The sequence below is a fragment of the Ochrobactrum sp. 19YEA23 genome (genome assembly GCF_029909865.1).
In the GTDB taxonomy this organism is placed as follows: domain Bacteria; phylum Pseudomonadota; class Alphaproteobacteria; order Rhizobiales; family Rhizobiaceae; genus Brucella; species Brucella gambitense.
Genome location: NZ_JASAMQ010000003.1, coordinates 460,018 through 517,688 on the forward strand (window position 1 = coordinate 460,018; position 57,671 = coordinate 517,688).

Below are 57,671 nucleotides of genomic sequence, written 5' to 3' on the forward strand. Positions count from 1 at the left end.
GGCGTCGTCTTTCGCAAGGCATCGAACAGCGCGTCATGGCGCTCAATGCTTTTCTTGACGATATTTATCATCGGCAGGAAATCATCAGGGCAGGGCGTATTCCCAAGGAGCTGATTACCAAGAATGAGGCATTCCTGCCCGAGATGATTGGTTTTCGTCCACCCGGCAATGTCTATACGCACATCATCGGCGTCGATATCGTGCGCACGGCCGAAAACCAGTTCTACGTGCTGGAGGATAATGCCCGCACGCCGTCCGGCGTTTCTTACATGCTGGAAAATCGCGAGACGATGATGCAGCTTTTCCCGGAGCTGTTCCAGAATGTGAAGGTGCGTCCGGTCGAGAATTATCCGCAATTGCTGCGCCAGTCGCTGGCCAGTGTCGCACCTCCCGGCACACAGGGCGTGCCGACCGTCGCGGTGCTGACGCCCGGCATTTATAATTCCGCCTATTTCGAACATGCATTTCTCGCTGACCAGATGGGTGTCGAGCTGGTGGAAGGAAGCGATCTGCGGGTGGTCGATGGACGTGTTGCCATGCGTACGACGCAGGGCTATCGCGCCATCGACGTGCTTTACCGCCGTGTGGACGACGCTTATCTCGACCCGCTGACTTTCCGTCCGGATTCGACGCTGGGTGTTGCGGGCATCATGGATGTCTACCGCGCAGGCAATATCACCATCGCCAACGCGCCGGGCACAGGCATTGCCGACGACAAGGCAATCTATTCCTACATGCCGGAAATCATCGAGTTCTATACTGGTCGCAAGGCGATCCTCGAAAACGTGCCGACATGGCGCTGTTCGGAGCCGGACAGTCTGGCCTATGTGCTCGACAATCTTGCCGATCTCGTCGTCAAGGAGGTGCATGGTTCTGGCGGTTACGGCATGCTGGTCGGGCCTGCTTCCACCAAGGCGGAACGGGAAGCCTTTTCGAAGAAGCTCAAGGCCCGTCCGCGCAACTATATCGCACAGCCGACGCTGGCGCTTTCCACGACCCCGATCTTTACCGAAAAGGGTCTGGCACCGCGCCATGTCGATCTTCGTCCATTCGTGCTGGTTTCCGATCGCATCCGCATCACGCCCGGCGGCTTGACCCGCGTAGCGTTGAAGGAAGGATCGCTGGTGGTGAATTCCAGCCAGGGCGGCGGCACCAAGGATACCTGGGTTCTAGACGACTAGAACTTGGTCCACTGTGATTTTGTAAGCGCTGAAACCGGCATCAAGACCGGAGCGCGAGGACGGAGCCGCTGGAGCGCTTTTCGATCTGATTGAATCAGATCGGCGCTCTAAGCCCTTCTATTTTGAGCGTAATCTTATCGATCCTCGTTTCACTCCGGTCGGATTATGCTCCAAGGCTCAACAAGGGGAATGATTTCATGCTTTTAGGCCGCACGGCAAACGGGCTTTTCTGGATGTTCCGCTACATTGAGCGGGCAGAAAACATGGCTCGCCTGGTGGATGCCGGATTGCGCATGGCGCTGACCAAAACGTCCGATGCCCCGGAGGAATGGTCTTCCGTGGTGGTGTCGGCGGGCGCGAGTCAGGCCTTTTCCGCCAAATATGATGCTTACAATGCTGCGAATGTCGCCGATTTCCTGCTGCGGGACACCAGTAATCCATCAAGCGTGATGTCGTGTTTTGAGACGGCGCGTTCCAATGGACGTATGGTGCGCACCGCGCTGACGCGCGAAGCATGGGAAAGCGTCAACGAAGCGTGGATGCTGTTGAAGAAGTCGCTGAGCAAGCCTTTGAAGGAAAGCGACCTGCCGCCGCTACTCGACCAGATCAAGCGCGAGACGGCACTGATCCGCGGTGCTTTTCACGGCACCATGCTGCGCAACGAGATTTTCGATTTTGCGGGCCTGGGCACCTTTATAGAGCGCGCCGACAATACGGCGCGCATTCTCGACGTAAAATATTATGTGCTTCTGCCGGCCATTTCCTATGTCGGCACGACACTTGATAATTATCAGTGGGAGTCGATCCTGCGCTCTGTTTCGGCGCATCGCTCCTATCGCTGGGTTTATGACGGCGATTATCGCCCGGCGCATGTCGCGGATTACCTGATCCTGAACGGGCGCATGCCGCGCTCGCTGAATTATTGCTATCGTAGCATCAACGAGCATCTGGATTTTCTGTCCAAGGACTATGGCAATGATGCCACCTGTCATGAAACAGGGGAGAAAATCTTTTCGACACTGCAAAATCAGGACATAAGTGCAATCTTCGATGTGGGGCTGCACGAATTCCTGACGGACTTCATCAAGTGCAACAACCGGCTCGGCAACGAGATCGCTGAAACCTATAATTTCTATTGAGGTCCTCGCTTGCATCTTAATATCCGGCACGTTTCGCATTACGCTTATGAACATCCGGTGCCCTATGCGGTGCAGCGTTTGCGTTTGCGGCCGCCAACCGTGCCGGGACAGGTGGTGAAGCACTGGGAGCTGAAGATCGAGGGCGGCGAGCCGGAAGTCTCTTATGTCGATGGTTTTGGCAACAAGACCGATCTGGTGCAGCACCATCGCAATATCAGCGAGATCATCATTACCGCCAGCGGCAGTGTCGAAGTGGAAGACCGCGTCGGCGTGCTCGGGCCTGTCTATGGCTATGCGCCATTGTGGCTGTTTGAGCGCGAAACCGAATTGACCCTGCCGGGTGAGGGCATTCGCGCGCTGGCGGGTGAACTTTCAACCGGGCAGGAGCGGCTTGCGCTGCTTCACGATCTGATGAACCGCGTCCATGGTTCTGTCGCCTATGTGCCCGGCACGACCAGCGTTTTCACTGATGCGGAAACGGCGCTCGGCGCGGGCAAAGGGGTTTGTCAGGACCACAGCCACATCTTCCTGTCGGCTGCGCGGCTCCTCGGCATTCCGGCGCGTTATGTCTCCGGCTATCTCATGATGGAGGGCGTGGAAGACCAGACTGCAAGTCATGCCTGGGCCGAAGCGCATATCGATGGGCTCGGCTGGGTCGGATTCGATGCGGCCAACAATATTTGCCCGAATGACCGCTATGTGCGTCTGGCGACGGGGCTCGATTATCGCGATGCAGCTCCAATTTCGGGCGTTCGGCTTGGTGGAACGGCTGAAACCCTTGCGGTTCACATCAATGTAGGGCAGTGATCGGACAAGAACGATGATAATGCCTGCCGGATACTGCCGATGACCTATTGCGTTGGAATGAAAACTGATCGTGGCCTTGTGTTCATGTCCGATACCCGGACGAATGCGGGGCTCGATAATATTTCCACATTTTCCAAGATGCGGAGCTGGTCGAAGCCCGGCGACCGCGTCATCGTCCTGCTCTCGGCTGGCAATCTTGCCACGACCCAATCCGTCGCCAGCCTTCTCGAAGAGCGGATGAAGGCGCCTGCCGACCGCCACCCGTCGGTATTCGATGCACCCTCCATGTTTCAGGTCGCGCGGCTGATCGGTGATACGGTCAAGGAAGTGATCCAGAATTCCGCGACCGGTGGCCAGAAGGCGGCCGATGCATTCGGTGCTTCCTTCATTCTGGGTGGACAAATCAAGGGCGGCCAGCCGCGCCTGTTCTATATCTATCCGGAAGGCAATTTCATCGAAAGCTCGGTCGATACGCCGTTCTTCCAGATCGGTGAGAACAAATATGGCAAGCCCATTCTGGTGCGCGCCTATCAGCAGGATATGAGCTTCGAGGAAGCAGTGAAGTTGCTGCTCGTCTCTTTCGATTCCACGCTGAAGGCCAATCTCTCTGTCGGGCTTCCGCTGGACATGCAGATTTACGAAACCGACAGCCTCAAGACGGGCATGCAGCGGCGCTTTGAGGCAACGGATCCCTATTACCAGACGGTATCGGAAAGCTGGTCCGAAGCACTGAAGTCAGCGCTTGTGCAATTGCCGCCATTCAGTTTCGACGATCAGAAATAACAAATCGCAGTGGTTTAAAAGAGAAGACCGGGCATCGCTGGATGCCCGGTCTTTTTGATTAGTCCTTGGTCACCGTCTGAACGTAGTTGGCGTCGGCAACCATGTTGAAACCATGCACATTTGCGCCGGTCACAGCCGTTTCGATCTGCTGATAGAGGATCGCGAACGGGCTGGTCTCCTGAAACTTCTTCTGAAGATCGTGATACATAGCCTCGCGCTTGGCCGTGTCGCGCTCCTCGGCAGCCGCCATGGTTTCAGCCGTCAGTTCCGGAATCTCCCAATGCGCCTGCCAGGCATTGGTACGCATGGATACATCTTCACCATTATTCGGATTGTTGGTGAAGGTCACAGCATTGGTATGCGGGTCCCAATAATCCGGACCCCAGATGCCGAGTGCGAGCTGATGCTTGCGTGCACGCACCTTGGTCGTGGTCAGCTTGCCGTCGCCTTGCAGAATTTCCACATCGATACCGGCCTTGCGCATGGTCTGCTGGATGTTTTCCGCAATGCCGACGCCGGGCTGCGTGTTGCGGACATCAAGCGTTACCTTGAAGCCGTCTTTCAATCCGGCTTTGGCCAGTAGTTCCTTGGCCTTGTCGACGTCATAGGTGAAAGGCTTGTCATCCACCGCGCCGAACATGCCAGTTGGCAGGAAGGATTGATGTGTGCGGCCAATGCCCTTGATGAGCTGGGATTCGATGGTGTTGTAATCGATGAGATATTTGATTGCCTGGCGCACTTCCGGCTTGGCCAGTTCCGGTACATTCTGGTTTGCAACGAGATAATAGACGCGTCCCTTCGGAGCCGCGAGTACGTGATACTTGTCGTCCTTGCTCAGCGTTTCCAGATCGCCGGGTTCAAGGTTGCGTGCAATATCGATATCGCCTGCCTGCAAGAGCAGACGCTGCGAACTGCCTTCCTTCACGTGACGATAGATGACCCGCTTCATAGCGGGCTTGGCGTCGGCATAATTTTCGTTGCGTTCGAGAAGCAGCACTTCATTGGCGCGCCACTGCTTCAACGCAAATGGGCCGGATCCGGCATAACCGGTCTTCAGCCATTCATAGCCGAAGTCGGTATCGTAAGGATAAGCATCGGTCTTTTCCGCTTTCTGCTCGTGCTCCTTGACCAGCTTGCTGTCCACGATGGACGCAACGCTGGAGGTCAGGCAGTTCAAAACGAAGCTCGGCGCAAACGCTTTTCCAGTCGTGAAGATCAGCGTTTCGTCATCAGGAGCTACGATGTTCTGGTCCGCATTGTCGCGCGTCAGGCCGAACTGGCTCAGAATGAATGCCGGGCTCTTGTCGAGCTTGATCGCGCGTTGCAGCGAATAGGCTGCGTCCTGTGCCGTCAACGGATTGCCGGAGGCGAATTTCAGGCCTTTGCGAATCTTGAAAGTGATCGAGCGGCCATCGTCCGAGAACGTCCAGCTTTCGGCAATCTGCGGGATGATCTTGGTTGGATCCTTGGTGTCCGTCGTCACGAGACGCTCATAGGTGCTGGTGAGCACTTCCGACGTGGTGATTTCGAAAATCTCCGCGGGATCGAGCGAAATGACGTCATCAATACCCATGGCGATGACAAGCGTATCGGCTGGCGTGGCGGCTTGCACTGCTTTCGGCGCTGCCGACAGCAACAGGCCAAAGGCCAGCGCGGCAGGAATTGTGCTGCGCAACAGACGCTGTGCAAAGCCGGTTTTGAGGCTCGTTCTGGAGGCGGTATTGCCATGGAGGCGGTGATTGATGGACAGGATTCCGGTGGTCATGCAATTTCCCCTTCGGTCTCGGCCATCGTTTGGGCCGGACCATGCATAGAAAATGCGCCTCATCTTCCGAGCAGCCGGATGTTCACGACTCGCTCTGGCGCTGCGCCATTAGATTCCTATTTGGGGAAGGTTCACAATATAGAGTGCGTCGATCCGGCACTATTGTGCCCGCAAAAAAGAAAAGGCCGGAGAAAATCTCCGGCCCTGTCTCATATTCTGAAATCCGGGATCAGCCGAATACCTTGAAGCGATCGCCATCATCCATGAAGGCTTTTTCGCCGAAAGGCTGTTCGTTGGAGCCGAACGGCATCTGCGCGCGAAGCTTCCACGACGACGGAATATCCCAGGTCTTGGCGACTTCTGTGTCGATCAGCGGGTTGTAGTGCTGCAGGCTCGCGCCGATACCAGCGTCGGAGAGGGCGGTCCAGACCGAATGCTGAGCCATACCGCCAGACTGTTCCGACCAGACAGGGAAGTTGTCGGCATAAAGTGCGAACTTTTCCTGAAGGCCCTTCACGACGTTCTGGTCTTCAAAGAACAGAACCGTGCCTGCACCGGCTGCAAAGCTGTCGAGCTTGGCTTCCGACTGTGCAAAGGCATCGGCAGGAACGATCTTACGCAGTTCTTCCTTGGCGATGTTCCACAGCTTGTCGCTTTCAGCGCCAAACAGGACGACTGCACGCGAGCTCTGGGAGTTGAACGACGAAGGCGTATGCTTGACGGCTTCGCGGACCAGTTCTGCAACCTGTTCCTTGGTAAGCGGGAGGTTCTTGCCGAGAGCATACTGGGTGCGACGCTTCTTGATGGATGCGAGATGGCTGTTGTTCATTCGTCTAATCCTGATGTTGCTGTAGATTGTGAACTTCCTGACGCATCAATTGATGCAGAATGTCCAGAAGTTACATTCATGTCGTGCCCCAAGATATTGGGGTAAAACCCTTCAACGCCAGCCCGTTTTTCAGCGACACACTGTCAACAAATAGGGATTGTGAAGCCGCCATTGTTTCCATATTGGCCAGATAAAGCGGGGAGGAGCTTGGGCGCTTCGGGAAATTTCCCTGCGAAAGCGGGGTTTACATCTTGGGTACGATGTTGGAATCTTATTAAATTAGTGTGATTTTGGGAAGGACGATGGGAGCCGTTCAAAGGGCAAAACCATCGCGAACAGGGATAGGTCACGATAGTTTGAAGTCTTTTGTCATTATCGGCGGCGGCGCGAGCGGCGTCATTCTTGCGGCGCAGTTGCTGGAGCGTTCGCGCGACACGATGGTTCGTATTTTCGAACGGTCGGGCCAGATTGGCAGGGGAATCGCTTATTCCACGGAAAACCCCAGCCATCTTCTCAATGTTCGCGCAAACAATATGAGCGCGTTTCCGAGCAGCCCCGATCATTTCCTGAACTGGCTCCAAGCTCGGCAAATAGCTGCAAGCGCGCCAATCGCCAATGAGTGGCAGCCGCAGTCTTTTGCGCCACGCAGGCTCTATCGCGATTATCTGAACGAGCTTGTGGAAGACTATCGCACTGGCGCTTCAGCGAGACTGGTTGTCGACCCACGCGAGGTTGTCGATGTCCGTCTGGAAGGCGGCAGGCCTGCGGTTGTCGCGGATTCGGGCGAAGTTGTTTCGGCAGACGCGGTCATTGTCGCGTCGGGCAATGAAACGGCAATCGCCGTTTCCGGCGCGAATGTCGCTGAATACTGGTCCAGCAAAGGCTATTTCGACATTCCAGCGGATGTGCCGGTCGCGATCTTCGGGACCGGACTGTCCATGGTCGATAGCGTATTGTCGTTGCTCGATCGTGGCCATCGGGGACCGATACACGCAATATCAAGGCGTGGACTGGTGCCTGCGCGTCACGTTCCTGTGGAGCCTTTCAAGGTCGATACCGATTCACTGTTTGTCGCTTCCGGCATTGTCGGCCTGCTGCGTCGCGTTCGTTCGCTGATGCAGGAAGCCGAAAGCTCCGGTTCGAACTGGCGTGCGGTTATGGATGCGTTGCGGCCGCACACCCAGCATATATGGACGCGGCTACCGGTGGCGCAACGCGAGAGTTTTTTGCGCCATCTGCGTCCCTGGTGGGACACACATCGCCACCGTATGGCGCCTGCCGTCGCTGATCGCATCGATGCGGCGCGCGCTTCAGGACAGCTTGAGATTGCTGCCGGGCGGCTTCTTTCAGTGCAGGAAAACGAGGGGGATATGACGATCCGCTATCGCGAACGTCATACCGGTTTGTTTCACAAGCTGAAAATCGCAACAATTATTGATTGCCGTGGCGGTAATGCACGGTTCTCGACAACGCGTAATCCGGCACTGCTCGGCTTGATGGAGCATGGGCTGGGCAAGCCAGATGCGCTCGATCTCGGTCTGGATGTGACCAGGGATTTCCAGTTGATCAACGCGCGCGGCGAGCCGTCAGGCTCCTTCTTCGCAATTGGTCCGGTCACAAAAGGCGTTTTCTGGGAGTCGACCGCTGTTCCGGATATCCGCGTTCAGGTGGCCAAGCTCGTGGACGCGCTGCTCGAAGGCTGAACCTAAAAAGAATCTTTCAGATGGCACACCTTCGATTGGTCATTCGCCTGTAAGATTTTCGTGGCAACTTGCCCTTCAAGGTAAGGTTGTAGGGGCAGGCTCGCGGCGAAAGAAAGAGATTCGCATCGCCTTCAACGGTAAAAAAGTCAGAAAATTGCGATAAGCCTCTGATTTGTCCCATATAAACAATCGAAAGCTATTGCCAATATATTGGCGGCCCGGTCATAATAACGACATTGGAATATATGATTCCTCACAACATCTGACCGGAGCATTTCAGTTGCTGCTTGCCTGAGCTGCGCATGCGCCGGATCAGTTGACCCTATGTTTCCAGCAAATGCCTGACGGTTTTGCGCCCGGAAATTAAGACAAAATGGAGCGCATCCCGAAAAGTGTGAACAGCTTTCGGACGAGATGTGTGTGATTATAAAACGTAAGAGCGGATTGGAGGCCTTGGGCGCATGACGATGGACGGCAGAATGCTTTTCCTGCTTGTCCTTCTTCCTTTTATTGGCAGCGTCATCACGGGTCTTTTCAGGGGCGCCGACCGAAGCGGTTCCGCTTGGTTTACGGCAGCCATCGCTCTCGTCGCCTTCATTCTTACAGCCAGCCTTTATCCGATTGTCTCGGACGGAAAGGTTCTGCGCGGCACAGTTGAATGGCTACCCGCCTATGGACTCAATGTAACGCTACGCATGGATGGTTTCGCCTGGCTGTTCGCCATGCTGATCACCGGCATTGGCCTTCTGGTCGTGATTTATGCGCGCTATTACATGTCTCCGGACGATCCGGTGCCGCGTTTCTTCTCTTTCCTATTGTCGTTTATGGGCTCGATGCTCGGCGTCGTTCTGTCCGGCAATATCATTCTGCTTGCCGTCTTCTGGGAACTGACGAGCATCTTCTCGTTCCTGCTCATCGGCTACTGGTATCACAATGCCAGTGCACGCGATGGCGCGCGTATGGCGCTGACGGTTACGGGTATTGGCGGCTTCTGTCTGCTCGCCGGTATGCTGCTGCTCGGCCATATCGTGGGCAGCTATGATCTCGATGTGGTGCTCACAGCGGGCAACGAGGTTCGCACCCATCCGCTTTATACGGTTGCGCTTGTTTTGATCCTGCTTGCTGCTTTCACCAAAAGCGCGCAGTTTCCGTTCCATTTCTGGCTGCCGAACGCGATGGCAGCGCCGACACCTGTTTCGGCCTATCTCCATTCGGCAACCATGGTGAAGGCAGGTGTGTTTCTGCTTGCCCGTCTGTGGCCGGTGCTCGCCGGAACTGAGGAATGGTTCTGGATACTGGGCTCGGCGGGCCTGATAACCCTTTTGCTGGCAAGTTTCTTCGCCGTGTTCCAGCAGGATCTCAAAGGGCTGCTCGCTTATTCCACGATCAGCAATCTTGGCCTTATCACCGCGCTTTTGAGCCTTGGAAGCCCGCTTGCTGCGGTGGCTGCGATCTTCCACATGGTCAACCATGCCATCTTCAAGGCGTCGCTTTTCATGGCGGCGGGCATTATCGACCACGAAACGGGCACACGCGATATGCGCCGCCTGAGCGGTTTGTTCCGATTAATGCCCTATACGGCGACACTTGCCATGGTGGCGAGTGCGGCCATGGCTGGCGTCCCGCTGCTGAACGGCTTCATTTCCAAGGAAATGTTCTTTGCCGAGGCGGTCGAAACGCATCTCGCATCTTGGCTCGATACGATCACGCCCTATGTGGCGACGCTCGCCAGTATTTTCACGGTGGCCTATTCGATCCGTTTCATCTACTCGACGTTCTTCGGGCCGCCGCCGCACGATCTGCCGCACGAGCCGCATGAGCCGCCGCACTGGATGCGTCGTCCCATCGAGCTTCTGGTGATGCTCTGCCTTTTGATCGGTATCGTTCCCGGGTTGTCGATTGGTCCATTCCTGCATTCGGCTGTTCGCTCCGTACTGGGCGATGCGACACCGGAATACAGCCTCTCGGTCTGGCATGGTTTCAATCTGCCGCTAACGATGAGTATCATCGCGATGATCGGCGGCGTGTTGCTGCATTGGCTCCTGAAAAACTATCTGGCCACCAGCGAGGATGGTCCGCCACTCTTCCGTCATCTGCAAGGCCAGCGTATTTTCGAGCGTGTTCTGGTGACACTGTCGTGGAACTGGGCGCGTAAGGCCGAAAATTTCCTGAGCACGCGTCGCTTGCAGCCGCAGTTGCGCATCATTGTTGCGGTGGCCGTTGTGGTTGCCGGGTGGCCGTTGATCGAGGGCAGCTTGCGCTCCGGCACTTTGGGCGCGCAGCCGGTCGATCCGATTTTCGCGGGTCTCTGGGCGCTGGGTTGCGCCTGTGCGGTTGGTGCAGCCTATCAGGCCAAGTATCACCGTCTGGCCGCGCTGATACTGCTTGGAGGGGCAGGGCTCATCACCTGCATCACCTTCGTCTGGCTGTCTGCACCCGACCTTGCGGTGACGCAGCTTCTGGTGGAAATCGTCACCACAGTTCTGTTGTTGCTTGGCCTGCGCTGGCTGCCCAAGCGTTGGGAAGATCCGGATCCCATTCCGGTGAAGATCGGCCCACGCATCCGCCGCTATCGCGATCTTTTGCTGGCGGTTGCCAGTGGCGTCGGCGTTTCGGTTATTGCCTATGCGATGATGACGCGCCCGTCGCCCAACAGCATTGGCGACTATTTCCTGCAGAACGCCTATTCGGGCGGCGGCGGCAAGAATGTCGTGAATGTCATTCTGGTTGATTTCCGCGCCTTCGATACGTTCGGTGAAATTGCCGTTCTCGGCATTGTTGGCCTGACTGTCTTCGCACTGCTGCGTCGTTTCCGTCCCGCACCGGATTCCACCGGCTCGACTGCGCAGCAGAAGATTCAGGACGCCTATGATGAAGCCATGCCGGATCGCAAGGCGGGTGAAACGCTGAACGATTACCTGGCCGTGCCGTCGGTTATCATGCAGTGGCTGTTCCCGGTGATCATTGTTCTGGCCGTGCATCTGTTCCTGCGTGGGCATGATCTGCCGGGCGGCGGTTTTGCGGCCGGTGTTGCGCTGGCGATTGCCTTCATCCTGCAATATCTGGCTGCCGGAACGCGTTGGGTTGAAGACAGGCTGCGCATTCTGCCGCTGCGCTGGATCGGCATCGGCTTGCTGAGCGCTGCGGCAACCGGCTCAGGCGCGTGGTTGTTCGGCTATCCGTTCCTGACCACATTCTTCCAATATGTGGAGATACCACATGTCGGAAAAATGCCGATGGCAAGCGCCTTGCTGTTCGATTTCGGCGTTTTCACGCTCGTTGTGGGTGCAACCGTTATCGTCCTGATTGCACTGGCGCACCAATCGATCCGTAAACATCGCGTCGAGAAGCTCGCCGCAGCGACTGCGAAGGAGGAGAACTGATGGAGCTGGTTCTTGCTCTCGCAATCGGTGTGCTGATGGCGTCCGGCGTCTGGCTGGTGTTGCGCCCGCGCACGTTCCAGGTGGCGATCGGCCTGTCGCTGATCTCTTATGCGGTTAATCTGTTCATCTTTTCGATGGGACGGCTGCGTTCCAACGCGCCGCCGGTTCTGGGTTCCGGCGTTGACGTGCAGGCGGCTCAATATACCGATCCGGTGCCGCAGGCGCTTGTGCTGACGGCAATCGTTATCGGCTTCGCCATGACGGCGCTTTTCCTTGTCGTGCTGCTCGCCTCGCGCGGTCTGACACGCACCGACCATGTCGACGGCAAGGAGAATTGATGATGGATTGGAAATCACACCTCATCGTTGCTCCGATCCTTCTGCCACTGGTAACGGCGGCGGTTCTGCTGTTGATCGACGAGCGCAGCCGCAAGCTGAAGATGACGATCAATTCGCTGTCCACGCTCGGCCTGATCGGCATTGCCTGCACGCTTGTGGGCATGGCGAGCGAAAAAGCGCCGGAAGCAATCGTCTATCTTATCGGCAACTGGCCTGCCCCGTTTGGCATTGTGCTGGTGCTCGACAGGCTGGCGGCGATGATGCTGCTTCTGGCAAGCCTGCTCGGCATGGCCGCGCTCAGCTTCGCGCTGGCGCATTGGCACAAGGCCAGCCCGCATTTCCATACGATCTTCCAGCTCTTGCTGATGGGGCTGAACGGCGCATTCCTGACCGGCGATCTGTTCAACCTGTTCGTCTTCTTCGAGGTCATGCTCGCCGCATCCTATGGTCTGGCGCTGTACGGTTCCGGTCCGGCGCGCGTTAAGGCAGGTCTTCATTACATCGCGGTCAATCTGGTAGCGTCGTCGCTGTTCCTGATCGGCGTGAGCCTGATCTATGGTGTCACCGGCACGCTGAATATGGCTGATCTCGCGCAGAGGATTACGCAGGTTGCGCCTGAAGACCGCATGCTCCTTGAAGCAGGTGCTGCGGTACTGGGTGTCGCGTTTCTGATAAAAGCGGGCATGTGGCCGCTCAACTTCTGGCTTGCGCCGACCTATACGGCGGCGGCAGCGCCCGTCGCCGCGATCTTCGCGATCATGAGCAAGGTCGGCATTTATGTGCTGTTGCGCCTGTCGCCGCTGATGTTCGGCATTGGCGCTGGCTCGTCCTACGGCTTCGGCAATGACTGGCTCTATTTCGGTGGCATGATCACGCTCGCCTTCGGCCTGATTGGCGTGGTCGCGTCGCAGGCTATGGGCAGGCTTGCAAGCTACAGCATTCTCGTTTCCTCCGGCACGCTCTTGGCTGCCATCGGCAGCGGTAATACGGCGATGGCCGGAGCAGCATTGTTCTATATGGTGAGTTCCACGCTGACGATTGCCGCATTCTTTCTGTTGATCGAGCTCGTCGAGCGCGGACAGGATGCTGCCGCCAACGTTCTCGCGGTGACGATGGAAGCCTATGGCGACGACGAGGAGGAAGAAGAGGAAGAGGAGGTTGGCGCGGTGCTGCCTGCCACTCTTGCCATCCTCGGCACTTTCTTCGCGATCTGCGCCATTCTGCTGATCGGCTTGCCGCCGTTCTCTGGCTTCATCGCCAAGTTCCTGATCCTTGCCGCGGTATTCAACGGGGATGGAACGGCGCCGCAGCTGGCCATGCCGGTCAGCCCGGCAAGCTGGGCGTTGATTGCGCTGATCCTGCTGTCAGGTCTTTCGGCACTCATCGCCATGACGCGTACGGGCATCCGCACCTTCTGGGCGTCGCTCGAGGGCAATGTGCCGCGTGTTCTGGTGCGTGAAGTGGTGCCGATTGCAGGGCTGCTGGCGCTGTGTCTTGCGCTGACAATCGCTGCCGGTCCCGCCATGCGCTATCTGGACGAAACGGCGCGTTCGCTGCACCATCCGTCCGATTATATCGACAGTGTTCTTAAGGCTCCCAAGGTTGAGCACGAAGCGGCCACGGCTACGGGCTCGCAAGCGGCGGAGGTAGAATGAGAAAAATCCTGCCATATCCGCTTCTGTTCGCGTCACTGCTTCTGTTTTGGCTGCTGCTGAATGGTTTCACCCGTGCTCAGCTCATCCTCGGCGTGGTGATTGCGCTGTTCGCCGGCCAGTTCATGACGGCGCTCGAACCGCAGAAAAATCACCTTCGCTCGATCCCGATGATGCTCCGGCTTTTCGTCACCTTCAGCCTCGATATTCTCAGTTCGAACATCACAGTGGCGCGTATCATTCTGTCTGGAAGAAAGCGCCGCCCCGGTTTCGTGGTTATCCCGCTGGAGCTTGAAAATCGCACGGCGCTGGCGGTTCTCGCCTGCGTGGTGACGGCGACACCCGGCACAGCCTGGGTGGATCATCACAGCGCGCGCCGCGAACTGACCATTCACGTGCTCGACCTTGAGGAGGCGCAGGTCTGGCGTGATCTGATCAAGCAGAAATACGAGAAGCCGCTGATTACGATTTTCGGGGCAGGAGACGTCGTCGAGAAGGAGAAATCCGCATGAGTGCCGTTATCATCTTCTGGTCTCTGCTCGCCGCGCAATTGATGCTGATCGCCGCCATGGGCTGCGCCGTCTATCGTCTGCTTATTGGCCCGCGGGCGCAGGACCGCGTGCTCGCCACCGACGCACTTTATCTCAATGCGCTGCTGCTGCTGATTACCTTTGGTATCCGCACCGGCAGCGATATCTATTTTGAAGCGGCGCTGATCATCGCGCTGCTGGGCTTTGTCGCCACCGTCGCGCTCGCCAAATTCCTGATGCGCGGGGAGGTGATCGAATGATCCATGCAGCCGAAATCCCGCTTTGGGCCGCTATCCTCATTTCGTTTTTTCTCGTCGCCGGTGCTTTCCTGACTCTCGTCGGATGCATTGGCCTTGTGCGTTTCAAAACCTTTTATGAACGCATCCACGCGCCGACAATCGGCTCTTCTTTTGGGGCTGGAGGAATCTTGATCGCTTCGATCATATTTTTCTCCATCTTGCAATCGAAGCCGATTCTGCATGAAGTATTGATTACCGTCTTTGTGGTCATCACAACGCCGGTGACGCTCATGCTGCTCAGCCGCGCCGTGATCCATCGCGACACGACGCAGGACAGCAAGGAGCTGCCTTCATCTTCCGACCCCGATTGAGGCCGGCAGACATCATGCTTGAGGGTGCGGAAGGGGCGTTTTAGGCTTTTCCGCAGTGCAGAACGGGGAAAATCAGCGGCTTCTTTCAGAAGGGGCCGTCATCGTTTTTCGGACGAACGGACTGAGCTTTTTCGGATTCGCTTAAAGACTCATATCCTCTTGTTCGGCCACGATATTCGCTCTTTCCCGAATCTGAAGCGTATTGCCTGCGGCCTGTTGGGTCCGGAAGGAGCGGCCGGTGGCATTTGGAGGAGTGCTGTGGGCTGCGGCCAATTGTCCGGATGCGACGCATCGACGGTCAGGCGGATTGAAGGTTTTCATCATTTAGATTATCTGGATTTCAGTAATTTCTGAAAGTTCAGAAAATACGGGAGAGAGAATTTTGGAATTGTCGCCAATCGTTCAGTCGTTCGTGCTCCACTTTGGAGAGATGGGCAGCCGTTGGGGCATCAACCGCACAGTGGGGCAGATATACGCGCTGCTTTATCTGTCGCCTCAACCCATGTGCGCCGACGAGATCGTCGACGCGCTTGGCGTGTCACGCTCGAATGTCTCCATGGGCATACGCGAACTGCAGGGCTGGAACCTTGTGCTTCTGAAGCACATTCCCGGCGACCGTCGCGATTTCTTCACGACGCCGGATGATGTCTGGCAGATCCTGCGCACGCTCGCTGAAGAGCGCAAGAAGCGCGAGATTGATCCGACCTTGTCCGTTCTGCGCGAAGTGCTGATGGAAGCGCCGCAGGACGACGGTGACCGTTATGCGCAGGAGCGCATGAAAGACATGTACAGCCTGATCGAGCGGCTGACCAACTGGTACGACGACGTCAAGAAGCTCGATACGGACCGTCTGACTAGCCTGCTGGCGCTCGGTGCCAAGGTAACCCGTTTCCTCGAAACCACCGACAGGATCGTGGCTTTGGGACGCGGACGAACATCGGCCAAGAAGGAGCCTAAGCGAGATTGACATCTGATGTCCCCCAAACGGAGCAACTGGCGGAAAATCTGACGCCAGACGACGGAAAGGCGACAGGCAGCAAACGCCGCTCCAGTCCTTCCAGGCGTCGTTCTGAGCGTCGGCCAGTTCCGGCCATGCTTCGGCGGGGGGCAAATCTTCAGGCACTGGCAGCACTTCTGTGGCTGCCGCAGGCAGGGCTGATTGCCTATGCCATCGGATGTCTCGCCGATACGGGTTTCGACAACAGAATTTATTATGCAGCGCTTGGCATATTCTTGCTGGGTTGCCTGCGCAGTCTGATCGACGGTGCTGGCGCGGCCAAGGCATTCGATGCCGCCCGCGCCGAACTGACGGCCTTGCGCGAACGGGCTTTCGCAGCATTTTCCAACCGTTCTCCGCTCGACACAGCCCGGCCATCGTCGGGCGAGGCAGCGAGCATTCTCGCCGAACAGGCGGAAATGGTTGTGCCCTATCTGTCGCGTTTCCTGCCGGTGCGCATTCGGGTCATGCTGGTGCCACTGGCGATCCTGCTGGCCGTCTTCTGGTTTTCATGGGCGGCAGCACTGGTTTTGCTGGTTGCAGCGCCTCTGATACCGATTTTCATGGCGCTCATTGGCTGGCGTGCGAAAGCCGCCAGCGAAAAGCAGCTTATAGCGCTCGGCGGCATGAATGGTTTTCTGCTCGACCGCCTGCGCGGACTGACGACGATCCGCAGTTTTCACGCCGTGGATGCGACCGCCACGCGGCTGCGTGATAATGCTGAGACCCTGCGCACGAAAACAATGAAAGTTCTGCGAATTGCATTCCTGTCTTCCGCCGTACTGGAGCTTTTTGCAGCACTTGGCGTAGCCATGGTGGCCGTTTATATCGGCTTTCACTTGCTTGGCACCTTGCAGTTTGGCGCTTGGGGACACCAGCTGACGCTCGGCGAAGGCTTGTTTATCCTTCTTCTGTCGCCCGCCTTCTTTGAACCGCTGCGCGACCTTTCCGCCGTCTGGCATGACCGTGCATCCGGCGAAGCCGCCGTTGATGCGCTGGAAAAGCTCAGCCGTCATTCCATGCCGGTTGTCGGCAGCAGCAGCGTCACGGCACGCGAACCGGAGGAAACGGACCCCTCCGTTCAATTGCACGATATCGGTTTTCAATATCCGGTAGGTCCTTCGGTTTTGACAGATTTCAACCTGACAATCGAGGCGGGGGAGCATGTCGCGCTGCTTGCGCCGAGCGGTTATGGCAAGTCCACCATTCTGGCGTTGATCGCCGGACTGGCAGCGCCGCAAACAGGCGCAATACGGATCGGTGGCACGAGCTTGATGCCCGAAAATGCGACGGTCTTGCGCCAGCGTATGAGCTGGGTGGGGCAAAAGCCGCATATTTTTGCAGGCTCCGCACGTCATAATATCACGCTCGGACGTGAAGCTTCGGCCAGACCGATCGCGACCATCATTGATGATATGGCGCTGACACATGTCGCGGGCATCACCGGCAACGGTGTTATCGGTGAAAACGGGGCCGGGCTTTCGGGCGGGGAAGCCTTGCGGCTCGCGCTGGCTCGCATCGCGGTCGATCCCAAGGCCGATATTATCCTTGCCGACGAGCCGACGGCTCATCTCGACAGTGAGACAGCCAGGCATATTGCCGACAGCCTGTTGCGGCTGGCCAAGGGCAAGACCCTGATTGTCGCCACCCATGATGAGGGACTGGCGTGCAGGATGGACCGCATCATACGCTTGGACTCTTGTCAGGATAGTGATCCGGTTTGGCAGAGGAGGGCAGCCGAATGAACGGTCTGCAAGCACTCCGCCCAATCCTGCGCCTGTTTTTTAGAACCAACGGTGCTGCTCTTTATGCTGGCATTGCAGCCGCGACGGTCACTGTTCTGGCTGGTATCGCGCTGCTCGGCCTCTCTGGCTGGTTTATCACGGCAACGGCCATTGCAGGCTTGAGTGTAGCTACAGCTATTGTGTTCGATGTCTTTGCACCGGCAGCGGGTATCCGGTTCCTGGCAATTGTGCGGACGGGTGCACGTTATCTCGAACGTCTTGTCACCCATGATACAACGCTCGCCATTCTGGCGGCATTGCGCGAAAAGCTGTTTCGCAGTTGGGCAAAACCCGCCGCAGCCAATGCACTTTTAAAGCGACCGGCACGGCTTCTATTCCGTCTGACTGCGGATATCGATGCGCTGGATTCGCTTTATCTGCGTGTCGTCGTGCCGATAGGTGCTGCACTTGCAACCGCATTGGTGGCAGGTCTTGCGCTGGCACTGATGCATCCGTTGTTCGGGCTTGCCGTTGCACTTGTGCTTCTGATCGTCGGCTTGAGCCTGCCTCTATTGGCTGCGCGGCGTTCGGAAATGCCGATGCGCAGGCGCGCCAAGGGCACGGAAGCACTGCGCGCCCGCACGGTCGATCTGGTTGCGGGCCAGACGGAATTGCTCATGGCTGGGCGGATGCAGGCGCAAAATGATGCTCTCATCCGGGCAGATGGTTATGTGGCTGCGGCTGACCGCACCCTCAATCGCGTTGAGATCCGAACCGGTGCGGGTTTCGGTGTGGCGCATGCCGCACTTCTGGCTGGCGGCCTGATCGGCGCTGGCTGGCTTGTTCAGTCCGGGACAATCGGCGCTCCGGTCGCCGCCTTGGCGATGCTGGTTATTCTCGGCGCAATGGAACCATTTGCAGCGCTGCGGCGCGGCGCGATGGAACTGGGGCGCACCATTCTGGCTGCGCGTCGCGTTGGGCCGCAATTGCGCGACGATGCAGTGATAGCCAGTCTGCCCCCGCCGCCGGATGGCGTGGCTGTGGAGCTTCGTAATCTCTCTGTCCGCCATGAAGACGCGGTCGTCGATGCCTTGAAGGCGATCAACCTGACCGTCGAAACGGGCGAGCGTGTCGCCATTGTCGGAACCAGCGGCGCTGGCAAATCGACACTCTTCAACGTGCTCGCAGGCGAAATCGCGGCGACAAGTGGCAGCGCAGAAGCGCTGGCCAGTAGTTTGCTGACCCAGCGCACGGAACTGTTTCAGGACAGCCTTCGCGACAATCTGCGACTGGCCAAGCCGAATGCAGACGACACAACGCTGATGCAGGCTTTGCGCACAGCCGGTCTTGCAGACTTCGTCGAGACGCTGCCAGCAAGCCTCGACACGATGCTGGGCGAGGGCGGCCTGGGATTGTCCGGCGGGCAAGCGCGACGTCTGGCTCTGGCCCGCCTTTTCCTGAGCGAATCGTCCTTGTGGCTTCTCGATGAACCGACCGAAGGACTGGACGCGACAACCGCTGAAGACGTGCTGAATCGACTGCGGGCGCAGGCGGGCGGACACACGCTACTGGTTGCAACACATATCCAGCGCGAAGCGCGGATTTGCGACCGGATCATTGTTTTAAATCAAGGCGCTCTAGTTGAGTCTGTGTGCATGAGTGACCAGCGCTTCGGTGAGATACTCAATACTATGAGGTAAGTCGGGCGGGCGAAGGTCCATCTATTAGGGGCTTTGCCAACACTAGAGAATGGAATCGACTGGCGGTTTTATGCCGTCGTCGTTTCAAACGGACGATGTCATGACGGTCCGTTACATGAAGGCGCGTCGCGTCTGCCAATTTATGCGACGTGCAATACTAACTCGTTTTGGTCGCATTCTGCGATGCCGGGGAATTTTCCGGTCGCGAATGCTCTAGGAGGGCCGGGGATTTCCGGCTGAAAAAGATGGAACTCGATATTGTCTCCCTGTCGCGATTGCAGTTTGCAATCACGGCACTTTATCACTTCCTCTTCGTACCTCTGACGTTGGGTCTTTCCGTGCTGCTGGCCATCATGGAAACCGTTTATGTGATGACGGGGCGACTCATCTGGCGACAGATGACGAAATTCTGGGGTACTCTGTTTGGCATCAACTTCGCGATTGGTGTCGCGACGGGTATTGTGATGGAATTCCAGTTCGGTATGAACTGGAGCTATTACAGCCATTATGTGGGCGATATTTTCGGCGCCCCGCTCGCCATTGAGGGCCTGATGGCCTTCTTCCTTGAGGCGACCTTTGTTGGTTTGTTCTTCTTCGGTTGGGACCGTCTTTCCAAAGTCGGCCACCTGATCGCGACCTATGCGGTTGCGGCAGGTTCGAATTTTTCCGCTCTGTGGATTCTCATCGCCAATGGCTGGATGCAGAACCCGGTCGGATCGGCGTTCAACCCTGAAACCATGCGCATGGAAATCACCGATTTCTTCGCGGTTCTGATGAACCCAGTCGCGCAGGCAAAATTCGTACACACGGTTTCTGCAGGTTACGCAACGGCCTCGATCTTCGTTCTGGGCGTTTCCGCCTGGTATCTGCTGAAAGGCCGCTCGGTCGAACTCGCCAAGCGTTCGATGACGGTTGCTGCTTCCTTCGGTCTGGCCGCTTCGCTTTCGGTTGTCGTTCTTGGCGATGAAAGCGGCTATCTGGCCAATGAACACCAGAAGATGAAGATCGCTGCTATCGAAGCGATGTGGGAAACAGAGCCTGCGCCAGCCTCGTTTACAGTCTTCGGCTTCCCAAACCAGGAGGCACGCGAAACCCACTTCGCCGTGCATATTCCGTGGGTCATGGGTCTGATCGGCACACGTTCGCTGACCACGCCGATCCAGGGCATCAACGATCTGGTCGAGAATGCGGAGAATCATATCCGCAACGGTATTGTCGCCTATGATGCGTTGCAGAAAATTCGCGCCGCTGGCGATACGGGCGCTGTACCGCAGGATGTGAAGGACGTTTTCGCCGATAACAGCCAATGGCTGGGCTACGCGCTCCTTCTGAAGCGCTATGTGGACGATCCGCGCAATGCTACTGACGAACAGATTGCCAAAGCCGCGAATGACACCGTTCCGGGCGTCCTTCCGTTGTTCTGGGCATTCCGCATCATGGTGGCCATCGGGTTCTTCCTGATCCTGCTGACCGGAACGTTCTTTGTCCTGTCGGCGCGGCGCAAGCTGGATCAGCATCGCTTCCTGCTCAAAATGGCGGTCTTTGCAATTCCGCTGCCATGGATTGCCGCAGAAATGGGCTGGATTGTCGCTGAATTCGGACGTCAGCCCTGGATTATCGAGGGTATTCTCCCGACAGCGGTCGGTGTCTCCAATCTCGGCGCATCGACGGTTCTGCTCACCATCATTGGCTTTGTCGCGATCTATACGGTCCTGTTCATCATCGAAATGGGCCTGATGATACGCGCGATCAAAGCTGGACCGGAACCCGACAGCAAACCTGAAGCCATGCTTGCACCTGCCAGCATTGCGCCTGCGGAGTAAGGACCATGATACTCAGCGAATTGTTGGACTATGAAACCCTTCGCATCATCTGGTGGGTACTGCTCGGCGTGCTGCTGATCGGCTTTGCCGCGATGGACGGGTTTGATCTGGGCGTAGATATCCTGATGCCGCTCGTCGGCAAAACGGATGTGGAACGCCGCGTTATCATCAACACGATCGGCCCGGTCTGGGAAGGCAATCAGGTTTGGCTGGTTCTTGGCGGCGGCGCGATTTTCGCCGCCTGGCCACCGCTTTATGCCGTGTCCTTCTCCGGTTTCTATCTGGCGATGTTTGTCATTCTCTTTGCCCTCATTCTGCGCCCGGTCGGTTTCAAATACCGCTCGAAGCGTGAGGGCAGGGCTTGGCGTCGGGGTTGGGATATTGCCTTGTTCATCGGCGGCTTTGTACCGGCGCTAATCTTCGGCGTTGCCGTTGGTAACGTGTTGCAGGGCGTTCCTTTCCGGCTCGCCGATGATCTGCAGATCTTCTATGAAGGTACGTTCTTCGGCCTGCTCAACCCGTTTGCTCTTATTTGTGGCGTGTTGTCGGTCACCATGCTTTCCATGCATGGGGCCTCCTGGCTGGTCCTGAAGACATCGGGAGAAATTCAGCAGAGAGCACGGCGTTATGGTAGCATCGCTGCACTTCTGACGCTCGTTCTCTATGCTCTGGCGGGCGTTGCCAGCTGGTTCTGGGTCTCGGGTTACCGAATTACGAGCGCTATCGTCACCGATGGGCCGTCCAATCCGCTGCGCAAGACTGTGGAACTGGATCATAGCGCATGGTTCAGCAACTATGTGAACTATCCAATCCTGCTGATTGCTCCGGCACTTGGCATTCTGGGCGCGATTGCGGTGTTTCTCACACTGCGTGGCGGTCGTGAAGTTGCACCGCTTCTGCTCGGCAAGCTCACGATCTTCGGCATCATCTCGTCGGTCGGTGTCTCGATGTTCCCGTTCATTCTGCCGTCTTCGCTCGATCCTCGGGCAAGCCTGACAGTTTGGGATTCGTCTTCCAGCCATATGACACTGTTCATCATGCTGGTCGTGACCCTGATCTTCCTACCGATCATCGTTGCCTACACCTCCTGGGTCTACAGAGTGCTGTGGGGCAAGGTGGAAAAGGAAATGATCGAGGACGAGAGCAACCACGCTTATTGATTTGGCTGCGGACGGCTTTGTCCGTCCGCGCCTTTCAATCCAAGAAAGGAAAGCAATATGTGGTATTTTTCCTGGCTTCTGGGCCTGCCGCTCGCCGCAGCTTTCGCTGTGCTCAACGCTATGTGGTACGAACTGATGGATGATCGGGCCCGCAAGCGTCTTGCAGCCGATCCGACTGCAGATCTGGCGCGGCAAGGCACGAAGCATCATTAGAGAAAAGAAAACGGCCCGGAAACGGGCCGTTTTCTTTATCGACTGATGTTGACCTTAGGCCGATGGTATCGAAAGTTCCGCCACGAAATCATAGGCGTCGCCACGATAAAGCGATTTGGTGAATTCCACCGCGCGGCCTGATGCGAGATAGGAAATACGCTCGATAGACAATCCCGCATCGCCGGTCGTGACACCAAGAATACGCGCATCGGGATCTTTGATGTTGCAGGCGGATATGCGCTGCACAGCGCGCACCGGGCGAAAGCCGGTCCGACCGAGTTCAGCATAGAGCGAGCCTTGCACAGCATTCGGGTCCGGCAGAACTTCACTCGACAAGGTGGCGCGTTCGATAGCCAGCGGCAGATCACTTGCCATGCGCAAGCGGCCAAGCCGGGCAACACGGGTTTCGGATGAAACGCCAAGCTTCATCATTTCCTCTGGCGAGGGATAATAGAGACCGCGTTCCAGCCATTTGGATTGGGTGGCAATGCCGCGCCGCGCCATGTCTTCGGTAAAAGACGTCAGCATGGAAAGCGACTGCTGCACGCGCTCGCTGGGGCGAACAACGAAAGTACCGGAACCATGACGGCGCACCAGAAGTCCCGATTTGACGAGATCATCCACTGCCTTGCGCACGGTCACCCGGCTGATATTGGCATATTCGGCAATGTCACGTTCGGGCGGAAGTGCTTCTCCATCGGCCAGATGTCCGGCGCGAATCGCTGCTTCCAGCGACTGGCGTAACTGCATATAGAGCGGTCCCGCGCCTGAAGAGGGCGCGGTGCCCTGAAGATTTTTGGGTAGGAAGGCGCCGAAATTACCACTCATACACGCGCCTCATCCATCTTGTGGCCATAGCGCTTGAGCGCGAGCTGCAAAGCTCCGGTCAAGGCGTCGGCAGCCGGTTGGACAATGAGCTTCTGATGGCTTGCAGGAAGCCATTCCACATAAAGTGGCGCCATGCCGCCCAACAGACTGATCCGCTCCGCACCTTGTGCGATCAACATATCCAGCGTTTCACTGACATAGCCAGCGGAACGCTCCAGAAGCATGCGCGCAGTTTCGTCGCCATTGGCAGCATACTGGAAAATACGTGGAGCATATTTGCCGAAATCGCCGGGCTTCGCCGTCCAGGCGAATTCAACCAGATTGTCGGGATTATTACCGAACTCGTCGAGCACGTCTGTTGTTAGACGGCTGCGGGAGTGAATGCCATCATGCACCAGCAGGCATTCCTGCAACAGACTTTGGCCAAGCCGCGCACCGCTGCCAAGATCGCTGAGCGGAAATCCCCAGCCGCCGACCGAATGAATCCGCTCCTGCTGGCGGACGATATAGGCCGTTCCGGTGCCAAGAATGGCGACAATCCCGTCCTGATCGCCAAGTGCACCCTGCAATGCGATCAACCCGTCGAACTCGACATTGGAATGGGCAAAGGGGAGGCCTTGCTCAATTGGCAGCCCTGCACCCTGGACATTGCCACCGGCAAGTCCGAGCACCGCATGGCTTTCGCCGTAATGGCTCTGGTCCAGTCCTGCGTCGGCGAAGGCATTGTCGATGGCTGCGCGTACATTGACGAGCGAAGTCTGCGGATCGGTGACAATATTGGCCGACCCGCTGCGTCCCGTTCCGAGAATCGCACCGCTGCTGTCTGCCACCACAGCGCGGCATCCTGTGCCGCCGCCGTCCACGCCAATGAAATACTCTGCCATGAAGATACCTCCAACTTGAAGATACCAAAAAAATACCATTAACCAAGCAGATTCATCAAAGACGAGAAAAATTGATTAATGTGTTGATAAAATAAGGTAAATTATCTTGCATCCAATTTTTATGCGAGAATTTCGTAAACTTCGCTGGACAATTGGTACGTTTTTGGCATTAAATTCAATCAAAGGGGAGCGCAATGCCGCCAGGGGTCGCCAAAGGTTGTTAACAGGCGAGGGTCGCGCGGAAATGGGATGGAACAAAGACCGGCGGAGCCGGCATTTATCCCGTACCGTGATGAGCCGTCGTCATTAACGTGGTGTATCGCAATGGACAGGCGTATCTCGCCTCTTTTGTGCGTCTGCGTTCAAAAAAACGGGAGAAGGTCAAATGGTTCGCAATACCTTGAAATTCATGCTGCTGGGTTCGACGCTGCTGGCGTCGGGTTCTGCCGCATTGGCTCAGGACGTCACGCTGACGGTTGAAAGCTGGCGTAACGACGATCTGCAGATCTGGCAGGAAAAGATCATTCCAGCCTTTGAAGCCAAGAATCCGGGCATCAAGATCAATTTTGCGCCAAGTGCGCCGACGGAATATAACGCCGCTCTCAATGCCAAGCTGGATGCTGGTTCGGGTGGCGATCTCATTTCTTGCCGTCCGTTCGACACCTCGCTGGAACTGTTCAACAAGGGCAAGCTTGCCGATCTTACCGATCTCGAAGGCATGAAGAACTTCTCCGACGTCGCCAAGTCCGCCTGGACCACCGACGACGGCAAGAAGGCTTTCTGCGTGCCGATGGCTTCGGTTATTCACGGCTTCATCTATAATCAGGAAGCCTTTGACAAGCTTGGCCTGAAGGCGCCGGCAACCGAAGCCGAGTTCTTCGCGATGCTCGACAAGATCAAGGCTGACGGCACCTATATCCCGATGGCCATGGGCACCAAGGATATGTGGGAAGCCGCAACCATGGGCTACCAGAATATCGGCCCGACCTATTGGAAGGGTGAGGAAGGCCGCAAGGCGCTCATCGCCGGTACGGAAAAGCTGACCGATCCGCAGTGGGTTGAGCCGTTCAAGGTTCTCGCCAAGTGGAAGGATTATCTGGGCGACGGCTTCGAAGCACAGACCTATCCGGACAGCCAGAACCTCTTCACGCTGGGTCGCGCCGCGATCTATCCGGCAGGTTCGTGGGAAATCGGCCTGTTCAACACGCAGGCGCAGTTCAAGATGGGCGCATTCCCGCCGCCGGTGAAGAATGCAGGCGACAGCTGCTACATCTCGGACCACAACGATATCGGTCTCGGCCTCAATGCTTCGAGCAAGAATGCCGAACAGGCCAAGGTGTTCCTCAACTGGGTCGCTTCGCCGGAATTTGCCGAAATCTACGCAAACGCGCTGCCGGGCTTCTTCAGCCTGAATTCGACGGCTGTGAAGATGTCCGATCCGCTGGCGCAGGAATTCGTGTCCTGGCGCGAAAAGTGCAAGCCGACGATCCGTTCGACCTACCAGATTCTGTCGCGCGGTACGCCGAACCTGGAAAACGAAACCTGGGTTCAGTCGGCTAACGTCATCAACGGCACTGTAACGCCGGAAGATGCCGCCAAGAAGCTGCAGGACGGCCTCGACAGCTGGTACAAGCCAGCCAAGTAAATATGATCATTCACGGGCGGTTTTGCGCATAGCAAGGCCGCCCGTGTGCATTTTCGATGCCGAACAGACCTACCGGACAGTTTTTCTTTCGCGCGATGCGCGATCCGTGTCAGTCTCAAGGCGATAGAAAGTTCGTAAGAACCGCATAAGCCGAAGAACAGCGAGTGTTGATGAGCCAGTCTGCCGACCTGCCAATCATTGAGCAAAAACGCCCGAGGCGGTGGCACATTCTTGTGTTTCTGCTGCCTTGCGTGCTGGTTTACACCGCCGTCATGGTGCTGCCGCTGATCGAGACATTACGGCAAGCGTTTTTCAATGTCGTTGACGGGCAGCGCGTCTTTGTCGGCTTCGCCAATTTCCAGACGCTTTTCGGCGACGTAAACTGGTCGCGTGATTTCTGGAATGCGTTGAAAAACAATGTTATATTCTTCTGCATTCACATGTTGGTTCAAAACCCGATCGGCATTTTGCTGGCGGCCATGCTGTCGCTGCCGAGACTGCGTTTTGCCGCCTTCTACCGTACCGCAATCTTCCTGCCGACGCTTTTGTCCTTCGTGATCGTCGGCTTTATCTGGAAGCTGATCCTGTCACCGATCTGGGGCGTCGCGCCGTGGATGATGGATCTGGTGGGCATGAAATGGGCCTTTGGACCATGGCTCGGCAAGGCCGAAACCGCACTGGTAACCGTATCACTCGTCTCGGTCTGGCAGTTTATCGGTATTCCGATGATGCTGATCTATGCGGCGCTGCTCAACATTCCCGATGAGATTATCGAAGCTGCCGAATGCGACGGCATTACCGGCTGGAGCCAGTTCTGGAAGATCAAGCTGCCGCTTATCCTGCCGTCGATTGGCCTGATCTCGGTCATGACCTTCGTAGCCAATTTTAACGCGTTCGACCTTGTCTATTCGATGCAGGGTGCGCTTGCGGGACCGGACAAGGCGACCGATATTCTGGGCACCTTCCTGTACCGCACCTTCTTTGGCTTCCAGCTTCAGCTTGGCAATCCGTCCATGGGCGCGACCATCGCTGCCGTGATGTTCCTTATCATCCTCGCCGGTGTGTCGCTCTATCTGTTCGGCATCCAGCGTCGCATGCGCCGCTATCAGTTCTGAGGAGCGAGAAATCATGTCGAAAGCACGCACTTCGCCCCTTCGCACAACATTCGTTCATGCGGCACTGATCATCTATATGCTTGTCGCCGTGTTTCCGGTGGCGCTGACGCTGATCAATTCCTTCAAGGACCGCAATGCGATTTTCCGCACACCGCTGCAGTTCCCGACACCGGAGAGCTTCAGCCTCATCGGCTATGAGACGGTGTTGAAGCAGGGCTCGTTCCTGACCTACTTCCAGAACAGCGCCATCGTCACGGTGGCGAGCATCTTCTTCGTCATCCTGTTTGGCGCGATGGCAGCCTTTGCCCTGTCGGAATATCGCTTCAAGGGCAACACGCTGATGGGGCTTTATCTCGCCATCGGCATCATGATCCCGATCCGTCTTGGCACAGTTGCATTGTTGCAGGGCATGGTCGCGGTGGGGCTAGTCAATAGTCTGACGTCGTTGATCCTCGTCTATACGGCCCAAGGATTGCCGCTTGCGATCTTCATCCTGTCCGAATTCATGCGAACCGTGTCTGACGATTTGAAAAATGCCGGGCGAATAGACGGCATGTCGGAATATGCGATCTTCTTCAAGCTGGTGCTGCCGCTGATCCGTCCCGCTATGGCAACGGTTGCCGTCTTCACCATGATCCCGATCTGGAACGATCTCTGGTTCCCGCTGATCCTCGCACCGAGCGAAGCCACCAAGACGGTGACACTGGGTTCGCAGCTGTTCATCGGCCAGTTCGTCACCAACTGGAATGCGGTTCTGTCGGCGCTTTCGCTGGCCATGTTCCCGATCCTCGTCCTCTACGTCATTTTCTCGCGGCAACTGATCCGCGGCATCACAGCCGGAGCTGTCAAATGAGTTCAGATACAACAAGCGCCCCGGCCCCAATCGCCCCGGTACGCGTGCTCTCGGCAGGTCTCGGCAATATGGGCCGCAGCCATGCGCTGGCCTATCATCGCAATCCGGGTTTCGAAATCGTCGGTCTGGTCAACCGGACCAAGGTTGCCGTGCCGGATGAACTTGCCGGTTATGAAATTCATCCATCCTTTCACGACGCCTTGGCCGAGCTGAAACCGGATATGGCGTGCATCGCCACCTATTCGGAAAGCCATGCCGATTATGCCGTGGCCGCGATGGAGCAGGGCGCGCATGTCTTTGTTGAAAAGCCGCTTGCAACGACCGTGGAAGATGCACGACGCGTCATCGATTGTGCACGGGCCAACGGACGCAAGCTCGTCATTGGCTATATCCTGCGCCACCATCCATCCTGGATGCGGCTGATCTCGGAAGCGCGCCAGCTCGGCGGTCCTTACGTTTTCCGTATGAACCTCAATCAACAGTCCAGCGGCGCGACCTGGGAAACGCATAAGAACCTGATGAACACCACGTCGCCGATTGTCGATTGCGGTGTGCATTATGTGGATGTGATGTGCCAGATCACCGACGCCAAGCCGGTGGAAGTGCGCGGCATGGGCCTGCGTCTTTCCAATGAAATCAAGCCGGATATGTATAATTACGGCCATTTGCAGGTGTTGTTCGATGATGGCACGATTGGCTGGTACGAAGCGGGCTGGGGTCCGATGATGTCCGAAACGGCCTTCTTCGTGAAGGATGTCATCTCACCAAATGGCTGCGTTTCCATCGTCATGAACGAGGCTGTCACCAAGTCCGACGATGTGGACGCGCACACTAAAACCTCGACCATCCGCATCCATCGCGCTGAACGCGGGGCTGACGGGAAATTCCTGAAGCCTGATACGGATCTGTCCATGTCCGACGAGCCCGGCCATCAGGAATTGTGCGAACGCGAACAGGCTTACATGCTGAAAGCCATTCGCGACGATATCGATCTCAACCGCCACATGGACGATGCGCTGCAATCGCTGCGTATTTGCCTCGCCGCTGATGAAAGCGTGCGTCTTGGCCAGCCGATAAAACTGTAAGGGATTTTTGACTGTGGGATCGCTGTTACTCAAGTCTATTAATAAGAGCTATGGTTCGCAGGCTGTTCTGAAGGATATCAATCTGGAAGTTCGCGACGGCGAGTTCATCATTTTCGTGGGGCCTTCCGGTTGCGGTAAGTCCACGCTGCTGCGCTCGATTGCCGGTCTGGAGGATGTGTCTTCGGGTCAGGTGCTGATCAACGACAAGGATGTGACCGTCACGCCGCCGTCAAAGCGCGGCATTGCGATGGTGTTCCAGTCTTATGCGCTTTATCCGCATCTGACGGTGAAGGACAATATGGGCCTTGGTCTGAAACAGTCTGGCGCGCCGAAGGAGCAGATTGAAAGCCGCGTTACGCGCGCGTCATCCATGCTGTCGCTTGATCCTTATCTGGCAAGGCGTCCGGCGGAACTGTCGGGGGGGCAGCGCCAGCGCGTCGCCATCGGTCGCGCGCTTGTGCGTGATCCGGAACTGTTCCTGTTCGACGAGCCCTTGTCCAATCTCGATGCCGCGCTTCGCGTGCAGACGCGCTTGGAAATTGCCAAGCTGCATCGGGAGCTGAAGGCAACGATGATCTATGTCACCCATGATCAGGTGGAGGCAATGACGCTTGCCGACCGTATCGTGGTGCTGAATGCAGGTCGTATCGAACAGATCGGTTCGCCGATGGAGCTCTATAACAAGCCTGACAATCTGTTCGTGGCAGGCTTTATCGGTTCACCGCAGATGAATTTCGTCGATGCCGACCGTATCGGCGAAACGGGTGCGACGATCATCGGCATTCGCCCGGAACATCTCGGCGTCAGCCGTGAAAGCGGCAAATGGAAGGGCAAGGTCATCCACGCCGAACATCTCGGTGCCGATACCATCCTTTATGTGGAAACCGAAGGGGCAGGGCTCATCACTGTTCGCCTGTTCGGCGAGCACCACTATACGGAAGACGACATTATCTTCGTCACGCCGGAAGCGGACAAGACGCATCGTTTTGACGATGACGGCAAGGCCATTCGCTAAGCCATTCGACAGTTCGACAAAATTGAACCGCGCTTGTTTCAAGCGCGGTTTTTTGTGTTCGCCAGAATCAAGGTGTTATCCGGCGGCTTTTCTGCCGGTTTGGCCATGACGGCGCAGTGGACAAAGTGCCTCATGCATTTTTCTATAATGCTCAATTCACTCGAAATAGTACTAAACGGTACTGACGTTATCGTCAACAATACGTAAGAATATTGCGTCTATGGCAGGATAAACATTCCATATCAAATCCCATATAAAACATGGAAATACACTTATTTCACTGACCTCCCGAAGCGCCGTATTTTCGAGCGGGAGAACTGAACTCTAAGTTCACCGCTCGAGGCCATGAAAAATAATCTTGCTTTATTTTGAGAGCCGTATCACCCTGAATGGCAGTGAAATCGGAGGAGGAAAACCGGCTTCACGTCGCATGGGAGGAATGCGGTCAATCTGAGTTTGAAAGGCCATCCGGAAACCGGATTTCGAAGAAGCCTGTTCGCCGGAACCAAACAGAATTCCACCCGTTCGACATTCAATGCCAGTTTTGCCAGGCCAGTTGCTTGGCCCATTGCGAGGTATGCCCGCATGAGCGACGATGTCGTACTATCCCTGCATGTTCCTGAACCGGAATGGCGGCCCGGCGATGCGCCGGATTTCTCCCATGTAAAAATCCCTCGTGCTGGCAGTGTCAGAAGACCGGAAATAGACGAAAAGCCCGAAGCGATGCGCGATCTCGCTTTCAGCATCATTCGCGTACTGAACCGCGAAGGCGAGGCGGTCGGTCCGTGGGCCGGAACGCTTACCGACGAGGAGCTGAAAGATGGTCTGCGCCACATGATGATCCTGCGCGCCTATGATGCGCGCATGATGATGGCGCAACGGCAGGGCAAGACGTCGTTCTACATGCAGCATCTGGGTGAAGAGGCGGTGAGCTGCGCTTTCAGAAAGGCGCTGCGCAAGGGCGACATGAACTTCCCGACCTATCGGCAGGCAGGGCTTCTGATCGCCGATGATTATCCGCTTGTCACCATGATGAACCAGATTTTCTCCAATGAGCAGGACCCGCTTAAAGGCCGCCAGCTCCCGGTGATGTATTCCTCGAAAGAGCACGGCTTTTTCACGATTTCCGGCAACCTTGCGACGCAATATACGCAGGCTGTGGGCTGGGCGATGGCCTCGGCGATCAGCCACGACACAAAGATTGCAGCTGCATGGATCGGTGACGGCTCGACTGCTGAAAGTGATTTTCACGCCGCGCTCGTGTTCGCCTCGACCTACAAGGCGCCTGTGGTGATGAATATCGTCAACAACCAGTGGGCGATCTCGACATTCCAGGGCATTGCGCGGGGCGGCTCCGGCACTTTCGCGGCACGCGGGCACGGCTTCGGCATTCCGTCGCTGCGCGTAGACGGCAATGATTATCTGGCCGTTCACGCCGTGGCAAAATGGGCGGTCGAGCGCGCACGGCGCAATCTCGGTCCAACGATCATCGAATATGTGACCTATCGCGCTGGCGGGCATTCCACTTCGGATGATCCCTCTGCCTATCGCCCCAAGGCGGAAAGCGATGCGTGGCCGCTTGGCGATCCGGTCTTGCGGTTGAAGAATTATCTGATCCTGCGCGGCGTCTGGTCGGAAGATCGTCACAAACAGGCGGAAGCGGAAGTGATGGACCTTGTCGTCAGCGCACAGCGCGAGGCGGAAGCCATCGGCACCCTGCATGACGGGCGCAAGCCGTCCATGCGTGACATGTTCGAGGATGTTTACGCAGAAACGCCGCCGCATCTTGTTCGCCAGCGTCAGGAAGCGGGGTTCTGATCCATGACCAAGATGACTATGCCCAGAATGACAATGATCGAGGCGATCCAGAACGCCCACGACATTGCCATGGAGCGCGATAAGAATGTGGTCGTGTTCGGTGAGGATGTCGGTTACTTCGGCGGCGTGTTTCGCTGCACCGCCGGTTTGCAGAAGAAGTACGGCAAAGAGCGCTGTTTCGATGCGCCAATCAGCGAGCTTGGCATTGTTGGCACCGCAATCGGCATGGCCGCTTACGGCTTGCGCCCCTGCATTGAAGTGCAGTTCGCCGATTATGTCTATCCGGCCTATGACCAGATTGTCTCCGAAGCTGCTCGTCTGCGCTATCGTTCGGCGGGCGAGTTCACATGCCCCATCGTGATCCGCATGCCATCCGGCGGCGGCATCTATGGCGGGCAAACGCACAGCCAAAGCCCGGAAGCGCTTTTCACCCATGTGTCCGGCTTGAAAACGGTGATGCCGTCCACGCCAGCGGACGCCAAGGGCCTGCTGCTTGCCGCCATTGAAGATCCCGATCCGGTGATCATGTTTGAGCCGAAGCGGCTTTATAACGGTCCCTTCGACGGCCATCATGACAAGCCGGTCACATCGTGGAAGAAGCACGATCTGGGCGAAGTGCCGGAAGGCTATTACACAGTACCGCTCGGCAAAGCCGCTATCCGCCGCGAAGGCAGCGCCGTGACGGTTCTGGCCTATGGCACCATGGTGCATGTCGCGCTGGCCGCAGCCGAAGAAACCGGCGTCGATGCCGAGATTATCGATCTGCGCACGCTTTTGCCGCTCGATACCGAAACCATCATGGCTTCGGTGCGCAAGACGGGCCGTTGCGTCATCGTGCATGAAGCAACTCTGACCTGCGGCTATGGTGCAGAACTGGCCGCGCTCGTACAGCGCGACTGCTTCTATCACCTCGAAGCGCCTGTCATTCGCGTGACGGGTTGGGACACGCCTTATCCACATGCGCAGGAATGGGCTTATTTCCCCGGTCCTGATCGTGTCGGTCGCGCACTCGTGTCGATCATGGAAGCGTGAGGGGAGACAACATGGCTCATTTTACAATCAAACTCCCCGATGTCGGTGAAGGCGTTGCCGAGGCCGAACTTGTCGAATGGCATGTGAAGGTTGGCGATATCATTCGCGAGGATGATCTTCTGGCTGCTGTCATGACTGACAAGGCAACAGTGGAAATCCCATCGTCGCGTGCGGGCAAAGTCATCGCGATCAACGGCGAAGTTGGTGAAAAAATCGCCGTCGGTTCCGAACTGGTTCGGCTTGAAATTGAAGGCGCTTCCGGTGCGAGCGAGGAAGTGAAGGCAGAAGAGCCTGCGCATACTCCGATAGCCGCTGAAGCGCCAAAGTCGCAGACTCCGGAAGTGCCGGTCTTGTTGCAGACGCCCGTTCCGCCAAAGCCGACAGCACCCAAGCGTGAAGCTTTCGCTCGCGCTTTTGCGGGCGCTGGCCCCGTGCGAGCAGAAGGTGAGAAGCCTCTGGCTACGCCATCGGTTCGGCTGCGCGCGCGCGATGCGGGCGTAGATCTGCGGCGCATTCGTGGTACTGGACCTGCCGGGCGTATCACCCATGAAGATCTGGATGCGTTCTTCGAGACCGAAAGCGGTGCCGCAACGGCGTTGGCCGGTTATGCTGCCGATACATCCGTCAACGAAATCAAGGTTATCGGGCTTCGGCGCAAGATTGCGGAGCGCATGGCAGAAGCAAAGCGCCATATTCCGCATATCACCATTGTCGAGGAAGTCGACGTCACGCAACTTGAAGAGCTGCGCAGCGGCCTCAACAATGAGAAGAAGGAAGGGCGTTCGCGCCTGACGCTGCTGCCATTCGTTATCCGCGCCATCGTCAAGGCGGTGAAAGAACAGCCGGGCCTGAATGCCCATTTCGACGATGAAGCCGATATCATCCGTCAATTCGGCGGTGTGCATATGGGCATTGCCACGCAGACACCGAACGGCTTGATCGTCCCCGTGGTGCGTCACGCCGAAAGCATGACCGTATTTGCGGCGGCTTCCGAGTTGTCGCGTGTGACCGATGCCGCCCGCAACGGCACCGCAAAACGTGAGGAACTGAGCGGTTCCACCATCACCATCACGTCGCTTGGACCGCTTGGCGCGATTGCCACGACACCGATTATCAATCGGCCAGAAGTTGCGATCGTCGGGATCAACAAGATTGCCGTCCGCCCGATGTGGGACGGAACCCAATTCGTGCCGCGCAAGATGATGAACCTTTCATGCAGCTTCGATCATCGGGTGATCGACGGTTGGGACGCGGCTGTCTTTGTGCAGAAGCTGAAAAGCCTCATCGAAACGCCTGCGATGATCTTTGTGGAAGGCTGAACTTATGAGTGAGATTAACTGCAAACTTCTGATCATCGGCGGCGGTCCCGGCGGCTATGTCTGTGGCATCCGGGCAGGGCAGCTCGGCATCGACACGGTGCTTGTTGAGCGAAAGCGTCTCGGCGGCACCTGCCTCAATGTCGGCTGTATTCCGTCCAAGGCGCTGATCCATGCAGCAGATGAATTCTATCGCCTGACGCATTTTGCATCGAGAGGCGCGCTTGGCATCACGGCGCAAAATCCGACTATCGATTTTGCCCGCACGCTTGAATGGAAAGACGGTATCGTCAATCGACTGAATAGTGGTGTGGCCGGGCTGTTGAAACGGTCGCGCGTGCGCATGTTTCAGGGGCAGGCGCGGTTCATGGACGGCAAGACCGTGTTGGTCGATACAGATACAGGCCGCCAGACCATTCATGCGGAAAATATCGTGATCGCCACCGGCTCCGTGCCAGTTGAAATTGAAGCACTGCCCTTCGGCGGCAATATCATTTCATCCACGGAAGCCCTGTCGCTGGGCTCCATACCGGAGAAACTGGCTGTCGTGGGCGGTGGATATATCGGGCTCGAAATCGGCACGGCCTATGCGAAACTCGGTTCCAAGGTCACTGTGGTCGAAGCCACCGACCGTATTCTGCCACAATATGATTCCGAACTGACGCGGCCCGTCATGGCGCGCCTGAAGGCGCTTGGCGTCGAGGTGCTAACCAGCACATCGGCCAAGGGGCTAACCGGAGACGGCAAGGCACTGGAAGTACTGGCGGCTGATGGCGACACCAAACGCATCGAAGCCGACAAGGTGCTGGTAACGGTCGGACGCAAGCCGCAGACCGATGGTTGGGGCTTAAGCGAAATCCGGCTTGATATGGACGGGCGTTTCATCCGCATTGATGACCGCTGCCGTACGTCTATGCGCGGTGTCTATGCAATTGGCGATGTCACCGGAGAGCCGATGTTGGCGCATCGCGCGATGGCGCAAGGCGAAATGGTTGCCGAGATCATCGCAGGCGGCAAGCAAGCCTGGGACAAGCGCTGCATTCCAGCGGTCTGCTTCACTGATCCCGAAATCGTGACAGTGGGGCTGCTGCCCGACGAGGCGCGCAAGGCAGGTCACAACACACAGATTGGCATTTTCCCTTTTCAGGCCAATGGTCGTGCCATGACGGTTGAACGGGAAGACGGCTTTATTCGTGTGGTGGCCCGCGCTGACAACCATGTCATTCTGGGCATTCAGGCGGTTGGTGTTGGTATTTCCGAACTGTCATCAGCCTTTGCGCAAGCCGTTGAAATGGGCGCACGTCTCGAGGACATTGCAGGGACGATCCATGCACATCCGACCTTGGGCGAGGGCTTTGCCGAGGCCAGCATGAAGGCGCTCGGCCACGCCTTGCACGTTTAAGATCTGGACTTGCGCTCGTAACGCCATACGAACACGGCAGCCCCGGCAACCATGGTTGCGAGCGAAAACCAGGTGATTGCATAGGACAGGTGGCTGTTGCGGAAGGAAACGACCGTCAGCCCACCGACGGGCTGATTACCGGGATTGGACTTGGCATCCGCATCGATGAAATAGGGTGCGACGGTGCCAAGATTCTCCTTCGCGGCAAAAGCCGCGACATCGCGCGAGTTCCAGCTGTTTTGCGCTGGATCGTTGGGCCGCAGGAAAAAGCCGTCCGGCTCAGGCATGCGCAGAAGACCGGTCACGGTGGTTTCGCCAGCGACCTGAGTTTCCAGACGGGCTGACAGGTCCCGCTTGTTGCTCGGCACAAAACCGCGATTGATATAGGTCAGAGATCCGTCGGCGGAGCGCAGCGGCGTCAGAACCCAGTAACCGGCGCCGCGTTCGGTCAGCGCATGCACCAGCACTTCCTTATCGTTCAGATAGGTGCCGGTGATGGTGACATGACGATATTCGTCGTCCTTCTGGTTGACATTGGCCCAGTCGTCCTTGCCCGGCGCTGCAACGGGTTCAGCGTGAACGCGAGCATCCACACGAGCGATCAGGTCAAGCTTCCATTGCAGGCGCTCGATCTGCCAAACACCAAGGCCAATAAAAAGCAGAAAAAACAGGCTGGCCAGTACCGCCATGAAACCGAGAAAGAAACCGGACTTCTTCTTCACATCGTTTCTGTCGGTTTCTGTGGTCATCGCATATTCCTGAATTTATTGATGCTGGAGCAATGCTCTCTCATAAACCAGTCATGCAAATTTAGAAAGTTTGGGCTGGATAAAATAACAGCGCCAGCAGGCCTAAGATTGGCGAGTGGCGCTGAGAACGAACCGACATATTCAATTCATGTCGCAAATCAGGCTAGCTTGTGAACCTTGTGCCGACGATGTGAATAGCCGCCCTTCGAACGGCGCAAAACATTACAAACCTGTGTCTTGTCTTCCGAGGGCTGCGGCATTTGCTCATGAATGCGGTGCAGTATCTGCTGCGTGACTGTACGATCCTTGTCGGTAGGCCCGATGATTATGCTCTTCATCAACCATTCTCCCTGTTTTTCTTGGGCACAGAGTAGCATCCGGGGCTACCCCGGCCGGTCATCAAGAATGTACGAATAACCAAAGTATTAATCATAATTAACATATTGACAAGGACATTCTTGCAACAGCACTCAAGCGCTTGAGATTGGTCGCAAAAAAGCCGAGTCGCATTCGCAACCCGGCTCTTTTAAGTAATTATATCGATTAAATCAGTCGCGATTCCCGGTCAGGATTTCACGCTTGCCGACATGGTTTGCCGGACCGACAAGCCCTTCCTTTTCCATACGCTCGACAAGCGATGCAGCGCGGTTGTAGCCAATGCCGAGACGGCGCTGGATGTAGGAGGTGGAGCACTTCTTGTCGCGCAGCACCACCTTGACTGCCTGATCGTAGACGTCGTCACCATCTTCAGAACCCATCGACGTCGCATCGAAGACGGCGGCATCTGCGGTTTCTTCTTCGGCGTCTTCATCTTCCGTCACGGTTGCCAGATAATCCGGGCGACCTTGTTCCTTCAGATGATTGACGACCTGTTCCACTTCTTCATCGGAGACGAATGGTCCATGGACGCGGACGATACGTCCGCCACCGGCCATATGCAGCATGTCGCCCTGGCCGAGAAGCTGTTCGGCACCCATCTCACCAAGAATGGTGCGGCTGTCGATCTTCGACGTGACCTGGAAGGAAATACGGGTCGGGAAGTTTGCCTTGATCGTACCGGTGATAACGTCGACGCTTGGACGCTGGGTTGCCATGATCAGGTGAATACCAGCCGCGCGGGCCATCTGCGCCAGACGCTGCACGGCACCTTCGATATCCTTGCCCGCAACCATCATCAGGTCGGCCATCTCATCGATGATGACCACGATGTAGGGCATTGGCGTCAGGTCGAGTTCTTCCTGAATATAGGTCGGCTCGCCTGTTTCCTTGTCGAAACCAGCCTGCACGGTGCACATGACGGTTTCGCCCTTGCCCTTGGCGGAAGCCGCACGGGCATTGAAACCTTCGATATTGCGCACACCGAGGCGGGCCATCTTGCGATAGCGCTCTTCCATCTCGCGCACAGCCCACTTCAAGGCAACGACAGCCTTTTTCGGGTCGGTCACGACCGGAGTAAGCAGGTGCGGAATACCATCATAGATCGACAGTTCCAGCATCTTCGGATCGACCATGATCAGGCGGCATTCTTCCGGCTTGAACCGATAGAGCAGCGACAGGATCATGGTGTTGATCGCAACCGACTTGCCCGAACCCGTGGTGCCAGCCACCAGCAGGTGGGGCATCTTGGCCAGTTCAGCAATGATCGGCTCGCCACCGATACCTTTGCCGAGGCAAAGCGGCAGGCGATAATTCGACGCTTCGAAAGTGCGGGAGTCGATCATCTCACGCAGATAGACAGTCTCACGATTGGCATTCGGCAGTTCGATACCGATGACATTGCGACCGGGCACAACGGCAACGCGAGCAGAGAGTGCCGACATGGAGCGGGCGATATCGTCAGCAAGACCGATGACGCGCGAGGACTTCACACCTGGAGCAGGCTCGAACTCATAGAGCGTGACGACCGGACCGGGGCGCACATGGATGATTTCGCCGCGCACGCCAAAATCTTCCAGTACGCTTTCCAGCAGACCTGCGCTGCGCTCCAGCATTTCCTGCGTGATGACATTGCCATCCAACGCAGGCGGCATCTGCAACAGATCGCGCGGCGGGAATTCATATTCGCCATGGATTACAGGAGCTTCAGCACGGGGGAGGGGCTGAGGTTGATAAAGAGCAATCGACGGCGCAGCCTTTGCCGGCGCAGGCGCTGCTGCAACGGGGGCAGGTGCTACGATTTCTTCAACGCTGTGCTCTTCAGCTTCTGCAACGGCAAGCACGACATCGTCTTCGGTCGCTTCACCCGAAACTTCGGCAACCTCAACAATCTTTGGCGTAGTTTCAACCTTCTTCGGAGCGATCGCCTTAGCTTTTGCCACCAGAGCAATGACCGGAGCTACGGGCGCTGCGGCGACAGGTTCCGGTGTTACAACAGGCTGAGAAGCAGGAACTTCTGCCACTGGCTGCGGCGCTACGGCTGCAACTGGGGTTTCTTCTGGCTGGCTGTTCCACTCACGAATGCGGAACTGCGCCAGAATGGATTCAACGGTCGGCGCAGGCTTTTTTGGCGCAGCCGGTGCTGCGGCAATAACCGGCATAGTCGGGGCAAGGCTCGCCTCAACATCACATCCTTCCCAGAAGGCGAAGTCGGAAATATAGGCGAGCGCAGAAGTCGTAACCTCTGCCACCGGTGCAACAACTGTCTGCGCGACCACAGGCTCTGGAGCGACATAAACCGCAGGCGCGGCTACTGCAACAGGCATGACCGGCAGGGCAGGCGGCACTGGAACTACTGGCGGCTGCACCATACCGAGCGAAACACTCTGCTGCAGTGCGGCTACGGCCATCGGTTGGGCATCTGCCACCTTCTCCACGATGGCTTCCGGCGCTTCCGCCATCGGCTGAACTTGCGGACGCGGCGCATTAACGTCCGGCAAATCTTCGCCGCGACGACGCATCAGTTCCACTTCCGGCGTGCGGGTGAAACGGACATTCTCGCCCAGAGAAAAGTGGATTTTCCAGGCACCGTCATCTGTCGGATTGTGCGCATCCGACGGGCTGCGCTGGGGCTTTGGGTCCGAAGCGTTCTCTGTACGATTTCCGTTCGAATGGGGGAAATTTTCTCTCAAATTACGCATGATACCTGAACCATAGATACTGTCGCCTGAATGAGCCCAAGTAATAAAAAATGAAGGTTAACAACCCCCTTCATAAATTCACCATTGGCCAGAAAATTCTGACAGGTGCCATCATGACACTCTCAGGTTCATGCTCGGTAATCCTATGCCCGAAATCGAGTTTTATATCATAATTACATATGCTTATGTATGTTTAATTATCTAATTTATTAGAAAGAATTCAACTCGCATTGGTTGTTGAATTTTATTCCTCCCTTAATGAGTGTTGCCCCTGAATCCGGCGCAACAGGGCAGATCAATCGCGGGCAAGCGCCACGACAGGATCGAGTCGGGAGGCGTTGCGGGCGGGCATAAAACCGAAGCCGATGCCGATAAGGCTTGAGCAAAGCAGCGCTATCACAATGGATGTTGGCGAGTAGACAAGCTGGAACATTGTGCTGAACTGCGCGAATAGCAGGCCGAAACCTCCCGCGATCAGCACGCCTGCCACGCCGCCGATGAGGCACACCAGTATGGATTCGATCAGAAACTGTTGCAGGATATCGCTCTGCCGCGCGCCAACGGCCATGCGCACGCCGATTTCGTTGATTCTTTCCGAGACCGCGACCAGCATGATGTTCATCACGCCGATTCCACCAACGAAAAGTGAAATGCCCGCGATGCTTGCCACGAGCAGGGCCAGCATCGCCGTCGTCGCCTGAATGGTCTTTTGAAGCGTGTCCGTGTTGAATATGAAGAAGTCTTCTTTGCCATGGCGCCTTGTCAGAAACGCCTTGACCATCTCTTCTGCTACTGCAGGGTCCATCGTGTCTCGAATGCGGACGGCGATTGATTGCAATGTGCGTGAACCCGTCATGCGGGTCTGGACCGTCGTATAGGGAAGGTAGAGTTCAAGCCTGCTGGAGCCTGCCATGCCTTGATCGTCGGCTTTGGTTACACCGACGATGCGCACGGGAATCTGTTTCAGGAACAAGATCTTTCCGACGACGGAGCCGTATTCATTCGGGAAAAGTCCCTTCTTGGTATTGGTATCAATGACCGCATCTTGTGCGAGATCTTCAAGGCCTTTTTTGCTGAAGTAGCGCCCTTCGATCAGCTTGCTTTTGCGTGCCGTGAAATATTGCTCACTGACGCCGTTGACCGTGATGCTGACTTCCTTGTTGCCGACGCGAACCGTTCCGGCAGTGGTGCTTTCGGGCGTAGCTGCGACGACATAGGGCAGCTTGGCCAGTTCGTTTGAATCATCAACGCTCAGCGTTGTGACAAGTGCGGCTTTCAGATCGCCATAGCCGCTGCCCGGTCCGATATAGAGCGTGTTTGTGCCAAGGCTGCTGATCTGCTCGAGAATGCGCTGCTGTGAGCCTTGGCCAAGCGCGGTCACGCAGACAACGGATGCTGTACCAATGATGATTCCCAACATTGTGAGAAATGTGCGCATGCGATGCGCATTCATGGAACGCAGCGCCATCGCAAAAGCCTCCTTAAAACGATCCCGTATGCCGCTGAATGATTTAAGTTTTTGCTCCGTAGACGTTACTGAAATGCTTTCTGTTTCAGCGCCATAGTCCTCCTCACGGCGAGTGTCGGCAATGATTTCTCCGTCCCGTATCTCAATGATGCGGTTCGCCCGCGCAGCGACGGCGCGATCATGCGTGACAATGATGATCGTGCGGCCTTCGCGGTTCAGTTCCTGAAGAATGCCGAGCACTTCCTCACCGCTGTGGCTGTCGAGCGCGCCGGTCGGTTCGTCTGCAAGAATAACATCGGCATCGTTGATGAGCGCGCGCGCTATAGAAACACGCTGTTGCTGGCCTCCAGAAAGCTGGTTTGGGTGATGATGGGTGCGGTCGCCCATGCCGAGACGGTGCAGCATTCCATGGGCGCGCTCGCGCCGTTCGGCGTGCGCTTGTCCTGCGTAGATGGCAGGTATTTCCACATTACCGACGGCGTCCAGCTCGTTCATCAGATGGTAACGCTGGAAGATAAAGCCAAAATGCTCGCGTCGAAGCTGTGCCAGTTCATCTGGCGTGAGTTCAGCAGTAGCGCGCCCGGAAATCAGATATTGCCCTTCAGAGGGGCGATCCAGACAACCGAGAATATTCATCAGCGTGGATTTTCCGGAACCGGATGCACCCACAATCGCCACCATCTCACCACGCTGAATGGTGAGGTCCACATTGTGCAGTACTGTGGTGAAACCATCACCCGACGGATAGTGACGCGAAACATTTTTCAGCAGGATCAGCGGCATATTGCTCATATCAATCACCGGCATCCGTCTCTTTAGCGTCTTGATTGTCGGTGACGATCTTGTCTCCCTCCTGCAAACCTGAGCGAACTTCCGTATTGATCTTGTCAGTAATACCCGTTTCCACTGTGCGCTCTTCCAGCGTTCCATGTTCGGTCAGAACGCGGACGGTCGCCACTCCCGGAGCGTCCGGGTCAGTATCGCCTTGTAATTTCAGCGCCGAAACCGGCGAGAGCAACACGTTTTTGACTTTCGCCAGAACGATATGAATTTCTGCCGTCATATAGGTGCGAAGCAAACCGTTCGCGTTGGGAATACTGAATTTGCCTTTGTAATATACGGCGGAGGCCGTGACGCTGCTCGATGCGGATAAGCCACTGCTAAAACCGAAGCTCTTATCGCTGACGACGGAATCCGGCGCAGGTTCAATCGCTTCGAGCTTTGCGTCGTAACGCTTTGCGTTTCTTCCGGAAATGGTGAAGTAGATGGGCAGGCCATCATGAACCTGGGTAATATCGGCTTCCGAAATGTCGGCTTCCACCGTCATCGTGTCCACTTGACCAAGGATGGCGATTGTCGGCACCGTTTGCTGCGCGTTGACGTTCTGCCCTTCCTGCGCCACGGTCGAAAGAATGGTTCCATCAATGGGGGCTGTAATACGCGTATAAGCCAGATTGGTTTCTGCGATGCGCACGCCCACTTTGGATGCGGCTATGCTTGCTTCCGTATTGGCAAGCTGCGCCTGTTGCTTTTTCGTCTCCGCAACGGCTTTATCGTATTCGGAACGAGCAACTGCATTTTTGCCGATCATCATCTGGTTGCGAGCGAGATTCAATTTTGCCAGTTCCAGATCAGCAAGGTTCTGCTCACGTGTCGCTTCGTTCTGGCGCAACGTCGCTTCGGCCTTGTCGAGTTCATTTTGCTGATTGGTGGCATCAATGAGAGCGATGACGTCACCCTCTTTGACGTGCTGGCCGGGTTTCACTTTGAGGGAAAGTATTCGACCGGTGGCCTGAGCCCCGATGGCGACCAGATTTTTAGGTCGCAATGTGCCAGATGCCAGCACGGAGCTTTCAATGTCGCCGCGTTGCACGGTCGTCATTTCAGGAAGTGGCTTTTGCGCAGACCATTGCTGGAGTAACAGGCCGCCGGTCAGCACCGATACGGCGAAAAGTGTTAGCCAGCGTTTGCGAAAACGCCGCTTTGATAATGGTTTAGGGGAGTTCATTGTTGCCTCTTGAGACGGCCCGTGGAGAGGGCGTTACGAGGTGAGGGCCGGTATTGAGGTCCACGACTTCCGGTCTGTCGACATCAATCCGACCGTTCCAGCCGCCGCCGAGCGCCTTTTGCAAGGAAACGTAATTCACGATGATATCTGTTCGCGCCTGCGCGAGAGTGTTCTCCTGGTTCAGCAACTCACGTTGCGCAGTCAGAACATCGAGGAAATTCTTCGATCCTGATTTGAACTGCTCAAGCGTCAGCTCGTTGATCTGGCGACTGTTGCTGACAATCTTTTGTAGTTGTGTGATGCGCAGGCGGTTTTGGTTGTATGCGACACTTGCGTTCTCTACTTCGCTCAAGCCTGTCAGGACTTTGCTTCGGTAGTTGATGAACGCCACGTCGCGCTCGGCTCGTGCAGCATCGACATCAGCAAGGAGCTTGCCGCCATGAAAAACAGGAATTGAGCGGCTGGGGCCAAATGACCAGCCTATAGTGGACAGTTTGGCAAGGTCGCCGAAATTTGCGCCCTCTGTATGAATGCTACCAGTGAGGGAAATACTTGGATAAAGCGCGGCCTGTTTTTGACCTATCGCTGCTGTTGCCTTGGCATAGTCCCGTTCAGCTGCCCGTATATCGGGGCGGCTCAACAAGAGATGTGCGGGTAATCCAGCCGATATCTTGCGGGGCGCTGAGGGCAGAGAGCGAGGCTTATCAAGTATAGCGGCTAGCGCTATTGATGAGCGCCCGGTGAGGGTAGACAGTTTGTTCAGGTTCTCGGCATAGCTGATCTGCAACGTTGGAATCCCGGCCTCCGTGGTTGCCACCTGAGTTTGCGCGCTGAGAAGATCGACTTGCGATATATTGCCCGCTGCCAGCTGCGTACGGGTCAATGCGACGGCTCGGCGTTGTGAAGCCACGTTGCGTTCTGCGATGGCGATCTGGGCCTGTATGCCACGCAATTGCACGTAGCTGGTTGCGATCTCACCGATCAAGCTGACGAGCGCTGCCCGCAATTGCTCATTGGCGGATTCTGTCGCGTAATATGCGGCCTCGACGCCACGCCGGTTTGCACCGAATAAGTCCAGATCCCATGTCGGGGATAAACCCGCATTCAACGAGCTGCTGGTGCCTTTTGAATTGCCGCCAGTACGCTTGAAACTACCATTTCCATCAATGCTCGGATATAGCATGCCACTCGCCGACGCGTGGCCTGCTCTGACTTGACGCACCTTCGCTTTTGCTGTCGCGACGTCAGGACTACCATCAATGCCGTCAGCAATCAGCCGATCCAATATCGGATCGCGGAGATTTTTCCACCAGTCTGCGAGTTGTGGGGCGGTTGTATCAGCTTTACTATTCCACGCACGAGGCGTGTTGATAAGAGGAGGATGATAATCCGGTCCGACAGCAACACATCCAGCGCCAAAAGGAAAAAAAAACAAAACCGCACAGAGTCGAATTTTGATAATTTGGATATTTCCTCAAAAGATCAATTATAAATAATAAAAATGCAAATCATAATTATTATAGATTGGCGCCAATGTAAATTGACGCCAAAATATTTAAGTTTGCTAGCTAAAAAATTTAGCTATACTAGAAATAATGCTTGGGAGAGTCGTAATCAGAGTGCCGATTACAGTTACGAGTGCAGGAATAAGGATAGGTAAAATAGGGTCCAAAACAATTCTCAATAATTGGCGTTAAGTATTATTTTAAAAGTAACATATTAGAAATATGAAATTTTAATCCCTTTGACAACACCAACTATGTGCCCCTGTTTCATTCGGACAAACTGTTCTGATATGACGGAAACTATTGTTATTATGCGTTGTGTACGACAAGCCAATCGGCCAAAGAGCGGCGGCGGGCGGCGCGACCGCGCATGGCTTCGGCGGCGCACATGGAATTCAGCACAGCTTCCTGTGTTGTTTCCGTTGCCGCGCGAAACAGGGTGTCTATCCGGTCTTCATTGAGGGCCGTTATCTGGACGAAATCGCGCGGCTCGTCATGATCGAATGTCACCGCCGTTGAAAAGCCGACTGCGATATCGCCGCTGCCGTGGCCCCAGAATGCACCGAGCCGCGCCAGACCTGCACCGCAACGGCGCGTGACGCGTTTTAGCTGCCGGTGTTCCATAGGCACATCAGTTGCAAGAACAAGAATGACTGAACCTTTTTCAGGCTGGGATTCAGCCTTGGGCGAGGGGCGGCGTCCATCGGGCAAGACCAGATCGCCAGCACGCCCGAAATTGGTCAGTGCCAGAATGCCAAGATGATAGGTTTTGCCATCCAGTTCGAATTGCCGGGACGATGAACCGATACCGCCTTTGAAGCCAAAGCAGCTCATGCCGGTTCCGGCACCCACATTGCCCTGTGCAACGTCTTCACTGGCTGCGCCCAATGCTAGGCGTGCGTGATCTTCGGTCACGGCCATGGCCTGAATGTCGTTCAATGGCCCGTCATTGCACTCCAGAACCACTGGATTGACGGTCGCCGTTGTGCGGCCAATATCCGGATTGCGTGCAATCGCCTCGCGGATGAGGGTGTTGGCACAGGTGCCAACGCCAAACGTATTGGTCAGCAGGATCGGCGTTTCCAGTGTGCCGAGTTCCTCGATCTGAACCAGACCCGTGCTTTTGCCAAACCCGTTGATGACATCGCAGGCAGCCAGAACCTTGCGCCGATAGAGATTGCCGTCATGGGGGAGAATGGCGGTCACACCTGTATTGATGTCACCATCGCGCAGAGTGTGGTGACCGACCCGCACGCCCGGCACATCGGTAATGGCATTTCTAATGCCGGTCGGCATGATGCCACAGATGATGCCGAAGTCGCGCGCGGATGCAGTCATTTTCACGTTCCGTGTTCAAAAATCGAGGTCAGAGCCGACCGGCTTCGATAATGCGCTTGAGAAAGGCTTGCGTGCGCTCACCCTGCGGATTGCCGAAGATTTGCGAAGGCGGACCTTCTTCATAGACCTTGCCGTTTTGCAGGAAACAGACCTTGTCTGCAACCTCGCGTGCAAAGCCCATTTCGTGGGTGGCCAGCACCATGGTCATGCCTTTGGTCGCGAGATCGCGCACGATATCGAGCACTTCCGACACCAGTTCCGGATCGAGCGCCGAGGTGATTTCGTCCAGAAGCAGCAATGTCGGGTCCATCATCAACGCACGCACAATGGCGACGCGCTGCTGCTGTCCACCGGAAAGCCGGTCTGGATATTCCTTCGCCTTATGATCGAGCCCGATGCGAGCCAGAAGTGCTAGGCCTTTTTCCTGCGCTTCTCTGGCAGGCATGCCCAACACCTTTGTCGGACCAAGTGTGACATTTTCCATCACGGTCATATGCGGGAACAGGTTATATCCCTGAAACACAATGCCGATTTCGCGGCGCAGGACATCAAGGTCAACGCCCGGTCCGGTCACGCGGTCACCATGCAGGCGGATTTCACCTTCATCGATGGTTTCGAGCCGGTTGATGCAGCGCAGTAGCGTGGACTTGCCGCAGCCGGAAGGGCCGATCAGGCAGACAACCTGATGTTCTTCAATGTCGAGGCTGATGCCGGACAGAACCTCCAGCGACCCATAGCGTTTGATTGCCTTGTCGATTTCAACGAGTGCCATATCCATACTCCTCACATGCTCGAGCGCATTTTCCGACGATCCCGTTCGATCAGACGATCAACGAAACGGGCCTGCGGAATGGTGATCAGGATGAACAGGATGGCGACGGTCGTGACAGCCGACAGATTGAAATAGTTGGCGGCGATGATCTTCGACTGGTTGAAGGCGTCGATGGTGCCGATGATCGCCACAAGCGCCGTATCTTTCTGCAAGCTGATGCAGTTGTTCATCAGCGGCGGAATAATACCGCGCACGGCCAGCGGAACGACGACATAGCGCATGGTGCGGACATAAGAGAGGCCGAGCGAGCGTGCCGCTGCAATCTGGCTTGGATGCACGCTTTCAATGCCCGCACGATAAACTTCAGACGTATAGGCGCCATAAGTCAGCGTCAGTGCGATGATCGCATAGGCATTGGAGGACAGATCTTTCAGGATTGGCAGGCCGGTCAATGGCAGGCCGAAACCGATGAGATAGATCGTAATAATGGCAGGCAGGCCGCGAAACAGATCGCTGTAGAAGGTGGCGAGCAGCCGGATCGGCTTACCAGCCTTGCCCGGAAGCGTGCGGGCAATCGCGATCACCAGCGCCCAGATCAGGATCAAAATGGCGGCGACGAAGAAGATGACGATGTTGGTGCCGAAGGCCTTGAGTACGGTGCCCGACGACTTCACAATCAGACTGACGTCGAAGAAGGTGCGACTGACGGCAGCGTCATTGACGATCATGAACCATGCGCCGGCACAGATGATCAGCACCGCAACAGCATAGGAAATCGCCTGCCAGGACACGTCGGATGCGCGTGCGCCCAGTTCCCGGCCTTTGTAGATGTCGGCGCTTTTCCCAGCCTGACCGGAAAGCTGCACACTACACCAGGCGAACCACAGAACGGCGAGCGGAGCTAGAAGCAGCGCCCATCCGATGGTGAGAACAGGCGTCGCAAGCCAGCCCTGCGCAATCGTATAGCTGGTCACGCTATAGACGGTCTGAATTGAGGCCAGAAGGGTGATGAACGAAAAGGCGAAAGCGAACAGGGATCGACCGCTATGGGTACGGACCTTGTTACGACTACGCCATTGCCGCGCGCGCTCGACGCTGGCAGCCGGTGCCGGTTGGGACATAAATATTCTCGCTGAGGCAAGGTGGCTGCGCGCCTGCTTTGGGTGCTGCTGCCACGGTGTCAAAATCGGGAATCCGGGCCGCAGCAGCGATGGCAGCTGCAGCCCGGAAAATCGTCAGATCATGGCTTCCAGACAGGAACGTCGGATGGCGAAGTGCCCCACGACGGCAGCAGATAGGCGGTTTCCAGCTTCTTCAGCGTTCCGTCTTTTTCCATGTCGGCGATCAGCTGATCGATGACCTTCTTGCTTTCCGAACCCTTCGGATAGATGCCTGCAGTCTGGCCGCCGGATTCATACTGACCGACAACGGCCAGCTTGCCATTGGAGTTTTTCACCTGACCGAGAACGATCGAAAGATCGGTCATCACGGCATTGACCTTGCCAGCAGCAAGGGCCGTGAACATCGATGCGGTGTCATCGAAAACGTCGAGATGCGCGACGTTCAGCGTTTCCTGCGCGAACGGAACCAGCGTCGTACCGGCCTGTGTGCCGACCTTCACTGTCTTCATTTCGGCTTCCGTCACCGGCTTGTCAGCGCGGGCTGCAACACCATAAGCGGAAGACATGTAAGGCGTGGAGAAATCCACCACCTTCTTGCGCGGTTCGGTGACGGAGATCAGCGCCAGCGCGATGTCGTAATCCTTGTTCTGACCCGCAACGATGGAGTCGAACGAGGCATTGACCAGCTTCACCTTCTCAAGGCCGAGGCGGTGCGCGATGTTGACGGCCATGCAGAATTCATAACCGTCCTTGATGGTTTCCGGCGTGTCGCCATTGAACTGGCCAAGGGCAGGCAGATTGATGATGACCGTGAACTGACCCGGTACAGCCGGGGTGATCGTGGCCGATCCCTTGTCGCCGATCAGCGGGCAATCGCCATAGCCTTCGGTCGCGGCAGATGCGCTGCCTGCGCCAGCCACTGCGGCGACGCTTGCGAACAATGCGCTATAGGCTGCTGTCTTTAAAAGGTTTTTTATTGTCATATTCCCCTCTTGCTTTCTTTTGGGTTAGAGAACTGCTTCTGCGCCCGTGCGGGCCAGATCCATGTAGATTTCCTGCAAACGGCGTGTATACGGACCCGGCTTGCCATCGCCGATGGTGTGATCCTGAATGCCGATGATCGGCGTCACGAAGCTTGATGCGCTTGTGAGAAAGGCCTCTTTGGCGGCCTTGGCTTCTTCCACCGTGAACAGCCGCTCCTCGACCTTGAGGTTCTGTTCTTCGGCGATTTTCAGCACGGCCCGGCGGGTACAGCCGGGCAGGATGGCGTTTGAATTGGGACGTGCAACCAGCACATTGTCGTGCGAAATGATGAAGGCCGTGGATGATGCGCCTTCGGTGACGAAGCCGTCTTCCACCAGCCAGACTTCGTGGTAGCCTTTGCTCTTTGCCTGCTTCTTGGCCAGCACCTGCGCCAAAAGCATGACGGTCTTGATATCGCGGCGCGCCCAGCGCGTATCCGGTGTGACGTCGACGCGAACGCCATTCACCACTGACGGTGCATTCGCCAGATTTTTGACCTGTGTGAACATCACCAGATTTGGCTTGATATCGCTTGCATAGACGAAATCGCGGTCAGCCTCGCCACGCGTGACCTGCATATAGACCACGCCTTCATGAAGCGTGTTGCGGCGGATGAGTTCGATCTGCGCCTTGCGAATTTCTTCGAGCGAGACGGGCAGGGCGATATCGATCTCTTTGACCGAGCGCTCCAACCGCGCAAGATGGAGTTCATTATCGACCAGACGACCATCAATCACGGCGCTGACTTCGTAGATCCCGTCGCCAAACAAAAAGCCGCGGTCGAATACCGAAACCTTCGCTTCGCTTTCGTCGACGAAGGCTCCGTTCAAATAAATTACTCTGGCCACAATACGTCCTCGGCATGTGCATTTCTTGATCGAGAGGACGGTAGGAAAAAAGAATTTGACTGGCCAATGCTATGTTTTGCAATAACTATGCAGAAATTGCATAAGGCTGAAGGGAGTAGGGGAATAAGGGAGTAAGGCAGTATGTTCGGCGCGCGAACATGCGATGTTATCCCCCTGTTTCACCTATTCCCTTACTGCCTTATTCCCCTACTCCCCTAAGGAGCGCCCATGGAACTGAAATGGCTGGAAGACTTCATCGCGCTCGCTTCGACATCGAGCTTCTCAAGAGCGGCAGAAACGCGCCACGTTACGCAGTCGGCGTTTTCGCGGCGTATCAAGCAGCTTGAAGTCTGGCTGGGGGTAACGCTCGTCAATCGCGCCACTTTTCCCGCGCAACTGACCCGTGAGGGGAAAACCTTTCTCCCCGTCGCCGAGGATACGGTCCGTCAGTTTTATGCCACGCGCAAAAGCCTCCAGCCAAACCGACAGGGGCAGAATCCGGCGCTGAAGTTCTCGGCCCTGCATACTTTGACCGTGACATTCTTCCCGCAATGGCTGAAAGGGATAGATGCTGCCATTGGCAATATTCATTCCCATCTCGCGCCGGATCGCGGCGGGTTTGAAGATAATATTGCCACACTGACCGAAGGCGAAGTCGATTTCTTCCTGACCTATGCGCACGCCTCTGTGCCGATCCTGATCGACCGGGAACGCTTTCCGTCTATCGTGCTGGGCACGGAACGGCTCATTCCGGTCTCATTACCATCCGACGATGGGCCTTTGCTGGATCGCGCCATCGAGACCGGCGCTCCACTGCCCTATCTCAGCTATGGCGACTTTTCGTTTTTCGGTGCGGCTTTGGCCCAGAAATTTATGTCCGGGCCGAATTTCGCGCGCAAGGTCGTGCATGAAAACACCATGTCCATTGGGCTCAAGGCCATGGTTCAAGCCGGGTGGGGCATGGCCTGGCTGCCGGAAAGTCTGGTGCGCGAAGAAATCAGTCGTGGCGATATAGTCCCAGCTTCGGTCGATCCGCATTGGGATCTGACAACGGAAATTCGGATCTACCGTCACGACGCGCCGCTTTCACCACGTGCCGAAAGCCTGTGGACCTATTTGCAGGCAAAAGACGGTGCAGTTTCAGAAAACAGCGATTGACACGCCCATATGCGCAGCGCTGTAAATGCACGCAATTTATTCGGCCGGAGAGGGACATAGACGGCATGAAGATCACCATCGAACAATCGCTCGATCAGGCGGGGACGGGCGCATTCCAGCGTGGTTTGCTCGGCGTTTTCGGCCTCGTCTGGGCCGCGGACGCCATGCAGGTTCTGGCGGTGGGCTTTACGGCTGCCTCCATTGCGAAAACTTTTGGGTTGACCGTACCGCAGGCCTTGCAGACCGGTACGCTTTTCTTCTTCGGCATGTTGGTCGGCGCTGCCGTTTTCGGCAGGCTCGCCGATAGATATGGCCGCCGCCGCGTCTTGCTTGTCACAGTTGCCTGCGATGCCGTGTTCGGTCTGTTGTCGGCCTTTGCGCCCGGCTTCGAAGTTTTGCTGGCCTTGCGTTTTCTGACCGGTATAGCCGTCGGCGGAACGCTACCTGTCGATTATGCCATGATGGCCGAATTCCTTCCGTCGAAGAACCGTGGCCGCTGGCTGGTCATGCTCGAAGGCTTTTGGGCCGTCGGCACCGTTGTCATCGCGCTTGCCGCATGGGCTGCAAGTCTTGCCGGTGTCGAGGATGCCTGGCGTTATATTTTCGTCGTCACCGCAGCGCCGGCGCTCATCGGTATCTGGTTGCGCCTCTGGGTGCCGGAATCGCCGATGCATCTTTTGAAATCCGGTCGCGCGGACGAAGCAAAATCAGTCATGAACCGCGTGTTGCGTCGCAACGGCAAGCCTGAATTGCCGCCGAAGGCACGGCTCGAAGCACCGCTTCTCGTGACGAACGAACGGCTTTTATCGCCACAACTGCGTCAGCGGACACTCGCAACGCTGGCAATCTGGTTCCTCGTTTCGGTGTCCTATTACGGCATTTTTACCTGGATACCGGCCAAGCTCGCCGGAGACGGCTTTGGTTTCGTGCGCGGCTATGGCTTTCTGGTCGTGGTGGCGCTGGCGCAATTGCCGGGCTACGCGCTTGCCGCCTATGGCGTTGAAACATGGGGCCGTCGCAAGACACTGATCAGCTTCCTGTTCATCAGCGCCGCAGCCTGCGCCTTGTTCACAATTGCCGATAGCTCGTCTGTGGTTGGCGCGTCGATCCTGATTATGAGCTTCGCGTTGTTGGGCACGTGGGGTGCGCTCTATGCCTTCACGCCCGAGCTTTATCCCACAGCCCTGCGTGCAAGCGGCATGGGCGCGGCGGGCGCCATGGCGCGCCTCGGCGGCCTTTTGGCACCGTCGGCGCTCGCCATCGTCATCAGCCAAAGCTTCAACGTGGCTGTGGCCATGTTTGCCGGGCTTCTGGCGCTGGCTGGCGTCATCGCGTTTCTGATTAATGTCGAAACGCGCCAGCAGGCTTTGAATTGAGGCTCAGAGCGCCTTTCGGAACGTCAGATTGAGGCGAACACGACCAACCTTGTCGTGTTCGCCATCTTTCAGCGCCAATATGCCGTGATGAAAAAGTCGCGACGGCCCACCCCAGACAACCACGTCGCCGTGGTGCAATGGGTATTTGGTGATCGGGTCGTTGCGCTTCAGTCCGCCAAACTGGAAGGTCGCCGGAAGGCCTAGCGAAACGGACACGATCGGATTGGTGAAATCACGCTCGTCCTTATCCTGATGCAGGGACAGTTTTGCTCCGGGTTCGTATCGATTGATCAGGCAGGCATCGGGCGAAAAATTATCATATCCAGCCTGTCGGGCGGCGTTTTCCGCGAGATTGCGAAAGGCTTCCGGCATTGCAGGCCATGGTTTCCCGGTTTCAGGGTCATTAGCGCTATATCGGTAGCCAGTTTTGTCGGTTACCCAACCAGCCTGTCCGCAATTGGTCATGGCGACCGCCATGCGATAGCCGCCGGGCGTCACCATATGCCGAAAGGGTGCGGCAGCGCTGACATCCGCCACTGATTTCAGAATGGCATCTTCATCGGCCAAAGCAAAGCCATGCAAAAGCACAGCGCCAGGCGCAAGAATCTCAACAGGTTCAAGCTGATCGAACAAATCTCTCATAAGGCTTTTTAGCATAAAACGGTGCGGAAACGTCCCGAAATCTGCTTTCAAACTGCCGTGCTGCGCAAAAGGCCCCTGACGGGGCCTTCCGAATGTCACGCCGTCAGATTACCAGTTCACCTTGAAACTGAGCGAACCCTTGAGGCTGTAATTATCGCCGAAATCCGCGAAGCTGGTTTTGACCATACCTTCGCCGAACAGCGCATATTTGCCATCGGCCCAGGCATAGGTTCCGCCAGCGCCGATACCGCCCCAGGTTTTGTCGTTTTCGCTTTTGAAATCTACGCCGCCAGCCCTGATCTTATAGTCGTTCATGAACTCCTGATAGAGATTGGCGGCAAGATAAAGATTGGTCTGGGTCAGCCGGTTTTGACTGTCGCGCCATGCATTGCGATATTCTGCCGCCAGCCCGATACGGGCATTGAGGCTATCGCCATTGCGCAGATCGACCGCAACGCCAGCAAAATCGTGGAATCTGTCGAAATCCACCGACGACCAGACAAGTTGCGCCTGCGGTGTGATCGACCAATGCTCGTTGACTTCAATGCGGCGTCCGCCTTCGAGGCTAAGGCCATAACCAAAGCCGTTATTGCCATCAGCCAGTGATTTTTCGAGCGTGTCGGAAACCAGTTTGCTGTCATACCAGGTCAACTGAAGCTGGCCGTCGAGGTAATAGCCATTATTGCCATACCAGGTGAGCGCGCCACCCAATCCCCAGCCATCGGTGTCGATGGTGCCATCACCGCTGAAGGACGAAATATCACTGCTGGCTTTGCCATATTGCGCAGTGAAGCTGCCGATCAGTCGACCGGATTGGCTTTCCTGAAACAGTGCGTCAATACCGGCCTGCATGACGAACACGCCAATGTCTTGCGTCACGCCTGTGGTGGAACCGCCCGCCGCAAATTTGCTGTGCGTCCCTTCAATACGTCCCCATACGCCATGCTTGTCGAAAGCGATATCCGGCCCGGGCGTCGCATGACCGTCCTTAACATCTTCACTCGGCAGAGCATTCTCGCCCCAGTATCGATTGCCGACGCGCTGTTGCAAGCTTGGTAACTGGTTTAAGGCCTGCATATTGCGCGCATAGCCTTCGTAGACCGGCATGGATGGATTGTAACGCGTCTTGCCATTGGCAGCCGTGTTGCGCAGATAGAAACCGCCATCGCCTGACAAGGCTACACTGTTCGCCGTGGTTGCAGAGGAACGCACATCAGGCTCCGCAGGCGAGGGGGCTTCAGCCGGCTGGTCAGCGGTCGCGGTGATCTCATAGGCATAGACGCCGCCGACAACCGCCGTTTCGCCATTCGCGGTCGTGTAATCGCCCGCCAGCGCGAATGTACCTGCGGGATTGCCTGCAACCTCGATAATCCTAGTGTCGTCGGCAATCTGCGCGCTGGACTGGCCATAAGACACGAGCCGCAGCTGGCTGCTGCCGGAACTGTCGCCCCGAATGACAAGATGGCTCGTCTCGTTATTATCAGCACCGAGCCCGGTGGCAATCACGACAGTGCCCCCTTTGCCGATATAATCGCCTTTGACAGTCAATGTGCCAATGCCGTTTTCACCCGGCGCTACCACCCCGCCGGTTTCATTGGTCACGGAGTTGACGCTGCCGACACCACTTAACCGCCCTGCATTTGCCACACGAACAGAAGTAGCATTGTCGCCATCAAAAATCAGCGTGCCTCCAACGACTGCGGAATCTCCGGTGAAACTGTTGTCGCCAGTGAGCCGCAATTCACCGACGCCGCGCTTGGTCAGTCCGCCAATGCCGGAAATGGGGTTGGACCATGTCGAAGAATAGCCTTGCGTATCGACGTCAAAACCTTCCGCATAGCGGAATTTCATCGGCCCGTTGATAGCGGCACCAAGATTGAGCAATCCTTGACCGTAGATTTCTGTGGGGCCGATATTGGTGGCTGTGGTCAGCAGGGTTTCAATGGTCTGCCGCGCATTCATATAGGGAAAGGCTTGCCGCACGACAGCAGCGGCGCCCGCCACATGCGGCGAGGCCATGGAGGTGCCTTGCATATATTGATAACGCCCGCTGGGATAGGTTGAGTAGATGGGGCCGCCGTTATCGCCACCTGGAGCCGCCATGCACCATTCCGCTGCGATGCCACAACGATTGCTATAGCTTGCGATTTGTTTGTTTGGGCCAACGGAAACGACGGCAATAATGGAGCCTTTCAGATCCGAGAAATCGAGATTAGCGACAGCCGGATCATTTGCACCCAGCAGGTGAAACGTATTGGGGTTATTCATGTCGAGATCGCGTCGGCGGCCATCGACAAATTTATATTTGCCGAGTGCGGTGTTCTGCGGTGTGATCGCGGGAAACAGTGCGCTGCCGCTCGGATGCGCTGACGAAATTGGCTGAACCTTGTAGTCATTGCCGGCGGCGAAAACCATGACGATATCGGCCTTGGCGGCCACCTTCAGCGCTTCATAATCATTTTTGAGATAACCGCCATAGAGGATCGGCTGATAGTTCAGTTGCTGATAATTCGGGTTATTGTAGGGGGTGGGGAATACGTATGGTCCGTAGCTGCCGTTCAGCACCTTCACGCCGGTCGTAGACGCATAGCGCAGCGCCCTGTTGATCGCATCATATTGTCGGTCAGGCACGATGGCCCTCAACGCCAGGATTTGAGAATCATAGGCAACCCCATGCATGCCGGTGCCGTTTCGAGCTGCTGCAATGATGCCGCTGACATGGCTGCCATGCCCAAGGATAGTGCCGTTTTTCTGGATATCCCGGACATCCCGCAGCCCCATGAAAGTGCCGAAATTCTGCGACCACGGATGCACTTTTCCAGCAAATTCCTGGTGGTATGTATCAATGCCCGTGTCGAGCACCGCAACGGTGATGCCTTTGCCTGTAAAGCCGCGCTGATAGGCAGGCGCTGCGTTGATCATTGGCAGGCCCCAGTTTGCCATGTATTCGGCATCAGATCTGAAAGCCTGGGTTGGTTCTTTCTGCTGCGCAAAAGAAGCCGCTGGAAATAGAAAAATAGTCACGGATAATAATCGAACGATTGGATGGATAGTTCGCATAATTCCCTCTCAATTTTTAATAATTGTCCCCCGCATATATTCAAGATGTAATTATAGTTGTTTTATTCCTAATACTTCAAAATCGAAACTTACCTTATAATATTAGGAATATGACACATTGGTCACTTTAATATTTATTGTAAAATCGCTATGATTTGCTCTTAATCTATTGATCGCAATTTTGTACTTTTAGCGAAAAATCTCTTCGCCCGTGATGAACAGGAAGAGAAACGGCAATAAAAAACGGGGCCGAAGCCCCGTTCCTACTGTTTGCAATGTTGGTCTGGATTTCGTCAGCCAGTCGTGCCGAAGCGCTCCTCGCTGAGTGCCGCTGCCATCAGCGCCTTGGTATAATCCTCGCGAGGATGATCGAATATCTGCTCGGTATCGCCTTGCTCGACGATCCTGCCGTTGCGCATCACAATCACATAGTCCGATACGGCGCGAACCACAGCCATATCGTGGCTGATGAACAGGTAGGAGAGGCCGTGTTCCTTTTGCAGATCGCGCAGTAGTGCCACAATCTGCTTTTGCACCGAGCGGTCGAGAGCGCTTGTCGGTTCGTCCAGAACGATGACGCGTGGTTTCAGGATCATTGTGCGGGCAATGGCGATACGCTGGCGCTGTCCGCCTGAAAACTCGTGCGGGTAGCGATTACGCATGGCCGGGTCCAGCCCAACCTCTTTCAGCGCTTCTTGCGCGCGACGGTCACGCTCCTTGGCGGAAAGCTGCGGTTCGTGGATCAGCAAGCCTTCGGTGATGATGCGCCCGACTGTCATGCGGGGGCTAAGCGAGCCGAACGGATCCTGAAAGACGAGTTGCAACTCTCGCCGTTTCGGGCGCATGGCTTGCGGGTCGCGTGGCAGTTCCTTGCCCAGATAGGCAATGCGGCCTTCGGAATCGAGAAGCCGCAGAATGGCACGCCCAAGCGTGGATTTACCTGAACCGGATTCGCCCACAATGCCGATTGTCTGACCTTCCTTGAGCGTCAGCGAGACATTGTTTACCGCAGTCATGTAGTTGGCCGCGCCGAGCCATGGCTTATGGATCAGGAAGTTGACCTTAACATTATCGGCGCGGATCAAGACGGGCGCTTCGTCCGGTGGTGGCAGCTTTTCGCCTTCCGGTTCCGCATTGAGCAACATTCGGGTGTAGGAATGTTGCGGTGCGGTAAAAAGCGTCTCCGTTTCGTTGGTCTCGACCACTTCGCCGGAGCGCATCACATAAACACGGTCAGCAAAACGGCGCACAATGCCCAGATCGTGGGTGATGAACACGACCGCCATGCCGAGACGCTGCTGCAGGTCGGCCAAGAGGTCGAGTATCTGCGCCTGAATGGTGACATCAAGCGCCGTGGTCGGTTCATCGGCGATCAGGATATCCGGTTCGTTGGCGAGAGCCATCGCAATCATCACACGCTGGCGCTGGCCGCCAGACAGTTCATAGGGATAGCTGTCTATGCGACGTTCCGGCTCTGGGATGCCGACGAGTTTTAGCAGTTCCAGAATGCGCGGGCGCGCCTGTTTTTTGCTCATGCCGCGGTGATAGCGCAGCGGCTCCGCCAATTGGTCGCCGATGCGATAGAGCGGATCGAGCGAGGTCATCGGCTCCTGAAAGATCATGGTGATCTTCGCGCCGCGAATATTGTTCAGCGCTTTGTCGGACATGCCAATCAGGTCCTGACCACGATAAAGCGCCTGTCCCGTTGCCTTGCCGTTGCGGGCTAATAGGCCCATCAGCGCCATGGTCGTCTGGCTTTTGCCGGAGCCGGATTCACCAACGATTGCCACGGTTTCACCGGCCTTAACGTCGAGATTGATCCCGCGAACGGCGGGAACCGGACCGTCATGCGTATCGAAGGTCACGCGCAGATCGCGAACGCTCAGAATGGTTTCCTTCGTCATCTCAGCGATCCTTCGGGTCAAGACTATCGCGCAGGCCATCGCCCAAAAAGTTCAGCGCAAACAGAATGATGGTCAATGTTGCGGCGGGCCAGATCAACTGCCAGCTTGCGCCGCGCATGTTCTGGGCACCTTCTGAAATAAGGAGGCCGAGTGAGGTGAGGGGGTCTTGCACGCCAAGGCCGAGGAAGGAGAGGAGACTTTCCAGCAGGATCGCCTTCGGCACCAGCAATGTGACGAAGACGATGACAGGGCCGAGCGCGTTGGGAATGATATGACGGGTAATCACCCCGCG

The 57,671-nt window shown here is 56.4% G+C and carries 47 protein-coding genes (2 of these 47 only partly in view); 28 read left to right on the top strand and 19 right to left on the bottom strand.

The annotated features are described in order from the left end of the window. The 4 genes from QBD01_RS11065 to QBD01_RS11080 form a co-directional block, all read left to right on the top strand. Positions 1-1,181, top strand: partial view of a circularly permuted type 2 ATP-grasp protein gene (locus QBD01_RS11065; RefSeq protein WP_280992814.1) — the 3' portion only. Its footprint begins 232 nt before the window's first position; 1,181 of the gene's 1,413 nt are visible here — the last part of the coding sequence; its start codon lies off the left edge, out of view; the stop codon is at positions 1,179-1,181. A 197-nt stretch (positions 1,182-1,378) separates the two neighbouring features. After that, positions 1,379-2,320 (top strand): alpha-E domain-containing protein, encoded by a 942-nt coding sequence (locus QBD01_RS11070; protein WP_182520534.1) that lies wholly within the window; start codon positions 1,379-1,381, stop codon positions 2,318-2,320. Between the two features lie 9 nt (positions 2,321-2,329). Continuing rightward, positions 2,330-3,127, top strand: coding sequence for a transglutaminase family protein (locus QBD01_RS11075; RefSeq protein ID WP_280992815.1), 798 nt, complete (start codon positions 2,330-2,332; stop codon positions 3,125-3,127). A gap of 39 nt (positions 3,128-3,166) precedes the next feature. Next, complete coding sequence (locus QBD01_RS11080; RefSeq protein WP_078337019.1) at positions 3,167-3,910, top strand: proteasome-type protease; 744 nt, start codon at positions 3,167-3,169, stop codon at positions 3,908-3,910. Between the two features lie 58 nt (positions 3,911-3,968). Here the strand turns inward: QBD01_RS11080 and QBD01_RS11085 are convergent, their stop codons facing one another. After that, the gene (locus QBD01_RS11085; protein ID WP_280992816.1) at positions 3,969-5,675 is read right to left on the bottom strand and encodes an ABC transporter substrate-binding protein; all 1,707 of its coding nucleotides are present in this window, start codon (positions 5,673-5,675) and stop codon (positions 3,969-3,971) included. A 229-nt stretch (positions 5,676-5,904) separates the two neighbouring features. Continuing rightward, on the bottom strand, positions 5,905-6,504 hold the full coding sequence (locus QBD01_RS11090; protein ID WP_280992817.1) for a nitroreductase family protein: 600 nt from the start codon (positions 6,502-6,504) through the stop codon (positions 5,905-5,907). 356 nt (positions 6,505-6,860) lie between these two features. Here QBD01_RS11090 and QBD01_RS11095 point away from each other — a divergent pair, with 356 nt between their 5' ends. The 13 genes from QBD01_RS11095 to cydX all read left to right on the top strand — a co-directional run bounded on the left by QBD01_RS11095 (position 6,861) and on the right by cydX (position 22,337). Beyond that, a complete protein-coding gene (locus QBD01_RS11095) occupies positions 6,861-8,207 on the top strand; it encodes an FAD/NAD(P)-binding protein (RefSeq protein WP_280992818.1) in 1,347 nt (448 codons plus the stop codon). Positions 8,208-8,668: 461 nt separating this feature from the next. Further along, positions 8,669-11,590 carry a monovalent cation/H+ antiporter subunit A gene (locus QBD01_RS11100; protein ID WP_280992819.1) on the top strand — a complete coding sequence of 974 codons (2,922 nt, stop codon included), beginning with the start codon at positions 8,669-8,671 and terminating at the stop codon, positions 11,588-11,590. Then, positions 11,590-11,928, top strand: a complete 339-nt coding sequence (locus tag QBD01_RS11105) for a Na+/H+ antiporter subunit C (protein WP_182520529.1) — start codon at positions 11,590-11,592, stop codon at positions 11,926-11,928. The genes QBD01_RS11100 and QBD01_RS11105 overlap by 1 nt, the downstream gene beginning before the upstream one ends. A gap of 2 nt (positions 11,929-11,930) precedes the next feature. After that, a complete protein-coding gene (locus QBD01_RS11110; protein ID WP_280992884.1) occupies positions 11,931-13,583 on the top strand; it encodes a monovalent cation/H+ antiporter subunit D in 1,653 nt (550 codons plus the stop codon). Beyond that, positions 13,580-14,092, top strand: a complete 513-nt coding sequence (locus tag QBD01_RS11115; RefSeq protein WP_280992821.1) for a Na+/H+ antiporter subunit E — start codon at positions 13,580-13,582, stop codon at positions 14,090-14,092. The genes QBD01_RS11110 and QBD01_RS11115 overlap by 4 nt, the downstream gene beginning before the upstream one ends. Beyond that, the gene (locus QBD01_RS11120) at positions 14,089-14,370 is read left to right on the top strand and encodes a K+/H+ antiporter subunit F (protein WP_182520527.1); all 282 of its coding nucleotides are present in this window, start codon (positions 14,089-14,091) and stop codon (positions 14,368-14,370) included. The genes QBD01_RS11115 and QBD01_RS11120 overlap by 4 nt, the downstream gene beginning before the upstream one ends. Then, entirely contained in the window at positions 14,367-14,720 is a 354-nt protein-coding gene (mnhG, locus tag QBD01_RS11125; RefSeq protein ID WP_078337010.1) for a monovalent cation/H(+) antiporter subunit G, read from the top strand. Before QBD01_RS11120 ends, mnhG begins: the two co-directional genes overlap by 4 nt. Positions 14,721-15,102: 382 nt before the next feature. Beyond that, complete coding sequence (locus QBD01_RS11130; RefSeq protein WP_171058827.1) at positions 15,103-15,687, top strand: GbsR/MarR family transcriptional regulator; 585 nt, start codon at positions 15,103-15,105, stop codon at positions 15,685-15,687. Beyond that, positions 15,684-17,462, top strand: a complete 1,779-nt coding sequence (cydD, locus tag QBD01_RS11135; protein WP_280992822.1) for a thiol reductant ABC exporter subunit CydD — start codon at positions 15,684-15,686, stop codon at positions 17,460-17,462. Before QBD01_RS11130 ends, cydD begins: the two co-directional genes overlap by 4 nt. Next, complete coding sequence (gene cydC, locus QBD01_RS11140) at positions 17,459-19,141, top strand: thiol reductant ABC exporter subunit CydC (protein WP_280992823.1); 1,683 nt, start codon at positions 17,459-17,461, stop codon at positions 19,139-19,141. The genes cydD and cydC overlap by 4 nt, the downstream gene beginning before the upstream one ends. Positions 19,142-19,386: 245 nt before the next feature. Beyond that, positions 19,387-20,964 (top strand): cytochrome ubiquinol oxidase subunit I, encoded by a 1,578-nt coding sequence (locus tag QBD01_RS11145; protein WP_280992824.1) that lies wholly within the window; start codon positions 19,387-19,389, stop codon positions 20,962-20,964. Positions 20,965-20,969: 5 nt separating this feature from the next. Next, a complete protein-coding gene (gene cydB, locus QBD01_RS11150; RefSeq protein ID WP_280992825.1) occupies positions 20,970-22,124 on the top strand; it encodes a cytochrome d ubiquinol oxidase subunit II in 1,155 nt (384 codons plus the stop codon). Between the two features lie 57 nt (positions 22,125-22,181). Beyond that, positions 22,182-22,337, top strand: a complete 156-nt coding sequence (gene cydX / locus QBD01_RS11155; protein WP_078337005.1) for a cytochrome bd-I oxidase subunit CydX — start codon at positions 22,182-22,184, stop codon at positions 22,335-22,337. A gap of 54 nt (positions 22,338-22,391) precedes the next feature. Here cydX and QBD01_RS11160 read toward each other — a convergent pair whose 3' ends face one another. Further along, positions 22,392-23,165, bottom strand: coding sequence for a GntR family transcriptional regulator (locus tag QBD01_RS11160; RefSeq protein ID WP_182520522.1), 774 nt, complete (start codon positions 23,163-23,165; stop codon positions 22,392-22,394). Then, positions 23,162-24,049, bottom strand: coding sequence for an N-acetylglucosamine kinase (locus QBD01_RS11165; RefSeq protein WP_280992826.1), 888 nt, complete (start codon positions 24,047-24,049; stop codon positions 23,162-23,164). Before QBD01_RS11165 ends, QBD01_RS11160 begins: the two co-directional genes overlap by 4 nt. A 385-nt stretch (positions 24,050-24,434) precedes the next feature. Here QBD01_RS11165 and QBD01_RS11170 point away from each other — a divergent pair, with 385 nt between their 5' ends. From QBD01_RS11170 to lpdA, 9 genes are all read left to right on the top strand, one after another. Continuing rightward, a complete protein-coding gene (locus QBD01_RS11170; RefSeq protein WP_280992827.1) occupies positions 24,435-25,694 on the top strand; it encodes an ABC transporter substrate-binding protein in 1,260 nt (419 codons plus the stop codon). A 170-nt stretch (positions 25,695-25,864) separates the two neighbouring features. Further along, positions 25,865-26,809 carry a sugar ABC transporter permease gene (locus tag QBD01_RS11175; RefSeq protein ID WP_280992828.1) on the top strand — a complete coding sequence of 315 codons (945 nt, stop codon included), beginning with the start codon at positions 25,865-25,867 and terminating at the stop codon, positions 26,807-26,809. A gap of 13 nt (positions 26,810-26,822) precedes the next feature. Beyond that, the gene (locus tag QBD01_RS11180; protein ID WP_078337000.1) at positions 26,823-27,662 is read left to right on the top strand and encodes a carbohydrate ABC transporter permease; all 840 of its coding nucleotides are present in this window, start codon (positions 26,823-26,825) and stop codon (positions 27,660-27,662) included. Beyond that, positions 27,659-28,747, top strand: coding sequence for a Gfo/Idh/MocA family oxidoreductase (locus QBD01_RS11185; protein ID WP_280992829.1), 1,089 nt, complete (start codon positions 27,659-27,661; stop codon positions 28,745-28,747). Before QBD01_RS11180 ends, QBD01_RS11185 begins: the two co-directional genes overlap by 4 nt. A 13-nt stretch (positions 28,748-28,760) precedes the next feature. Then, on the top strand, positions 28,761-29,762 hold the full coding sequence (locus tag QBD01_RS11190; protein ID WP_280992830.1) for an ABC transporter ATP-binding protein: 1,002 nt from the start codon (positions 28,761-28,763) through the stop codon (positions 29,760-29,762). Positions 29,763-30,347: 585 nt separating this feature from the next. Continuing rightward, on the top strand, positions 30,348-31,580 hold the full coding sequence (locus QBD01_RS11195) for a 3-methyl-2-oxobutanoate dehydrogenase (2-methylpropanoyl-transferring) subunit alpha (protein WP_280992831.1): 1,233 nt from the start codon (positions 30,348-30,350) through the stop codon (positions 31,578-31,580). An 18-nt stretch (positions 31,581-31,598) separates the two neighbouring features. Next, positions 31,599-32,612: an alpha-ketoacid dehydrogenase subunit beta gene (locus QBD01_RS11200; RefSeq protein WP_109367989.1), complete on the top strand. Its 1,014-nt coding sequence runs from the start codon at positions 31,599-31,601 to the stop codon at positions 32,610-32,612. An 11-nt stretch (positions 32,613-32,623) separates the two neighbouring features. Then, complete coding sequence (locus QBD01_RS11205) at positions 32,624-33,931, top strand: dihydrolipoamide acetyltransferase family protein (RefSeq protein WP_280992832.1); 1,308 nt, start codon at positions 32,624-32,626, stop codon at positions 33,929-33,931. Positions 33,932-33,935: 4 nt separating this feature from the next. Further along, positions 33,936-35,330, top strand: coding sequence for a dihydrolipoyl dehydrogenase (gene lpdA / locus QBD01_RS11210; RefSeq protein ID WP_280992833.1), 1,395 nt, complete (start codon positions 33,936-33,938; stop codon positions 35,328-35,330). Here the strand turns inward: lpdA and QBD01_RS11215 are convergent. The 11 genes from QBD01_RS11215 to QBD01_RS11265 form a co-directional block, all read right to left on the bottom strand. After that, the gene (locus QBD01_RS11215) at positions 35,327-36,019 is read right to left on the bottom strand and encodes an SURF1 family protein (RefSeq protein WP_280992885.1); all 693 of its coding nucleotides are present in this window, start codon (positions 36,017-36,019) and stop codon (positions 35,327-35,329) included. The genes lpdA and QBD01_RS11215 overlap by 4 nt on opposite strands. A 218-nt stretch (positions 36,020-36,237) precedes the next feature. Continuing rightward, positions 36,238-36,417: a hypothetical protein gene (locus QBD01_RS11220; protein ID WP_182520513.1), complete on the bottom strand. Its 180-nt coding sequence runs from the start codon at positions 36,415-36,417 to the stop codon at positions 36,238-36,240. 210 nt (positions 36,418-36,627) lie between these two features. After that, a complete protein-coding gene (locus QBD01_RS11225) occupies positions 36,628-38,976 on the bottom strand; it encodes a DNA translocase FtsK (RefSeq protein ID WP_392391384.1) in 2,349 nt (782 codons plus the stop codon). A gap of 475 nt (positions 38,977-39,451) precedes the next feature. Further along, positions 39,452-41,416 carry a MacB family efflux pump subunit gene (locus QBD01_RS11230; RefSeq protein WP_280992835.1) on the bottom strand — a complete coding sequence of 655 codons (1,965 nt, stop codon included), beginning with the start codon at positions 41,414-41,416 and terminating at the stop codon, positions 39,452-39,454. Between the two features lies 1 nt (position 41,417). Further along, entirely contained in the window at positions 41,418-42,632 is a 1,215-nt protein-coding gene (locus QBD01_RS11235; protein WP_280992836.1) for an efflux RND transporter periplasmic adaptor subunit, read from the bottom strand. Then, positions 42,619-44,067 (bottom strand): efflux transporter outer membrane subunit, encoded by a 1,449-nt coding sequence (locus tag QBD01_RS11240; RefSeq protein WP_280992837.1) that lies wholly within the window; start codon positions 44,065-44,067, stop codon positions 42,619-42,621. The genes QBD01_RS11235 and QBD01_RS11240 overlap by 14 nt, the downstream gene beginning before the upstream one ends. Positions 44,068-44,446: 379 nt before the next feature. After that, positions 44,447-45,475, bottom strand: coding sequence for a P1 family peptidase (locus QBD01_RS11245; protein ID WP_280992838.1), 1,029 nt, complete (start codon positions 45,473-45,475; stop codon positions 44,447-44,449). A 28-nt stretch (positions 45,476-45,503) separates the two neighbouring features. Next, the gene (locus tag QBD01_RS11250) at positions 45,504-46,247 is read right to left on the bottom strand and encodes an amino acid ABC transporter ATP-binding protein (protein WP_078336990.1); all 744 of its coding nucleotides are present in this window, start codon (positions 46,245-46,247) and stop codon (positions 45,504-45,506) included. Between the two features lie 11 nt (positions 46,248-46,258). After that, positions 46,259-47,368: an amino acid ABC transporter permease gene (locus QBD01_RS11255; protein WP_280992839.1), complete on the bottom strand. Its 1,110-nt coding sequence runs from the start codon at positions 47,366-47,368 to the stop codon at positions 46,259-46,261. A gap of 119 nt (positions 47,369-47,487) precedes the next feature. After that, complete coding sequence (locus QBD01_RS11260) at positions 47,488-48,351, bottom strand: ABC transporter substrate-binding protein (RefSeq protein WP_138786948.1); 864 nt, start codon at positions 48,349-48,351, stop codon at positions 47,488-47,490. Between the two features lie 24 nt (positions 48,352-48,375). Next, a complete protein-coding gene (locus tag QBD01_RS11265) occupies positions 48,376-49,239 on the bottom strand; it encodes a D-amino-acid transaminase (RefSeq protein WP_280992840.1) in 864 nt (287 codons plus the stop codon). Positions 49,240-49,467: 228 nt separating this feature from the next. Between QBD01_RS11265 and QBD01_RS11270 the strand changes: the two genes are divergently transcribed. Beyond that, complete coding sequence (locus tag QBD01_RS11270) at positions 49,468-50,397, top strand: LysR family transcriptional regulator (RefSeq protein WP_280992841.1); 930 nt, start codon at positions 49,468-49,470, stop codon at positions 50,395-50,397. Positions 50,398-50,462: 65 nt separating this feature from the next. After that, positions 50,463-51,773, top strand: coding sequence for an MFS transporter (locus QBD01_RS11275; protein ID WP_280992842.1), 1,311 nt, complete (start codon positions 50,463-50,465; stop codon positions 51,771-51,773). 3 nt (positions 51,774-51,776) lie between these two features. Here the strand turns inward: QBD01_RS11275 and alkB are convergent, their stop codons facing one another. The 4 genes from alkB to QBD01_RS11295 all read right to left on the bottom strand — a co-directional run. Further along, positions 51,777-52,415: a DNA oxidative demethylase AlkB gene (alkB, locus tag QBD01_RS11280; protein WP_280992843.1), complete on the bottom strand. Its 639-nt coding sequence runs from the start codon at positions 52,413-52,415 to the stop codon at positions 51,777-51,779. Between the two features lie 108 nt (positions 52,416-52,523). Next, a complete protein-coding gene (locus QBD01_RS11285; protein WP_280992844.1) occupies positions 52,524-55,358 on the bottom strand; it encodes an autotransporter outer membrane beta-barrel domain-containing protein in 2,835 nt (944 codons plus the stop codon). Positions 55,359-55,768: 410 nt separating this feature from the next. Next, positions 55,769-57,379, bottom strand: a complete 1,611-nt coding sequence (locus QBD01_RS11290; RefSeq protein ID WP_280992845.1) for an ABC transporter ATP-binding protein — start codon at positions 57,377-57,379, stop codon at positions 55,769-55,771. Between the two features lies 1 nt (position 57,380). Beyond that, positions 57,381-57,671 carry the 3' portion of an ABC transporter permease subunit gene (locus QBD01_RS11295; RefSeq protein WP_280992846.1) on the bottom strand. The gene runs 843 nt beyond the window's last position, so the window shows 291 of its 1,134 coding nt (coding positions 844-1,134); its start codon lies off the right edge, out of view; it ends in the stop codon at positions 57,381-57,383.

What these genes read in the sequence shown, in the direction of transcription:
- QBD01_RS11070 (WP_182520534.1), top strand. Translation starts at nt 1,379, where the DNA reads ATGCTTTTAGGCCGCACGGCAAACGGGCTTTTCTGGATGTTCCGCTAC.
- QBD01_RS11080 (WP_078337019.1), top strand. Translation starts at nt 3,167, where the DNA reads ATGACCTATTGCGTTGGAATGAAAACTGATCGTGGCCTTGTGTTCATG.
- QBD01_RS11085 (WP_280992816.1), bottom strand. Translation starts at nt 5,675, where the DNA reads ATGACCACCGGAATCCTGTCCATCAATCACCGCCTCCATGGCAATACC.
- QBD01_RS11090 (WP_280992817.1), bottom strand. Translation starts at nt 6,504, where the DNA reads ATGAACAACAGCCATCTCGCATCCATCAAGAAGCGTCGCACCCAGTAT.
- QBD01_RS11100 (WP_280992819.1), top strand. Translation starts at nt 8,669, where the DNA reads ATGACGATGGACGGCAGAATGCTTTTCCTGCTTGTCCTTCTTCCTTTT.
- QBD01_RS11105 (WP_182520529.1), top strand. Translation starts at nt 11,590, where the DNA reads ATGGAGCTGGTTCTTGCTCTCGCAATCGGTGTGCTGATGGCGTCCGGC.
- QBD01_RS11110 (WP_280992884.1), top strand. Translation starts at nt 11,931, where the DNA reads ATGGATTGGAAATCACACCTCATCGTTGCTCCGATCCTTCTGCCACTG.
- QBD01_RS11115 (WP_280992821.1), top strand. Translation starts at nt 13,580, where the DNA reads ATGAGAAAAATCCTGCCATATCCGCTTCTGTTCGCGTCACTGCTTCTG.
- QBD01_RS11120 (WP_182520527.1), top strand. Translation starts at nt 14,089, where the DNA reads ATGAGTGCCGTTATCATCTTCTGGTCTCTGCTCGCCGCGCAATTGATG.
- mnhG (WP_078337010.1), top strand. Translation starts at nt 14,367, where the DNA reads ATGATCCATGCAGCCGAAATCCCGCTTTGGGCCGCTATCCTCATTTCG.
- cydC (WP_280992823.1), top strand. Translation starts at nt 17,459, where the DNA reads ATGAACGGTCTGCAAGCACTCCGCCCAATCCTGCGCCTGTTTTTTAGA.
- QBD01_RS11145 (WP_280992824.1), top strand. Translation starts at nt 19,387, where the DNA reads ATGGAACTCGATATTGTCTCCCTGTCGCGATTGCAGTTTGCAATCACG.
- cydB (WP_280992825.1), top strand. Translation starts at nt 20,970, where the DNA reads ATGATACTCAGCGAATTGTTGGACTATGAAACCCTTCGCATCATCTGG.
- cydX (WP_078337005.1), top strand. Translation starts at nt 22,182, where the DNA reads ATGTGGTATTTTTCCTGGCTTCTGGGCCTGCCGCTCGCCGCAGCTTTC.
- QBD01_RS11160 (WP_182520522.1), bottom strand. Translation starts at nt 23,165, where the DNA reads ATGAGTGGTAATTTCGGCGCCTTCCTACCCAAAAATCTTCAGGGCACC.
- QBD01_RS11165 (WP_280992826.1), bottom strand. Translation starts at nt 24,049, where the DNA reads ATGGCAGAGTATTTCATTGGCGTGGACGGCGGCGGCACAGGATGCCGC.
- QBD01_RS11170 (WP_280992827.1), top strand. Translation starts at nt 24,435, where the DNA reads ATGGTTCGCAATACCTTGAAATTCATGCTGCTGGGTTCGACGCTGCTG.
- QBD01_RS11175 (WP_280992828.1), top strand. Translation starts at nt 25,865, where the DNA reads ATGAGCCAGTCTGCCGACCTGCCAATCATTGAGCAAAAACGCCCGAGG.
- QBD01_RS11180 (WP_078337000.1), top strand. Translation starts at nt 26,823, where the DNA reads ATGTCGAAAGCACGCACTTCGCCCCTTCGCACAACATTCGTTCATGCG.
- QBD01_RS11185 (WP_280992829.1), top strand. Translation starts at nt 27,659, where the DNA reads ATGAGTTCAGATACAACAAGCGCCCCGGCCCCAATCGCCCCGGTACGC.
- QBD01_RS11195 (WP_280992831.1), top strand. Translation starts at nt 30,348, where the DNA reads ATGAGCGACGATGTCGTACTATCCCTGCATGTTCCTGAACCGGAATGG.
- QBD01_RS11200 (WP_109367989.1), top strand. Translation starts at nt 31,599, where the DNA reads ATGCCCAGAATGACAATGATCGAGGCGATCCAGAACGCCCACGACATT.
- QBD01_RS11205 (WP_280992832.1), top strand. Translation starts at nt 32,624, where the DNA reads ATGGCTCATTTTACAATCAAACTCCCCGATGTCGGTGAAGGCGTTGCC.
- lpdA (WP_280992833.1), top strand. Translation starts at nt 33,936, where the DNA reads ATGAGTGAGATTAACTGCAAACTTCTGATCATCGGCGGCGGTCCCGGC.
- QBD01_RS11215 (WP_280992885.1), bottom strand. Translation starts at nt 36,019, where the DNA reads ATGGCGGTACTGGCCAGCCTGTTTTTTCTGCTTTTTATTGGCCTTGGT.
- QBD01_RS11220 (WP_182520513.1), bottom strand. Translation starts at nt 36,417, where the DNA reads ATGAAGAGCATAATCATCGGGCCTACCGACAAGGATCGTACAGTCACG.
- QBD01_RS11225 (WP_392391384.1), bottom strand. Translation starts at nt 38,976, where the DNA reads ATGCGTCGTCGCGGCGAAGATTTGCCGGACGTTAATGCGCCGCGTCCG.
- QBD01_RS11230 (WP_280992835.1), bottom strand. Translation starts at nt 41,416, where the DNA reads ATGAGCAATATGCCGCTGATCCTGCTGAAAAATGTTTCGCGTCACTAT.
- QBD01_RS11235 (WP_280992836.1), bottom strand. Translation starts at nt 42,632, where the DNA reads ATGAACTCCCCTAAACCATTATCAAAGCGGCGTTTTCGCAAACGCTGG.
- QBD01_RS11245 (WP_280992838.1), bottom strand. Translation starts at nt 45,475, where the DNA reads ATGACTGCATCCGCGCGCGACTTCGGCATCATCTGTGGCATCATGCCG.
- QBD01_RS11250 (WP_078336990.1), bottom strand. Translation starts at nt 46,247, where the DNA reads ATGGCACTCGTTGAAATCGACAAGGCAATCAAACGCTATGGGTCGCTG.
- QBD01_RS11255 (WP_280992839.1), bottom strand. Translation starts at nt 47,368, where the DNA reads ATGTCCCAACCGGCACCGGCTGCCAGCGTCGAGCGCGCGCGGCAATGG.
- QBD01_RS11260 (WP_138786948.1), bottom strand. Translation starts at nt 48,351, where the DNA reads ATGACAATAAAAAACCTTTTAAAGACAGCAGCCTATAGCGCATTGTTC.
- QBD01_RS11270 (WP_280992841.1), top strand. Translation starts at nt 49,468, where the DNA reads ATGGAACTGAAATGGCTGGAAGACTTCATCGCGCTCGCTTCGACATCG.
- QBD01_RS11275 (WP_280992842.1), top strand. Translation starts at nt 50,463, where the DNA reads ATGAAGATCACCATCGAACAATCGCTCGATCAGGCGGGGACGGGCGCA.
- alkB (WP_280992843.1), bottom strand. Translation starts at nt 52,415, where the DNA reads ATGAGAGATTTGTTCGATCAGCTTGAACCTGTTGAGATTCTTGCGCCT.
- QBD01_RS11285 (WP_280992844.1), bottom strand. Translation starts at nt 55,358, where the DNA reads ATGGCAAACTGGGGCCTGCCAATGATCAACGCAGCGCCTGCCTATCAG.
- QBD01_RS11290 (WP_280992845.1), bottom strand. Translation starts at nt 57,379, where the DNA reads ATGACGAAGGAAACCATTCTGAGCGTTCGCGATCTGCGCGTGACCTTC.